This is a genomic window from Pseudomonas sp. B13(2017) (genome assembly GCF_002113245.1).
Classification (GTDB): Bacteria; Pseudomonadota; Gammaproteobacteria; order Pseudomonadales; family Pseudomonadaceae; genus Aquipseudomonas; species Aquipseudomonas putida_Z.
In genome coordinates, this window is record NZ_NEJX01000016.1 from 55400 (window position 1) to 113070 (window position 57671).

Here is a 57671-nt window from a genome sequence, read left to right on the forward strand (position 1 = left end):
TTGCTGCGGGCTTATGTGCTTGGGAGTTCACGGCAGCGCTGTCATGTTCCGAGCATTATTCATCACGCGTTGCTGCGCTGGCTGATGACACAGGATTACCCCTCGACGATACCGGTGACCACGGATGGCTGGCTGATCAAGCACGTGGAGCTCTGGTCGCGCCGCGCCCCCGACGCAACTTGCCTGAATGCGCTCAAGAGCAGCGGGCGGCTGGGTGCGGTTGCCGAAAACAACAGCAAGGGCTGCGGTGCCCTGGTACGGGTTGCACCCTGTGCATTCTTTGCCCATGCATTTGACTACGCAGCGCAGTCCGGGCGACTGACGCACGGGCATCCGACCGGTTACCTGGCGGCAGGGCTGTTCGCCGACATTCTCCAGCGCATTGTCGATCGACAAGATAGCGTGGAGCACGCTGTGACTCAGAGCCTGGCCAGGTACGGGCAGGTACCTGGCATGGAGGAAACGCGCAGCCTGATCGAGCGCGTGCTGTTCTTCTATTACGAGGGCTATGCACCCACCCCGCAACGCATTGACGATTTTGGCGCTGCTTGGGTCGCTGACCAGGTGCTGGCGGTTGGGTTGTGGTGTGCGCTGACAGCTCGGTCACTCGAGGAAGGGGTAGCCATGGCGGTGAATCACAGCGGCGACAGCAGCAGTACCGGGCTGGTCGTCGGGCACTTGCTGGGTGCGCAACATGGTGCTGCCGCTATCCCTGTCCGCTGGCTCGAGCGCCTGGAACTGCGCCAGGTGATTGCGCAGGTAGCCGAAGATATCGAGCGCATTCCGCGGGAGTATTGTGGGGTTGGCGGGGAGTTCGATCAGCAGATCGAACTGGCTTATCCGGGTAGTTGAGTGCAGTGAAGGCCATGAGTTTGCACAGGGGCCGAGGAGCCGGGACGTTTCGTTTTACAGCCCGCCCCCGGTTCTCGAGTCGAGTGGATGATATTGATATCCACTCGAAATTCGTCGATGAGCCTGTTGATCGCTTGATCGCCACTGAACTGGGCAGCCGAGATCCCTATAAAAAGTAGACCAATCCGTCAAGATACTGGTCCGGTGGTTTTGAAACTTTATGTTGCAGCTGGTAATCGGTATCATTAAGATTAAATTTCAGGACGCAAGGAGAGCATTGTCCATATAAAAAGAAGGTCATAAAAATAATGCTGAAAATGCTCCTCGTGTATGTTCATCTGCTCGCCACCTGTATTGCCCTCGGTAGGGTCTTGCTTGCCGATCACAAGCTTTGGAGTTGGCGCAAGGAAGCGCTGGATCAGGCAAAGCATGAGTACCTGGAAGAAACCAGGAAAATTGCCACCCTTGCGTTACTGGCTCTTTGGGGCAGTGGTCTGCTGTTGATACTTCAGGGATATCTTCTCGAGGGCGCAGCGTATTTGCTCAACCAGAAGCTCTGGGCCAAGGTTGCGGTTGTCGCGTTGCTGACATTGAACGGCGGCCTGTTGCATCGCATCGGCTTCCCGTTGTTGCAAAAAGCCCCTTTCGTCTTGTTACCGGGTTCCGACCGCGGTCGCCTTGCACTCTTGGGGGCGTTCTCCATGAGTGGTTGGCTGTTCGCCGCTTTTCTGGGGGTAGCCCGAGCCTGGAACCATGTCATGCCATGCATGCATGTGATGGCGGTGTTCACGGCATTCGCTTTGCTGGCTTGTATCGTGGCGCTTGTGGTCGCCAGCACGGCAGGCACCATGGAAACTACGGCTTCATAGTGGCTGTGACACAACTCAAGCGTAAATAGCATGAAACTTCCCGGGCGCAGGAACCAGGCAGCGTATTCGTACCCCCGACTTCGGGGTGAGTTGCCCCACTAATGGGCGTGATACCCCAGCAGTTTGTGGGCCCCATTAACTGAGCGCTTCAAGCGCTGAACAATACCTGCTGGTCTTCCTGTTGCCCCGACATGTTTTTGCGGGGCTGGCAAGCCAATTGCTGAGTGAACATATCCTGTTCATCAAAGGTGCAGAGTCGGAAAGCAGCGAAGCTGACAGTACCTATTGAGTGATTGCAGGTAACCATCGGTTGGCGGCACAAATACCCCTGGCTACTCAATAGAAGCATTGCTGCGCGCCTCTACAACCGCCCAGGGGAAATGCTTATGAGGCATACGTTTGTGCGGCTGGCACTGCCGAAGTTGTGTTTTCTGGCCTGCCTGCTGATGGCAACGCTGGTGGTGGTAGCCGAGGAACTTCAAGGCAATGACAATCAAGGTAACGAGAAGTGGCTGGAGCCGGCGCGCTCCAGGCTCTTGCATGTGACTGGCGCGATGCCGTTCTTTCCGCATCGGGCCAATACCCCCGGCAACCTGGTTCTCAATGTGCAGGACTTCGACAACGCCCAGGTATGCGGTGCTTGCCATACGGAAATCTACAAGCAGTGGCGCTCATCAATGATGTCCCAGGCCTGGGATGAACCTATCTATCGGGCGTTGCTCAAGCGTGCGAGTGCAGCCACGGAAGGCAAGGTCGACAACTTCTGCACCGGCTGCCATACCCCGATCGGTCTCACGACCGGGCAGATCAATTCGCAAGTCAATCGCTCCTCGATTGAAGACAGCGCCAAGAATCATCCGATGCCAGGGGTCGATTGCGAGTCCTGTCACAACATCAGTGCCCGTACTGGGCTTGATAACGGCGCCTATGTTCTGAGCCCTCGGGCACATGGTAAACCGACCAAGTTCGGCCCGCGCAAAGATGCCGTGTCGCCTTATCACGACACCGTATATTCCGACCTGCACACGCGTTCGGACTTTTGCGGCACCTGCCACAACGTCACGCATCCTTTCAGCAGCGTGGCGGTCGAGCGCACGTATGACGAATGGCAGGAGAGCGCGTACAGCCTTAACGGTGTCACCTGCCAAAGTTGCCATATGCCGGGTTTTGCGGGTAAGGCCGCGATCATGGGGCCGGACCGCGAAGATGTTGCCTCGCATTGGTTCAGCGGGGCCAACGCCATGATGCTCAAGCATCTTGGCCAGGAAGAGGGCGCGCAACGCGCGCGCGACATGCTTGCGCGCGCAGCGGAAATAACCTTCCAGCAACCGCCGGCAGTCATCACGCCCGGGCAATACACCTCGGTAGCCGTCAAGGTTGCCAACGTCGGTGCCGGGCACAAATTGCCGACTGGCTTTCCGGAGGGCCGGGAGATGTGGATCGATTTCCAGGTGCTGGATGCCAGTGGGCGAGAGCTCTATCGGCTGGGCTCGATCAAGGACGGCAAGACCGAGGACAACACGCGAAACTTCAAAGTGCACATAGGCGACAAGGACGGTAATCCGTTGGATGTGGAGGTGTGGAATGCCACGCAAATACTCTCGGACAACCGCATACTGCCCAAGGGTTACGAAATCGGCGAGTTCTCCTTCCTGGTACCGACCGACGCCGTCGGGCCGTTGACCCTGACTGCCACCCTGAACTACTGGCCGTTCTCGCAGAAACTGGCCGACTACCTGCTCGGCAAAGACCAACTGCAGGTGGAAATCACCCAGATGGCCAAAGCCACACAGAGCGTCCCCCTGTCCCCGATCACTGCGTACCGACCCTAGCGGCATATGTTCATGCGTTGGTGGTGACGGTATGGATCGAAAACGCCTGCTATATGACCAGGCTGGAGGACGCGCTATATCGATCAGCCCTTGGCGTCATTGGCTGGCTTGGCTTTGCTTTCAGCTATAGCGGCTTCTGCTTTCTGTTTCTCTGCGAGCTGGAAGGCCTGCATCGAGGCTTTGCGGGCTGACTCCATGCGTGCGAAGGTCCGATCACCACCGCCGGAGGCCATCGCCAGAGTAGAAGCGGTCAGGGCGGCGGCAACGAAGAGAACTTTCATGGTTTTCATCTGGATATCCTCAAGTAAAACTTTGTGAACTGCTCAGCATGACTCCAGCACTGTTTGGCTGGAGTGTGCTGTTGTTGGCTGAAATTGAATTTCAGCTATTTCTGGTCATTAACTTGCAGAATTAGGCTGTCAAGATAATAGTGTTTCTCGCGAATGAACTTTTAATCATTCGCTCATGTCCGTTTTCAGGTGATGGAAACATCATTCGCACTGAATGCGGACGAGGTTTGACTTCCGTTTCTGGGGGGCTTTAACGTTGGGCGGATCAGGCCACGCCAGTAGGAGCTGCGGGGCTTCCACCCCATTCGAGGAAGCGGATCTTGTGAATCTCGCCCTTGCTGTCTTCATACACTACGGTTACCGGTACCACACCGGTCTTGTCGGATGTATCGGTGCGTTGCAATACGCGTTTCACATCGATGTTCATCCCGTAGTGGTATTCGACGGCAGAGATATGCGCGCCGGGTTCTTGCAGGCTGTTATGGTCAAAGACACTTGGTGCGAGACTGGAAATCACGGCACTTACAATTGTGGCCATGCTCATAAGGCTGTACCTCTACTGAAGTTCGCTTGACAAGGACCTAATCTGACACGCCGAGAAAGTGAAGTTCATTTCACCACGACGAACGCGCTTGGCTGAAACGCCAGTAGTGGCAAAAAACTCCCAGCAATTCCCCGTGCCTGACACATTTCGACCATTCGTCCTTTGACCCCCGTATCTGTTGGGCGAAGTCCGTTTTTGAGGCTGGCCGAGCACGGGGAAGGGCAGTGCGGGGTTCAGCGCATCATGCCGAGTTCGGCATCATCCAGCAGTGCTTTGCTGGCCATTAATCGATCCCACTCGTGTTGCAGGTGCTTGTGCTGCTCCTATCTCCGACAAGCCGGGCTTTCATGGAACTGCATATGACTTGTTGATTTGGCGGGGGCCCTGTGGGAGCGGGTTTACCCGCGAACACCGGCACAGCCGGTGCCATGCACCGCGTTGGATTCTTCGCGGGTAAACCCGCTCCCTCGAGTACAGCATCGGCCTGAGGAAACGGCCTACACGGAAGGGGTGAAATCTGATTTTGGGGCTCGCGCACCCTAAAATCCAGGCACAAAAAAAAAAGACGCCCGAGGGCGTCTTTTTCTTTGGAATTTGATGGGCCGGGGTAATTTGAATTGGTTGGCTAAGCCTCTCTTTTGGCTGAGAAAGTATTTTTCAAAAAGTAGTTCTGGAATACCAATTGGAATGCCGAAAGCCAGATTTCACGAGGAGCGAGCTTATCTAAGGCTGTGATGGTTAGAGTTCACTCTGAAGCTTTGAGTCTCAGATGCTGTACCACAAGGAGCTGACGGCCAGGATCAGAGAAAATGCTGCCTAGCGCCTAGTGCTGGTAAAGACGCAGTCACACACTGCGAAACTCGCATGAGCAGCGAACCTATTCATGCCGGACGGCATAACCGTCCTGCAATAGACACGTTCTGTGAGAATCGAGTAGAGCCGCAGGTGAATTTGCTCCCGCGTTTGGTCGAGCAACAACGGCTGCTCATCTGCACGCTGAAAGCCTCAGCCTAGACACGGATAGCCAAAGGAACAAGGAATTTTATACACCGCGCCTGCCTAGAAAGTTATGTGCCAATTGGTGTGTATTAATAGTTGCCTATTCATTCCAGGTAAGGAGCATTGATGGATATCTTATGGTGGTAAAAGACAGTTGAGTACTTTTTCGTTCAAAAGTATGTGGATCTCAACATGTTTATTGCGCCATTGGATGGGGTCACGAAAAAGCTGGTGATGCTATCTTCTCTAATGTAAATAAATGGGTGTTGATAGAGTTTAAGCGTGACAAAAGCGCAATTGCTGATGAAGTCGGGAAATTTACAGATTACGATTCAGCTAAGAGTGTGTTGGAGTCAATTGGAATTCATTATTTAATAATTTATGGTGTTGCCGAAAACGATGATTTCCTTTTGAGGTGTAGGCAGTATTTTTCTGGAAAGGACTTGGCGATTTAGCAAGTTCTTGTTTTAGGAGCAACAAAAGATAGCTTTATTAGCTATCTTGGAAAGTTTGTGGAGTTTAAAAAGACGTCAAAAACTGGCGCGGGTGGCTATTCGTTCGTTGCTGGTGTCAGTCATGATGGGACTGTGACAAAATGTATGAAGGTATCCGAGTTTGCGGAGAACTTGCACCTTGAAAAAGCTTTACAACAGAAATTTCAACAAAAGAAGGAACAAAGCTATTCAGGCCCTAGTATGGGTATGTGGAATAGCTAACAAGTTGCTGCGCGCAAAAAATTACTCGTTGCGCTCATAGCTCCCGGTGAGTAAAATCCTATACTAATCAATCGGACTCGGTGAGATGGTATGACTATATATGTTGCGATTATGTTGATCTTGTCAATCGCTAGCGGATTTGTTTCTGCGGGAAGTTGGTTGTACGCAAGCATTGTGAAAGTCAGCCATGAAAAAGAGATGGAGCGCCGTCGGAAAAAAGCTGAAAGGAAAGGCGAGAAACCAAATTATGCCTCCGTAAGCTTGGATGGGTGGGATATGTCTGCAACTTTTTCTGCACAATCTCGATGGAATGCGATCGGCGCTATATTTGCTGCTATTTCAATATTGCTGCAAGCACTTATTCAGATCCTTGATTTCGTATAGTAATTGGCTCAAATCGTCGCTTCGCTCACTGGGATGGACTAAACCCGTCCCTTAACCAAACGTTAGGCCTCCTTTACATGACCGCACTCGTATTCGCACTTCAACCCGATCAAGTTTGCGTCGCAATGGACACTTTGGTGGTTGGAGCTGATGACCGCATGCCGCTGGCCTTCCAACGTAAGTTCCTGTCCGTTCCAGACTCTGATCTGTTGGTCGCAGGAACCGGCCACGCCGGGTTCGTAACTGGCTGGTTTGGTTACCTGCAAACCCTGAAGTGTTTAGGAGATGTTGATAACGTCGGATCCATCGCGCCAAGTGTGCTCAAAGCATCAGCAGATGCAGCTGGCGGGCTCGGCTTCATTACCACAACGATCTATCACTTTGGCTACTCACGAGCAGAGGGGCAGTACGTTGGATATGCCTACAGATCAACCGCCAACTTCCAACCAGAGCGTCTTCCTTACGCGCTTGGATTAAAGCCGCAGGTTCCGGTCTTGACCACTGACAATATCCAATTTCCGGATTTCATGATCGATATTGTCGTGCGCCAACAGCAACACGATCGATCCCAACCACTCCAGCATCAGTTGGGCATCGGAGGGGAGATTGATTTTGTCGTTCTTTCATGCCGAACTACGCGCGTCGAGACCGTGCACCGCTTCATCACCTACGAGAGCGAAAAGCAGCACATCGAGGGTCGCGATGCGAAGGCCTAACAATTAATTCATTCAAGCCGACGCCACTTCGTGGCGCGGCTTAATTCTGTCGTTGGCATATTAGAGATCCGAGCATGGTTATCGAAGCATTATCTGCCATTATTGATGCCGCTAGATTCTGGAAGGAAAAAAATAATGAGACATCTGAAGAACTCAGAAACAAGCGTGAGGCTCTACAACTGGTAATGGATGCCGTAATCGCAACAAAGGCCTATTTGTACGATCTAGAGCAAGGAGTCGAGCCATCTCGCGATCAGGAAAGAGAGCTGGCGCGGAAATGGAACCATGCATCAATGGCTATCAGCGAATATGATTATCAGCTTTATAGTTCAGCTCGACTAAAGGCTTTAGGCTGGGCAGACCCCCGCGAATGGAAAAGAGCAGAGCTACGCCCTTGGGTCATAAAACTTGATGTAATTATCGATCAATGCCAATACATTCTCAGCAAAGGCTAATAATGTGCTCAACTATCGCTCACTCCGTTCGTTGGAGAGCCAAAAGCTACGCTTTTTCCTGCTCGTTGGATTAATCGTTAGGCTCAATTGAATTAGGGGCAACATAGAGTCAGAAGGACTCGATAATGCCAAGATAAAGAAAGATTTTATTGAGGCAGCCCTTGCGATATTGGTGGGCGTAGTCCTATCTCTATTAAAATTGAAGAACACGTTATCAATCAAGGCTCGCTGGATATACCTAGGCTCTGTACGAAAAGAGATGTCGAAAACACTGCATGGAACAAGCCAGTGCGACCATTGCTGCATGACTTTTCGTAAGCTTGTCGAAGCGTGTCACGATGCGGCGGTTCTCTTCCAGTCAGCCAAATATGCGCTCGATAATGTTGCGCTGTCGGTACTTCGGCCGGTCAAACAGTCTGGCTAAGCCAGGCTTGGGTTTGCGCTTCATTGAGCGCAACGGGATCACGGGTTGCATTCGGTACTGGTCTCAGTAGCGGTGTAGCGCTTCGGCGTCGTAGCACCTGTCGGCGAGAAACCATTTGCAGCGCTTGCGCGGGCGGTCACGTTGGCTCGATGGAATGCTGACTTCGTCCAGCAGTGGTTAAGATCATGCGAGCAATAGTATGCGTGCTATCATGTCGCCATCCTATTCCCCAGAAGTCTTTTCTGCCTCCAGGTAATCACCATGGACGATGTAGTCAAAACGCATTTGGATGTGTACCAAAGCTGGCAAAGCCATCACTTCAATTTCAGTCTCGACGATCCAAAGACCAACGCACCTGGGCTGCGCAAGCCTCAACTGGCTGCGCTTTATGCCACCCTGGGGCACTTGGTGGTTGATCCTTCTTCGACCGCCACAGTCGTCATGCCGACCGGTACAGGGAAGACTGACACCATGCTCGCGCTGATCATCGCTGCGAGGATGGCAAGAACCTTGATCCTGGTTCCCTCGGACGCCCTCAGAACGCAGTTGGTGGGTAAGTGCACGGAGATGAAGACGCTCCGCACCGTGGGGGCGGTATCGGACACGGCGCGCAATCCTATTGTGGCGGCCATCGATTCAAAGTTGTCAGAGGAGCAGGTTGCTGATTTGGCGAGCGCCAACATTATTGTGGCTACTCCCCAGGCGCTGCTGCTATTCGAAGGCGCCGCCTTGGGCGCGCTGGTTAATATGTGCAGCCACCTGATGATCGACGAGGCTCATCACGTCGCTGCGGCCAGCTGGAATCGAATCAAAACCGCCTTCATCGGCAAACCGTGTATTCAGTTCACAGCGACGCCATTCAGGGAAGATGGTCTGGCTCTGGCCGGTAAGATCATTTACAACTACCCGCTGCGGGATGCGCAGCTTGACGGCTATTTCAAAGGTATCGAGTTTCATCCGGTACGAGAATATAACCTCAAGCTGTCCGATCAGGCCATTGCAGACAAGGCTGTTGAGCTGCTCAGGGCTGACCTCAAGGCTGGGTATAACCATCTGATGATGGTGCGGGCAAAGTCGCACAAGCGGGCGTCGGACCTGTTTGAGATATACAAGCAGCACCCCGACCTCACGCCGGTACTGATTCATAGCAATGTGCCGAATCAGGCTAGGGTGATGGCTGAAATTATCAAGAAGAAGCACCGGATCATCGTGTGCGTCGATATGCTTGGTGAGGGCTTCGATCTGCCCGAGCTCAAAATTGCTGCCATTCATGACCAACACCAAAGCCCTGCTGTGACGCTTCAGTTCATTGGCCGGCTGACACGGGTTGATGCGGCCCTAGGCGATGCCAAGTTCGTGGCGAACATCGCTAACCAGAAGACCGACCATCAGATGGCTGACCTCTATAAGGAGAGTGCTGACTGGGGGGCAGTCATTCGCAATGTAAGTGAGAAAAAGGTCAGCCGGGAAATTGAGAAGGCGGACTTCAACGAACAGTTCGCTGAGGGTGACGATGCCCAAGTGATCTTTGGGCTCAACCCGAACCCCAAAATCAGCGCCGTGGCGTATCACGTCTCTGCCAAAGACTGGACACCGCAGCGGGCGCAGAGTCTGGACGGACGTAGAGAGATACTGCAGTACTTCTCGATCAATGAGCAAGCCGATACCGTTATTGCGGTAACCCGGCGAGAGACATTAGTTGGCTGGGCTCAGACCGAAGAGATCGTCGATACCAACTGGAATCTTTACATCGCGTTCTATGACAAAGCGCAGAAAACCCTCTTCATTCACACCTCGGGTGACGACACTCAGGCAACTCGCTTCCTGAACCTGGTGGCCAAAGACTCCCGTCGCATCAATGGTGAGCCGGCGTTCCGGACGCTCCACGACATCAAGCTGATGAAGCTTCAGAACGTTGGCCTGTCCCGCGCCCGGAAAGACCTGCGGTTTACGATGCATGTGGGGCGCGACATCAACCAGGTGATCAGCGATATCGAGAAAGGCAATGCGACAAAGTCGAACATCTTCGCCACTGGTTTTGAGGATGGAGAACGAACCACCGTAGGCTGCTCGCACAAGGGCAAGATCTGGGAGATGAACTCCTCTCCGATAAACTACTGGGTCGAGTGGTGCAAGCGAATGGCGGTCAAACTCAACGACAACACCATTGACCCTGGTGACGTCCTCAAAAATGTCATGCGTGCCGACCAAATCAAGGGCAAATGGCCAGAGGGGCTGTTCTACGCCGACTGGCCTGTGTCGATCGCGATCGAAAACGAGCAAAGGATCTCGCTGTATTTTCAGGGAGAGACTTTCAACCTGCTCGATGTCGAGCTTGGTAAGCCTGAGTACATTGATGCACGGACGCTGGAGATCCCCGTCATTGTTGTGGGTAACGAGGGTGAGGAGCGCCGGCTGACCACCATCGCCATCAAATTGTTGGAGGATGGGTACAAGACCTCCTGCCCAGGTGTGAAGATCCTTTACCCCCACGAAATGCCACTGGATTCTTATCTGGATGGAGAGCCGCTGGTACTTCTCAAGGTCGACGGATCCATGGTGCAGGGGAACTACCGTCAATACTCGCTTAACAGCATGGATGTAAAACTACCTGCCGGTTTGCTCGAAGCCTGGGATTGGGGAACGACGAAAATCCATCAGGAGTCCATGCGTGCGGAACGACGCAAGGATTCAGTACAAGGGTTCACTTTCGACAAGATCGCTGACGATTACTCAATCGTGTTCAACGATGACGGCAAAGGCGAAATCGCTGACCTGGTGGCAATTCGGGAAAACCAGGATGCAATTTACGTCGACCTGTACCACTGCAAATTCTGTCCTATGACGGATGGCGTGGCTGCGCCTGGGGCGCGCGTCGCCGATGTCTATGAAGTATGCGGTCAGGCATCCAGGTCGGTGAAATGGCTTTACACCGGCGACAAGTTCTTCAACCGGCTAATGGATCGCTACCAGCAAGGACTGCTGAAGGATTTCGACAGAATCCTGAAAGGCACGCCTCAGCAGCTGGAGATCCTGCGCAACAAATGCCACGACCATGAGCTGATCTTCAAGTTTGTGATCGTGCAGCCTGCGATATCAGCGAAGAAGGTATCGAAGGAGCAACTGGCCGTCTTAGGAACGAGCTACTCATACATCAAGAGCATCTCGGGCTCGGACATCAAGGTCATTGTTAGCCCTTGATAGACTTGCATCAGCGGAATTGCAGCTGATTCCGCTGATGTCATGCTTTGATCCGCACCTCCTAGGCTCCTTTTGGTAATAGTCTATAAGTAGGAGTCAAAAGTTTTTGCGAAGATTGCCTTTGGCGATTTTCTCCAAGATCTGCATGTAGCGCTCAGATGTTACTTTAGAAATTTCTAAGGTGTTGGTAAAAATGGGGGGGAGATCTTTGCCGGGAATCTCGTATTTTGCGGAAACCTGCGTGGTCAGTGCGTTGTAGAGACTGATCAATGTTGGGCAGCTAGCATATTGAGGAAACACTCGGACCGCCTCGTCCAGAGAGTTATACAGGGGGATGCTGTACATGTGGCCCGTGGTTTCATCTATGTTCCCGTAGAATCTCGCTTGCGCGTCTTTGAGGAAGTGTTTGAGCAGGTGGGGGTCCAGCACAGGCACACCGTTGCGGGGATACCCTGCATGAAACTGGCCATTTATGATCACTAAGGGCATAACCGTAATGTCATTGCGGCCTATGAGTGACGGGTAGTGCACTGCGCAGAATTCTTGTAGGTTTTCGCGGACTCGCTCTGCTTTTCGGCTGGCTTGAGTAGTTTTGTATTCTATTCCATTGTTGTCGAAGATCTCGTTGTGATAATCCAGTGGAGTGATCGGTGTGCGCCGGCTTCTGAGTTCAGCGATTACTATCAAATTGCCTAGGGCAAATGTCAGATCAATTTCTTCAAATTTTTTTGGCGCGTACTTGAATTTCAATGCCGCGGTCCAGTAGAGGTGCTCAGCCAGTACTGGGTTGTTTGATCGGCACTCTTGCATAACTTTTAACGTGTCTAGCTCGAATAATTTGCCACGTCGTTTAGAATTGGGGTCTATCCGCTGCAGCCAAGTGTCGAAATTTCGCCCAATACTAGCAGTCAGCAGGGCGCTCACTGGGAAACATACATGCTCATCAAGAACCAGCAAGGGTTGGCTCCAAAGGTCGTTTTGGATGCTGCGGGCGTCGTAGGAGAGCATCTCGATAACGATAGTTACGTCTTCTGGAGTCATCTTTGTGCAACGCACTAGGTTATCAATCAAATCGTCCAGCCGAATTCTTGGGGCAAAGTCCAGCAGCTCGTCCCACTGCCTTGGCGATGGCTTGGATAAAGCCGTCTCTTTAATCTGAATTGAAAGAATCGCTAAGTGAAACCACACCTTCAAAACATTGCGGATTGCCTTATCCTTGGTATTGCCGGATGCTGAGTACAGCAAGGGATGCAGGTGCTCGTCGACCATGTAGTGTGGTGCGGCACGATGATAGAAAGCCGACATCTGCGCCTCATCCGATAGATCCTGCCATCTAATGCAGGATAATACGTTACCCGAGCTTTGGTAATGCAGGTATTGACCTTCGTATAACAATGACTCAGCAATCAAGCGCCGGTTTTTCCAATCACGGACGATATGCATTGCATTGGTGGCGTTATGGTGATCCCGACGATATTTGGAGACGGCCTTGATCAAATGTGGGTCAGGTGTGGTGGAGGCTAGTACCACTCCATTTGGATGCGGGAAAAATCTGACCTCGCCGTAGAGCAAATCCTGCCAGATTCGCGAGAAGCTATGAAAAATCTGGGCCATTGAGGTTTCGTTCTCAAAGAATATGAATTTGTCCAGTTGATGAGGACGAGCTTCAGGAAAGACCCGGTCTATGTCATCTCTATATTTTATTAATAGTTCCCAGAAAGGCCCGCATAAGCTATCGAGCCGAAACGCGTTCAAGGTATTAGGATCAACCTCAACGCCGCCATTAGTAAGGGTGGACTTAAGGTCAAGATACTGTTCCATCGCCGCGTCGGGCTGCCCCGTCATGAGCGCCATCTGTTCCTCGGAAATCCGGTAGAATGCGTGATTGGCGGCACCCAAGTGTGCTTGGATAAGTTCGTCCGCGCTTAGCGGAGCTTCTCGGCTAAAAGTGAATTGCTGACGAGTATTTTGTACGCGCTGGAAATGCTCATTGAGCCAGCTAACACCATTGAGAAAACCGCGCTCCTCGGTTCGCTCGCCCCTAGTCCACTCATAGGCTTGAAGCCAGCTGGAAATATTAAACTTCTCTAGCATAGCTGGATGGGGAAGTTGTCGATCACGGGCTAGTTTCAACAGCGTTGTTTGGGAGTGGTTCATAGCGAGAAATCCCTGCCTCGATTGTTGGAAATGGTGTACCTCGCAGCTAATAGCGCAGCCAAACGATATTCCCTTGTATGGCTCACATCAAGCCATACCTGTCAGCGCTGGCAAAATTCCCGTAAAGCCGGGAGCACAAGTCTTTGAATGCCCCCAAGCGTTTGCTCCCAAATCAAAGTTTCCGTTCAGTAAGGGCAGCTAATGGCCGGCTGCTGTCAGCGCCGAACGGTGGCTATGAGTGGATAGCAGCCAGTCTTACTCATAGATTGAAAACCCATGTTTTTTTTAAGCGATGAGCGAGCAGCCGCACGGTCAGCAGATAGTAATAGCGTGTTGCATCGCTTCGTCGATTTAGTCTTTGCTCAAGAAACCAAGCCACGTGCTTTTTCTGCCAAGTCCAAGGCTCCTGTCGCTGCCAGCGCTCTGCGATCTCAGCCTGGATGATTTTCGCCTGTCGCACATGGCGTTGGCGGCTGGCGTGAGATCCGGTCAGCACGCCAGCCAGGAACAACTCCATATCAAATGGCTTTCTCATGTCCGCCCCCCAATGTAGGCCGTGACCACATCAATCCGACCGTGCCCCAGCTCATAGCTGATTTGCCGCCGGGCCTCATGATCAAGGGTCCTATCTACCTGACAGCATTGTCCGCCGTTGATAGGTGCGAGATGCTGGGTGATCTGCTCATAGCGCTCACATGCGTACGCCGCTCTTAGCTCATGGAAGCCTTTGAGGTTGTGTGCATGCAGGATGTCCCGCGCAGGGCGGATAATTTCTTGCAGAATATTCCGGTAGCTTTCGTGCGGAGCAACCAGGTTGTGGCTACCCACAGGCGATACCTGCCGTGAAAACCCAAGCGCCTTGCGAACATCGTCGTCCACTGTAATCCAACGCGGCGCAGAGGCGCCGGCACGGCCGCCTTTGGTGCCATCCTGAATGTTAATCTTGCCAAGGTCTTTAGCCTCACGGCTAAGCCGTGATAGGTCAGCCAAGATAGCCTCACGCAAGCGCATGCCGGTGGCTCTCGCCAACAGGACGATCGCGGCGGCCCGTCTCTGGTCACGACTGCAAAGCGCATCGACAATCTGCTTAACCTGTTCGCGGTTTTGGCCTTGCGGTATCGACTGTCGAACCCCGGTGCGCTGCATACCCAGTGCCTTGCTCGGACTGGGCAATTTCACACACTGATCACCGCGCAGTGCCGCCATGGTCCTGTTAACGCTGGAAAGCCGATTTTGTGTAGTGCTGACGGCGAGATCACCGCGTCCAACCAGGTCACGCAGATACGCCGCATAGTCGGCTAATACCTTTCGATCAATGTGCCGCGCATCATTGATACCGGGCCCTTGTTCGGAGCGGCACCACTTCACGAATGCCTGCCACCGATCACAGTGCGCTTTGACTGTACCGTAGTGCCCGCCGCCAAACAGGTCTTTCAACGCCTGCCGCCCTGCATAACTCAGTTGCCTACCGTAGCCGAAATTACGGCCATCGCGCCTACTCACCAATGCCATATCGGTCACCTCACCTTCTGCTCTCCGATCCTCGCCCCACGTCATCCCGCCAAGAATGTTGAGTGTTATCAGGGATCAAGGCCCCTGCGACCTGTGGGGAATGTCCTCTTCGCGGGACTGGCGGCTCCTTACGTCCGGGAGCAAGGGCATCTCATGATCTGGCCTCCTGTACACCGTTGCCGGTGGGCGGGTGGAGGCAGCACTGGCTGACGAGATCAGCGCCTGAAGATCCTGAGCCATGTGCAAGCAGCAATGCGATGACCGGGGCATACCTGACTGTCAGTCAGGTGCAGTCCATTCCTTGGTCTGCGGCACCATCATCTACAGCGCTGTTGCTGGTGACATCGGCGTTTGTCACGCCGATTGTCACGAGGGGGAATGCCGCAAAGCCTTGTGCGATCAGGGCTGCAGCAGTGGTAGAAGTGCCCGTCTCTTTCCAGAAGAAAGAGACGGGCACAGGTTGGCGCAGTATTCGGCCAAGCGGATAGGTTGCTGCAGGGCAGCGAGGTACGGTGTATCTGGCGCACGAGCGCTATATGTGTAAGAGCATCCATCACCTGGGTAGTGACCGTACGAGCTGCCGGATGCGAATCGTACTTGGGCTGAACCACCGCGGGAGCGGCGTGACCTTTAAGGCTCGGGTCACCTGGGGTGCTGTCATCGACAGCCTTCGCACGGCCAGTTCTACGCCTGTGGATAAACCCGGTCAAGGGCCGAAAATAAGCGCCCTTGAGGACGTGAAAAGCGGTTATCCATCGGTGGAATTACTTGGTAAATCCCGGACAACGTCGTGGCTTTTAGCTCTTCAAAATGAGGTCCATCCAAACAGGGCGGCTTTGCAGCCCTGTTTGGATGGACCCGCGCTGAGAAGCAGATAAGCGAGGCTGCTTGCTCCGAATCTTGGACGTTCAGTTGTTTCCGCAATTCTTGCGCCGTACAGAGCTAGCGGATCGGTACCACGTTCTTGTCTCTGACTTGACCGTATGCTGAGGCAAGCAGGCTGCCGGTGGCGGCTTTCTGGATGTACTCACTCCACCAGGCCATCATCGGTCGTCTGCGTTCAATGTAGTCGGCTCGGTTGTAGGCGCTGCGCACCTCATCCTTGTCGACATGCGCCAGTGCGACCTCAATGAGTTCGGGGTCCCACCCATGTTCATTCAAGATGGTGCTGGCCATCGAACGCATGCCGTGACTGACCAACCGCTCCTGGAACCCCATGCGTTTCAACGCCATGTTGGCGGTCTGGCTATTGGCGTGGGTGCGCGGATTTCTGTCTGCCGGGAAGACGTATTCTCGATGGCCGCTGTGAGTCTTCAGTGACTCCAACAGTGCGACCGCGTGATCACTCAACGGAATGCTGTGTGGGCGGCGCTTCTTCATCCGCTCCGGTGGGATAGTCCAGACACTCCTTTCAAAGTCGATGTCAGCCCAGCGAGTAGTCGCTGCCTCGGCGGGGCGAGTCATCGTGTGCAACTGCCATTCGATCAGGCAGCGGGTGGTGCGTTTGATGCTGGCGTTCGCGATCTCCAGCATAAGCTCGGGGAGCTCTTCGAGCGGAAGCGCTGCCATGTTCTCTTTCTTGGGTTTCTTGAATACTGCTCTGATACCGGTGAGCGGGTTGGCGAAGATCAGGCCGGAATTTACGCCGTAGGTCATGATCTCGTTTAGCCGCTGGCTAAGACGCTTGACCGTCTCCAGGCTGCCTTTCGCTTCGATTGGACGAAGCAATCCGATCACCATCGGCGCGGTTATCTTCGTGAGTGGTGTCGTCTTCAAATCGGGGAACACGTGCAGCGTGAGCGACCGCCAGATGTCCTCGGCGTAGGCCGGGGTGACCGAGTCTTTCTTGAGCTCGAACCAGGCGGTGGCTACGTTCTCGAAGGTGTGTTCGGTTTCTGCGCGCTTGGCTTCATTAAGCGTATTGCGCTGCACCTTCGGATCAATGCCCTGAGCGAGTAGCTCACGTGCTTCGACTGCCTTCTTTCGTGCATTCGCCAGTGACAGTTCGGGGTAGGTCCCGAAGCCGATGTTGATGCGCTTCTTGGTCACCGGTTCGCGGTAGTTGAAATTCCACAACAACGAGCCGTTGCTGCGTACCCGGAGCTGCAAACCGTCACCGTCTGTGAGGACGTAATCCTTGGACGCGGGTTTGACTCCCTTGAGCTGTCGATCGGAGAGGCGGAGGTTTTGAGCAGGCATGAGATTGTCCTCAAGCACTGATTCGGTATTCCAAAGATTAGCACCGGGTGAGCTGGAATACCGCCTGGAATACCCGAATGGCTGGAACTCAAAAACTCTCAAAAGACCGCAAAAGCGCTGGAAGCCGCGTATTTACTGGATCGCAGGCACAAAAAAAGACGTCCGTGGACGTCTTTGTTTGATCATTTGGTGGAGCCGGGGGGATTTGAACCCCCGTCCGCCAGTACTCCGCTGTCGGTACTACATGCTTAGCCGTGTCTACTGAGTTAATCCGCAGCCGCCCGACGGGCAGGGTGCTTTGGACGAGTTGGGTAAGTTTTAGTCGCTTTGCCCCCAACGTGCTACACGACGATCCTGTTCTGTATGACAATCATTTCGGGTTTACAGGCATCCCCTGATGATTGCTGGAGCCGAAGCTACCAGGAGAGCGGGCTCAGCTGCTTACGCAGCGAGAGCGTAGCCCTCGTAGTTTTCGTCATTGGCAACTATAGAAAGTTGCAACAGTGGATTTACGAGTTCTGTTACCAACTCGGCATGCACCTAGAGTTTCGCTACCGGCGTCGAATCCTGATCGGCCCCACACTAGCTCTTGGCTAACGCACCTTACGGTACGTGAGGCGGAGTATACGCCATTGCGCGGGCGACGTCGACAGCCGGTCCGGTCGCCCGCTTTTGGGCTCACGCGCCGCTACCGCCGCTGGTGCCGCTGCCTTTCTCGGTTTTTTCCAGGCGCTCCAGGACTTTGCTGGTGATGGCGATGCATTCCTTGGTGTCGCCCGAGGCTTGGGCAGCCTTGGCTTTGTCGACGTGCTCGGTGATGGCCTTGTCCAGGCCTTCGGAGGTGGCGCCGGCGGTGGCCATGCTGTCGTCGATCTTTTGCAGGTTGGCGGTGCACAGGTCTTCGGCGGCGAACACCGGCGAAGCCAGCAGGGTGGCGGCCGCGAACAGGGCCGAAAGCGCGGTACCTTTCATGGGAGTCTCCTTCTGGGCCTCTGGAAGGTGGGCCTGTAACGGTGGACTGTGGGGGATTGGCGGGGGTTCAATCGGGATGCTGGCGGGATGGCACCGGCTTTGCCGGTGTTCGCGGCTGAAGCCGCTCCTACAGGTACAGCGTGGGCCCAAAGCCGGCGCGGTACCTGTAGGAGCGGGCGTGCCCGCGAAGCAGGCTGCGCGTTGTATGGCACCGGCTGCGCCGGTGTTCGCGGGCATGCCCGCTCCCACAGGGATTGCGGCAGCTATCAGGTTTTGCGTTAAACGGTCAGGCCAATGCCGGTGTACAGGTGCAGCGTGGCCCCAAAGCCGGTGCAGTACTTGTGGGAGCGGGCGTGCCCGCGAAGCAGGCTGCGCGGTGTATGGCACCGGCTGCGCCGGTGTTCGCGGGCTTGCCCGCTCCCACAGCGATTGCGGCAGCTATCAGGTTTTGCGTTAAACGGTCAGATGCTACGCGGCCGGGTGACGCGGTCTACCAGGTAGACCAGCCCGTGGTAGTCGATGCCGCTATGGCTGGACAGGCCGATCTCGCAGGTGCGGCTGGTGGAAATGCCTTCGCTGCAATACTGCACCGCATCCTTCAGGCTGCGCAGCGAGTGGGCGTTGAGCTCGGGGGTGGTGAAGCCTTTGTCACCGGCAAAGCCGCAGCAGTGTATGCCCTCCGGGATCACCACCTGTTTGCTGCAACGCCGTGCCAGGTCGATCAGCGCCTGGCTTTCGCCCAGGTGTTGGGTGCTGCAGGTCACATGCACAGCCACTGGTTCGTCCTGGGGGGTGAACTCCAGGCGCTCGAGCAGGTGGGTGCGGATGAAGCGCACCGGGTCGTACAGGTCCAGCCGGGTGTCGTTCAGGTCCTGCACCAGGCGCAGGGTGCAGGGGCTGGTGTCGCAGTAGATCGGGTCGAGGCCGCTGCGGCTTGCGTGCAGCAGGGCGGCAATCAGTTCCTGGCGTTTGTGCTCGGCCTGCTCGGGATAGCCCTTGGAGGCGAACGGCTGGCCGCAGCACAGGCTGTCGGCGTTGTCGGGGAACACCACCTGGTAACCGGCCTTTTCCAGCAGGGCGCGGGTCTTGTCCAGCAGCGAGCTTTGCTCGCGGTCGGCATAGGCCGGGCCCATCACCCGCGAGACGCAGGCGGCCAGGTACACCACGCGAGGGCGGGCGTCGTTGCTGGCCTGGCCGAAGTCCAGTGGGCGCAGGGGTTGTGGCATCGCCGGGGTCCACTGTGGCAGGCGGCCTTTGCTGGCTTTGTTCAGCGAGGCGCTCAGACGGCCCAGGCGTGGAGCGCCGAGCAGCTTGCGTGCGGTGTTGGCGGCGGTCAGGGTCAGGCGCGCGCCGCCCAGGGCAGTGTGGAAGTGTTCGGCCAGCCAGTCGGCGGCTTTTTCGTGCTCGGCGGCCTGGCTGCGCAGTTTCTTCACCAGTTCGCCGGTGTTGATGCCGACCGGGCAGCGCTGGGCGCACAGGCCGGTGGCGGCGCAGGTGTCGATGCCCTGGTACTGGTAGGTCTGGCGCAGTTCGCGGGTGTCGATGCCGGCGCGCTGTTTGGCCTGGATGTCACGCCACATGACGATGCGCTGGCGTGGGCTGAGGGTCAGGCCTTTGGACGGGCACACCGGTTCGCAGAAGCCGCACTCGATGCACTTGTCGACGATCTCGTCGGCAGCGGGCAGCGGCTTGAGGTTCTTCAGGTGAATGTCCGGATCTTCGCTCAGCACCACGTCGGGGTTGAGAATGCCATTGGGGTCGAGCAGGCGCTTCAGCTTCCACATCAGTTGGTAGGCGTCATGGCCCCATTCCAGCTCCACGAACGGTGCCATGTTGCGCCCGGTGCCGTGCTCGGCCTTGAGCGAGCCGCCGAACTCCACCGCCACCAGTTGCGCCACATCGTCCATGAAGGCCTGGTAGCGGGCGACTTCCTCGGCACTGTTGAAGCCCTGGGTGAAGACGAAGTGCAGGTTGCCTTCCAGGGCATGGCCGAAAATGATCGCTTCGTCGTAGCGGTGCTTGTCGAACAGCTGGATCAGGCGGTTGACGCCTTCGGCCAGTTGCTCGATGGGGAAGGTGACGTCTTCGATGATGACAGTGGTGCCGGTCTGGCGCACGGCGCCGACGGCGGGGAAGGTGTCCTTGCGGATTTTCCACAGCTGGTTGTACACGGCCGGGTCTTCGCTGAAGTCCACCTGCTGTTCCAGCGGGAAGTCGGCGATCGAGGCCATCACCTGTTGCAGCTGTTCATGCAGCAGGCTCTGGCTGGCGGCGCGGGACTCGATCAGCAGGGCGCAGGCATTGTCCGACAGGCCTTTTACCCACAGCGGCATGCCGGGCATGTTCTGCACCGAGCGCAGGCTGCGGCGGTCGAGCAGCTCCACGGCCGAGACCGGCTGGCGCTTGAGTACGGTCACCGCGCGGCAGCAGCTTTCCACGCTGGGGAACACCAGCAGCGCGCTGGCCTTGTGCGGGTGGTCGGGCACGGTGTCGTAGGTGACGGCACTGATGAAGCCCAGGGTGCCTTCGGAACCGACCAGCAGGTGCTGCAGGATATCCAGCGGTTGGTCGTAGTCCACCAGTGCGTTCAGCGACAGGCCGGTGGTGTTCTTCAGCCGGTATTTGTGCCGGATGCGCTCGGCGAGTGCAGTGTTGGCGCGGGTCTCGCGGCCCAGGCGGGCCAGTGCTTCCAGCAGGTCGGCGTGGCTGGCCTCGAACGCGGCGACGCTGGCCGGGTCTTCGCTGTCCAGGCGCGTGCCGTCGGCCAGCACCAGGCGCAGGCCGGCCAGGGTGTGGTAGGTATTCTGCGCGGTGCCGCAGCACATGCCGCTGGCGTTGTTGGCGACGATGCCGCCGATCTTGCAGGCGTTGATCGAGGCCGGGTCGGGGCCGATCTTGCGCCCGAAGGGGGCCAGCCAGGCATTGGCCTGGGCGCCGATGACGCCGGGCTGCAGGCGGATCTGCTCGCCTTGGCCGCGGATTTCACGGCCGTTCCAGTTATCGCCCAGCACGATCAGCACCGAGTCGCTGATGGCCTGGCCGGACAGGCTGGTGCCGGCGGCGCGGAAGGTGACCGGCACCCGCTCGCGCTGGGCCAGTTTGATCAGGCCGACCACTTCGTCTTCGGACTCGACGCGCACCACCAGCTTGGGGATCAGTCGGTAAAAGCTGGCGTCGGTGCCGAAGGCCAGGGTGGAGGTGGGGTCGTCGAAGCGGCGTTCGGCGGGGATCAGGCGCTCGGCATCACGCAGGAACGCGGCGGGCAGGCTCATGCAGTCTCCTCGCGGGGCCGTGGCGTCTGTGCGGCACATGCCCCGGGTCAATCAGGCGGTCGTTCTTGCGGGCGTTCAGGCGCCCAGTTCGCGTACCAGCGAGTCGCGGGTGATTTCGCTGATCGACTTGGCGCCGGTCAGCACCATCGCTACGCGCATTTCCTTCTCGAACAGCTCCAGCAGGTTCTTCACCCCGGCCTGGCCGTGCACGGCAAGGGCGTAGAGGAAGGCGCGGCCGATCAGTACGGTATCGGCGCCCAGGGCGATCATGCGCACCACGTCGAGGCCGCTGCGGATGCCGGAGTCGGCGAGGATCTTAAGGTCACCTTTGACCGCATCGGCAATTGCCGGCAGGGCGCGGGCGCTGGACAGCACGCCGTCGAGCTGGCGGCCGCCGTGGTTGGACACGACGATGCCGTCGGCACCGAACCTGACCGCATCGCGGGCGTCATCGGCATCGAGGATGCCCTTGATGATCATCGGGCCGTCCCAGAACTCGCGGATCCACTCCAGGTCTTTCCAGGAGATCGACGGGTCGAAGTTGTTGGCCAGCCAGCCGATGTAGTCGGCAAGGCCGGTGGGGTTGCCACGGTAGGTGGAAATGTTGCCCAGGTCGTGCGGGCGCCCCATCACACCGACATCCCATGCCCACTCGGGGTGGGTCATGGCTTGCAGCACGCGGCGCAGCGGGCCGTTCTTGCCGCTCATGCCAGAGTGGGCGTCGCGGTAGCGGGCGCCGGGTGTCGGCATGTCGACGGTGAACACCAGGGTCTTTACCCCGGCGGCCTTGGCCCGCTCCAGGGCGTTGCGCATGAAGCCGCGGTCCTTGAGCACGTACAGCTGGAACCACATCGGCCGGTCGATGGCCGGGGCCACTTCTTCGATCGGGCACACCGACACCGTGGACATGGTGAACGGAATGCCGTGGGCAGCCGCTGCGCGCGCCGCCTGCACTTCGCCACGGCGGGCGTACATGCCGGTGAGGCCGACCGGGGCCAGGGCCACCGGCATGCTCAGGGTTTCGTCGAACAGTCTGGTCTGAAGGCTGAGCTCGGACATGTTCTTCAACACGCGCTGACGCAGGGCAATGCTGGCCAGGTCCGATACGTTGTGGCGCAGGGTGTGCTCGGCGTAGGCGCCGCCGTCGGCATAGTGGAACAGGAAGGGAGGCAGCTTGCGTTGGGCCGCGGCGCGATAGTCGGTAGAGGCGGAAATGATCATGGATTCTCGCAGCGTTGCGTGTGGGGATTGCCGGGCGCGCGATGGCGCCCGGCCCCTTTCACTTTAGTGATGAACCAGCATGCCGGTCAGCCAGTAGGCCTGGATCAGGGTGATCAGGCCGACGATGGTGGCGAAGAACAGGCTGTGCTTGACGGTGAAGCGGAACAGGTCGGATTCCTTGCCAACCAGGCCGGTGGCGGCGCAAGCCACGGCGATCGACTGCGGCGAGATCATCTTGCCGGTCACGCCGCCGCTGGTGTTGGCCGCTACCAGCAGAGTGTCGTTGACCCCGATCTGGTGCGCGGTGGTGGCCTGCAGCGAGCTGAACAGGGCGTTGGACGAGGTGTCGGAACCGGTCAGGAACACACCCAGCCAGCCAAGGAACGGCGAGAAGAACGGGAACGCGGCACCGGTACCGGCCAGCACCAGGGCCATGGTCGAGGACATGCCCGAGTAGTTGGTGACGAAGGCGAAGGCCAGCACCATGCCGATCGACAGGATTGGCCAGCGCAGCTCCCAGAAGGTTTCCTTGAAAGTGGTCAGACCAGTTTTGAAATTGATCTTCAGCACGGCCATGGAGATCAGCGCCGAGAGGAAGATCGCGGTGCCGGTGGCAGAGATCGGGTCGAGCTTGAACACCGCTGGCATGGCGGTTGGCGCGGCGACGATCGGTGCGGACTTGATCACCAGTTGGTCGAGGTGCGGTATGGCGAAGTTGAACACGAAGTTGTACATCGCGCCGCCCGGGGCGAAGGCCGCCTTGAACGGTTTCAGGGTCCAGATGGTGACCAGCACGGTGAGGATCAGGAACGGCGACCAGGCTTTGAAGATCTCGCCAAAGCTGTAGGGGCTTGGCTGGCTGCCGCTTGGCTGAACCACGGCGGCGCCGACGCTGCCTTTGGCTTCGGCGAACGAACGCTTGGGCTGCCAGACTTTCAGGAACAGGGTCAGGGCGATCAGGCTGGCCAGGGCCGAGGTGATGTCCGGCAGCTCCGGGCCGATGAAGTTCGAGGTGAAGTACTGGGTGACGGCGAAGCTCAGGCCGGCGATCAGGGCGGCAGGCCAGGTTTCCTTCACGCCACGCAGGCCGTCCATCATGAATACCAGCCAGAACGGCACGAACAGCGACAGCAGTGGCAGCTGGCGACCGGTCATGGCGCCGATGTGGAAGGCGTCGATGCCGGTGACCTGGCCGGCCACGATGATCGGGATGCCCAGGGCGCCGAAGGCCACTGGCGCGGTGTTGGCGATCAGGCACAGGCCGGCGGCGTACAGCGGGTTGAAGCCCAGGCCCACCAGCAGCGCGGCAGTGATTGCCACCGGTGCGCCAAAGCCTGCCGCACCTTCCAGGAAGGCACCGAAGCAGAAACCGATCAGCAGCACTTGCAGGCGCTGGTCGTCGGTAATCGACAGCACCGAGCTGCGGATCACTTCGAACTGGCCGCTCTTGACCGTGAGTTTGTACAGGAACACCGCGGCAACGATGATCCAGGCAATCGGCCAGAGGCCGTAGAGGAAGCCATAACCCGCAGCGGCGAATGCCATGTCGACAGGCATCTGGAAGGCGAAGATCGCCACCAGGATCGACAATGCGAGGGTGATGCTGCCGGCCACGTGGCCTTTGAGGCGGAATACGGCGAGGGCGAGGAAGAAGAAGACGATGGGAATGACCGCCGCCAGTGCGGACAGGCCAAGACTACCAAGCGGACTATAGATTTGTTGCCAGGTTTGCATATGGGGTGGCCCCTAATTGTTGTTGGTCAGGCACTGGCATTGGATAATTGGTAAGACCAATTTACAATGGCTGGGCGCTAGGTTAAAAGCGTCTTCGTGGGTGTGTCAATTTGTCCCGTGCAAAACTTTGGTCGCGTGCCGATGAGCGGGCGCCTGGTGGGCAGGGAAAATCGTCGCCTGGTGGGTGTTTGCGCGATCTGGATCGGCGAGAATAGGCGCCCCCTGAAATCTGCCGGGGGTTTGTGGAGAGCATGTGATGGTTTTTGATCAGGTCCGCCAACGGCGCCTGTCCGACGACATTGTCGATCGGTTGGAAGGGATGATTCTGGAAGGCACGCTGACCTCGGGGCAGCGGCTGCCGGCCGAGCGCGTCCTTGCCGAGCAGTTCGGCGTGTCCCGCCCGTCACTGCGTGAGGCGATCCAGAAGCTGGTGGCCAAGGGGCTGCTGGTCAGCCGTCAGGGTGGGGGCAATTTTGTCGCCGAGTCCCTAGGGTCCACTTTCAGCGACCCGTTGTTGCAGCTGCTCGAGCACAGTGCCGAGGCGCAGCGTGACCTGCTCGAATTCCGCCATACCCTGGAGGCGTCCTGCGCCTACTACGCGGCCCAGCGCGCGACCCAGCCGGACCGGGCGCGGCTGAAGGCGGCGTTCGATGCGCTGCAGGACTGCTATGCCAGGGCCGACGAAGTGACTCGGGCGGAGGAGGGCGCGGCCGATGCGCGCTTCCACCTGGCGATTGCCGAGGCCAGCCATAATGCCGTGCTGCTGCACACCATTCGCGGCTTGTTCGACCTGCTCAAGCGCAACGTGGTGACCAACATCGGCGGCATGTACCAGCAACGGACCGAGACCCGGGACATGCTGATCAGCCAGCACCGGGAGCTGTACCTGGCGATAGTCGAGGGCAGGGCGGAGGATGCGCGGGAAGTGTCCAGCCGGCACATTCTGTATGTGCAGGAGGTGCTGGAAGAGGCGCATGAAGAAGCGCAGCGAGTGGCGCGGGCGGAGCGGCGGAGCGGGCGTTGAGATCGGTGTTGGAATCTTCGCGGGCTTGCCCGCTCCCACAGGATATGCGCCGGACCTGAAGGCGGCGCGATACCTGTGGGAGCGGGCGAGCCCGCGAAGAGGCCGGAACAGGCTGAAGAAGAGGTATTACTCTTCCTTGCCCTTGTTCCGCACAGCCCGCTGCAGCTCGCGGTTGGAATCGCGCTCGCGCATGGTGTCGCGCTTGTCGAATTCCTTCTTGCCCTTGCCCAGTGCGATTTCGCACTTGATCAGGTGCTTGCTCCAGTACAGCGCCAGGGCCACGCAGGTGTAGCCCTTTTGCGCCACGGCCGCTTCCAGGCGCTCGAGCTCGCGCTTGTTCAGCAGCAGCTTGCGAGTGCGGATGGGGTCGGCTATGACGTGGGTGCTGGCCGTGGTCAGCGGGGTGATGTGGCTGCCGAACAGCCAGGCCTCACCGTCCTTCAGCAGCACGTAGCTGTCAGTCAGGTGCGCCTTGCCGGCTCGCAGGCTTTTTACTTCCCAGCCGGACAGGACCAGCCCGGCCTCGAACTTGTGTTCGATGAAGTAATCGTGTCGCGCCTTCTTGTTCTGCGCGATGGTCCCGGTCGGATGTTTCTTTTGTTTAGCCATAGGGGCGGCATTATAGGCAGTCGCCGCGTCGTCGGCTATGGGATTTCGGTGTGCTTGAGCCACTGCAATGAATACCGGACAATACAGCCCCTGTCTTTGCGACAGAACCTGTTTTCGGCACGCTGCGAAGCGCCGCCACCCAGCCTTGGAAGTGATGCCTGGATGACTACCCATATTCAACGCTCCGCCCTGCTGCCATACCCCGCCCAGGCGCTTTACGATCTGGTCAACGATGTGGCCAGCTATCCGCAGTTCCTGCCTTGGTGCTCGGCCTCGACGGTGATCGAAGCCAGCGACACGCACATGCGCGCCAAGCTCGATGTTGCCAAGGGCGGCATGAGCCAGCACTTCGTCACGCGCAACGTACTGGTGCCGGGGCAGTCCATCGAGATGAACCTGGAAGAGGGGCCGTTCACTCAGCTGCATGGCCTGTGGGTGTTCAAGCCGTTGGGTGACAAGGCCTGCAAGATCAGCCTGGACCTGTCGTTCGATTATGCCGGCCCGCTGGTGCGCGCGACCCTGGGCCCGCTGTTCAACCAGGCGGCCAATACGCTGGTGGATGCGTTCTGCCAGCGTGCCAAGCAGCTGAATGCCTGACTGAAAAAGCGGCAACAAAAAGCCCGGACCAGGTCCGGGCTTTTTTGTATCTGCTCGCCGCTTATTGAGGCGAGGTTTCCAGCGGAGCCGGAGTCGGGACCGGGGTGGTCTCGATGGTGTCGATCTCGCGCTGGATGGATTCTTCCACCGAGCCTGGCTTGGCCGGTTTTTCTTCAGGCTGCACGGTTGGCTGTTCTGGCTGGTTGGCCGGGCTGACCGTGGTGTCGCTGCTGCCACCGAGGATTTCCTGGTCGCGGCTGACGCCTGGCATGAAGTCGCCAGAAAGGCTGACCAACTGGTCGCTTTCGTTGAAGAACACGCTCATGCGTTCTTGCTGGCGTTTGCCGCCGCCTGGCTGCAGGCTGTACAGGTAATCCCAACGGTTGGTGTTGAAGGTGTCCTGGATCAGCGGGTTACCCATGATAAACCTTACTTGCCGGCGGGTCATTCCGGGGCGCAATTGGTCTATCATGTCTTGCGTAACGACATTGCCCTGCTGGATGTCGATTTTGTAAACCCCGGGAAACGAGCAACCGGCGAGTGCGAGCAGTCCCACTAGGGTGAGGCTGGTTAGCAAGAGCTTGGTGTTTTGCATCGGTGGGCGACTTCCACTATCTTGGCTGGACAACGTAAACCCCGATCATACCCGTATTAAGAGAAGCTGCGAAGCAGCATCGGCGAGAAAGCTGACCATGGTTGAAAATAGCGAATTGCGCAAAGCCGGTCTCAAGGTGACCCTGCCTCGAGTCAAGATCCTTCAGATGCTCGACTCCACCGAGCAGCGTCACATGAGCGCCGAGGATGTCTACAAGGCGCTGATGGAGGCTGGCGAGGACGTGGGCCTGGCCACCGTCTACCGCGTACTGACCCAGTTCGAAGCGGCGGGTCTGGTGGTTCGCCACAACTTCGACGGCGGTCATGCGGTGTTCGAACTGGCCGATGGCGGTCACCACGACCATATGGTCAACGTGGACACCAGTGAAGTCATCGAGTTCATGGATGCCGAGATCGAGAAACGCCAGCGCGAAATCGTGGCCGAGCATGGCTACGAGCTGGTGGACCACAATCTGGTCCTGTATGTGCGTAAAAAGAAGTAACGATTTTTTATCGTTATGAATGGCAAAGGCGACCTTCGGGTCGCCTTTGTGCTTTCTGGGGCTGGAAGATGTGTTGTCGGTGCTGGCCTCTTCGCGGGCACGCCCGCTCCCACAGGATGATCACAGGACCTGAATTCTGTGGCGTACCTGTGGGAGCGGGCGTGCCCGCGAATGGGCCTGAAAAAGAAGGGTTCAGGCCTTGCCGCTTACCACCATCTTGCGCGCATGCGCCAGGGATTCCTTGGTCAGGTCTATGCCGCCCAGCATCCGCGCCACTTCCTCCACTCGCTCACGTTTGCCCAGGTTGGCCACGGCGGTGTGGGTGGTGTCGCTGTTGCGCACCTTGTGCACGAACAGGTGGTGATGCCCTTGTGCCGCCACCTGCGGCAGGTGGGTTACGGTCAGAACTTGGCCGCGTTCGCCCAGGCGGCGCAGCAGTTGGCCGACGATTTCGGCAGTAGGCCCGCCGATACCGACGTCGACTTCGTCGAACACCAGGGTTGGAATGCGTGAGGTCTGCGCGGTAATCACCTGGATCGCCAGGCTGATGCGGGACAGTTCGCCACCTGAAGCCACCTTGGCCAGGCCCTTGAGCGGTTGGCCAGGGTTGGCGCTGACCAGTAGCTCGATCTGCTCCAGGCCATGAGGCGAAAGGTCTGCTCCCTCATTGGGGGTAAGTGCGATGCAGAAGCGCCCGCCGGGCATGCCCAGGCGTTGGATCTCCTGCTCGACGGCCACTGCCAGCTGCTGGGCAGCTTGTTGGCGTAGTGCGCTGAGCTCGCGAGCCTTCTCTTTATAGTGCTGGGCGAAGGCGGCAAGCTCTTCACCCAACCGCTCGATCGACTCGTCACTGGCGTTCAGGCCCTCCAGCTCTTCCATCAGCTGCTGTTGCAGGTGGGGCAGTTCGGTGGGGTGCACGCGGTGTTTGCGCGCCAGCGTATAGATAGTGTCGAGGCGTTCTTCCAGTGCCTGCAGGCGCATGGGGTCGGCGTCGAAGTTGTCGAGAAAACGGTTGAGCTCGCCCACGGCTTCCTCGACCTGGATCTGCGCACTGGCGATCAGGTTGGCTGCTTCCCCCAGTGCCTTTGGCGAATTGGTGGCGGCACCCAGGCGGTTGAGGCTGGAGGTGAGGGCGCTGAGCACATTGCCCGAATCGCTCTCGCTGCACTGGTCGATGACCTGGCGGCAGATGCCGAACAGGGCTTCGGCGCTGGTCAGGTTCTTGTGTTCCTGCTCCAACTGCTCCAGCTCGTGTTCGCCCAGGCCGAGGTTGTCGAGTTCCTCCAGCTGATAGCTCAGCAGCTGATGGCGGGCGCGCTGCTCGTCGCCGGAGTTGGACAGGCGCTCCAGTTCCAGGCGGGTCTGGTTCCAGCGCTTGGCCGCCAGCTGTACCTGGCGGGCCAGGTCGACGGCGCCGGCGTACTCGTCGAGCAGGCGGCGGTGGGTGTCGGTCTTGAGTAGTGACTGGTGCTCGTGCTGGCTGTGGATATCGATCAGCAACTCGCCCAGCGCCTTGAGGTCGCCGAGCGGGCAGGGCGTGCCATTGATGTAGCCGCGGCTGCGGCCTTCGGCGGTGATCACCCGGCGCAGGATGCACAGGCCGTCGTTGTCCAGGTCGCGCTCGGCCAGCCAGGCATGCGCCTCGGGAATGTCCACCAGATCGAAGGTGGCGAGGATGTCTGCCTTGTCCGTGCCAGGGCGCACCACGCCGCTGTCGGCCCGGTCGCCCAGTGCCAGGCCGAGGGCGTCGAGCATGATCGACTTGCCGGCACCGGTCTCGCCGGTGATGACGGACATGCCGCGGGCGATTTCGAGGTCGAGGTGCTCGACGATGGCGTAGTTGTGAATGGACAGGTGCACCAGCATGGGGCGGCTCCCGGAAGTCAGGTCTGGTTATTTATACAGTACTTTTTTCAGGCCTGCCAATGCCCCTTGGCAGAATCTGTTGCAGCGGGGAAAACCACCTTGCCCCTTGAAGCTGGTTTTTCCGGCCCCATATAGCCGACATCCAAGGCGAGCCTGGCTCGCAGTCCACAAAATTGCGCAGGAGAGACCCCATGGCTGACGAACAGCTGAACGAGAAAGACCTTAACGTCGAAGAGACCGGTGCAGGTAATGCTGCCGACGCCCGCGTCCTGGAACTCGAGGAGCAGCTGGCCGCCGCCAAGGACCAGGCGCTGCGCGCCGTTGCCGACGTGCAGAACGCTCGCCGTCGTGCCGAACAGGACGTCGAGAAAGCCCACAAGTTTGCCCTCGAGAAGTTCTCGGGCGACCTGCTGCCTGTGATCGACAGCCTGGAACTGGCCCTGGCGCACTCCAGTGCCGACGATGAGCACGTCAAGCAGATCCGCGAAGGCGTCGAGCTGACCCTGAAGATGTTCCAGGACACCCTCAAGCGTTACAACCTCGAAGCAGTCGACCCGCACGGCCAGCCGTTCAATCCAGAGCATCATCAGGCCATGGCCATGCAGGAAAACGCCGAAGTCGAGCCGAACAGCGTGCTGAACGTCTTCCAGAAGGGCTATCTGCTCAATGGCCGCCTGCTGCGCCCTGCCATGGTGGTGGTCAGCAAGGCGCCGAGCGCGGCGCAGCCCTCGATTGATGAAAAGGCTTGAAATCCTTCCGGGCATCCCCATCTAGGTGTCAAGCCTTCAAGTATTACTGCAGTTGGCCAAAGTAGTCGCTGCTACCAAATTCAAGTTTCGGGAGAGTTAACATGGGTAAAATCATCGGTATCGACCTGGGGACCACCAACTCGTGCGTCTCTGTTCTGGAAAACGGTAACGTCAAGGTCATCGAAAACGCCGAAGGTGCGCGTACCACCCCTTCGATCGTGGCCTACGCCAATGATGGCGAAATCCTGGTTGGTCAGTCGGCCAAGCGTCAGGCGGTCACCAATCCGCACAACACTCTGTTCGCAGTGAAGCGCCTGATTGGCCGTCGCTTCGAAGAAGACGTGGTGCAGAAAGACATCAAGCTGGTGCCTTACAAGATCGTCAAGGCCAGCAACGGCGACGCCTGGGTACAAGCCAGCGGCAAGGACATGGCTCCGCCGCAGATCAGCGCCGAAGTCCTGAAGAAAATGAAGAAAACCGCCGAAGACTACCTCGGCGAGCCAGTTACCGAAGCGGTCATCACCGTTCCGGCCTACTTCAACGACAGCCAGCGTCAGGCCACCAAGGATGCCGGTCGCATCGCTGGCCTGGACGTAAAACGCATCATCAACGAGCCGACTGCCGCTGCGCTGGCTTACGGCATGGACAAGGCCAAGGGCGACCACACTGTCATCGTTTATGACCTGGGTGGCGGTACCTTCGACGTTTCGGTCATCGAAATCGCCGAAGTCGATGGTGAGCACCAGTTCGAAGTACTGGCTACCAACGGCGACACCTTCCTGGGTGGCGAAGACTTCGACATGCGCCTGATCGACTACCTCGTCGACGAGTTCAAGAAAGAGTCCGGCATGGACCTGAAGAACGATCCGCTCGCGCTGCAGCGTCTGAAAGAAGCCGCTGAAAAGGCCAAGATCGAACTGTCCTCCGCTCAGTCGACCGACGTGAACCTGCCGTACATCACTGCAGACGCTACCGGTCCGAAGCACCTGAACGTGAAGATTTCCCGTGCCAAGCTGGAATCTCTGGTCGAAGACCTGGTTGCCCGTACCATCGAGCCTTGCCGCATCGCTCTGAAAGACGCTGGCATCGATGCCAGCAAGATCGACGACGTGATCCTGGTCGGCGGTCAGACCCGCATGCCGCTGGTGCAGAAAGCCGTTGCCGACTTCTTCGGCAAGGAAGCGCGCAAGGACGTCAACCCGGACGAAGCCGTGGCCATGGGTGCTGCCATCCAGGGCGCCGTGCTGGCCGGTGACGTGAAAGACGTACTGCTGCTGGACGTCAGCCCGCTGACCCTGGGTATCGAAACCATGGGTGGCGTGATGACTTCGCTGATCGAGAAGAACACCACCATCCCGACCAAGAAGTCGCAGGTGTTCTCGACTGCCGACGACAACCAGGGTGCCGTGACCATTCACGTGCTGCAGGGTGAGCGCAAGCAGGCTGCCCAGAACAAGTCGCTGGGCAAGTTCGACCTGGCTGACATTCCGCCGGCACCGCGTGGCGTGCCGCAGATCGAAGTAACCTTCGACATCGACGCCAACGGCATCCTGCACGTCAGCGCCAAGGACAAGGCCACCGGCAAGTCGCAGTCGATCGTGATCAAGGCCAACTCCGGCCTGTCGGACGAAGAGATCGAGCGCATGGTGCGTGACGCCGAGGCCAACGCCGAGGAAGACCGCAAGTTCGAAGAGCTGGCCGCTGCCCGTAACCAGGGTGATGCGCTGGTTCACTCGACCCGCAAGATGGTCGCTGACGCTGGTGACAAGGTTACCGCCGAAGAGAAAACCGCCATCGAGGCTGCCGTTGTTGCCCTGGAAGCCGCTGTCAAAGGCGACGACAAGGCTGCCATCGACGCCAAGGTCGAAGAGCTGTCCAAGGTATCGGCACCGGTTGCCCAGAAGATGTACGCCGAGCAGTCGGCCGAACAGCCTCAGGACGGCGCACAGCAGGCCGAGCCGGAAGCCAAGCACGATGACGTGGTTGACGCTGAGTTCGAAGAAGTGAAAGACAACAACAAGCAGTAATCCCTGCATGTTGTCGGCCGGTTCACCGCCGTTTGGCGGTGAGCTGGTAGGATGTCGCCGCGCGGGGGCTTGCTCCCGCGTTGGCGTATCTGGAATTCGAGAATTTTTACAGCATCTGTCAGTGGCCCTGGTGGGCAAAAGGCAGGTGCTGATGGCGCGGCGCAGATGCCAGACGCCCAACAAGGTGCAAATGACCTATGTCCAAGCGTGATTATTATGAGGTACTGGGTGTCGAGCGCGGCGCCAGCGAAGCTGACCTCAAGAAGGCTTACCGCCGCCTGGCGATGAAGTACCACCCGGACCGAAACCCCGGCGACAAAGAGTCGGAAGACAAGTTCAAGGAGGCCAACGAGGCCTACGAAGTGCTGTCTGACGCCAGCAAGCGTGCGGCCTTCGACCAATACGGCCATGCGGGTGTAGACCCGAGCATGGGTGGCGGTGGCGCCGGTTTCGGCGGTGCCAACTTCTCCGACATCTTCGGCGATGTGTTCAGCGACTTCTTCGGTGGCGGCCGCGGCGGCTCGCGTGGCGGCGCCCAGCGCGGCAGCGACCTGCGCTACACCCTGGAACTGAACCTGGAAGAGGCGGTGCGTGGCACCACGGTCAGCATCCGCGTGCCCACCCTGGTCAACTGCCAGCCTTGCGATGGCTCCGGTGCCAAGAAGGGTTCGACCCCGTCCACCTGCCCGACTTGTGGCGGTATCGGCCAGGTGCGCATGCAGCAGGGCTTCTTCTCGGTACAGCAGACCTGCCCGCGCTGCCATGGCCAGGGCAAGATCATTACCGACCCCTGCACCTCGTGCCACGGCGAAGGTCGTGTCGAGGAATACAAGACGCTGTCGGTCAAGGTGCCGGCAGGTGTCGATACCGGCGACCGCATCCGCCTGTCGGGCGAGGGCGAGGCTGGTACCCATGGTGGCCCGACTGGCGACCTGTATGTGGTGATCAACGTGCGTGAGCACGAGATCTTCCAGCGTGATGGCAAGCACCTGTACTGCGAAGTACCGATCAGCTACACCGATGCCGCCCTGGGTGGCGAGCTGGAAGTGCCGACCCTCGATGGTCGGGTGAAGCTGAAGATCCCGGAAGGTACTCAGACCGGCAAGCAGTTCCGCCTGCGCGGCAAGGGTGTTGCCCCGGTGCGCGGTGGTGGTGCGGGTGACCTGCTGTGCCGCGTGGCGGTGGAAACACCGGTCAACCTCAGCCGCCGCCAGCGCGAGTTGCTCGAAGAGCTGCGTGATTCGCTGGAAGGCGATAGCTCCCACTCGCCCAAGGCCAGTGGCTGGTTCGATGGCGTGAAGCGCTTCTTCGGCGATCTCTGACAAGGAAATGGCTATGCGACGTATTGCAGTGATGGGCGCGGCAGGGCGGATGGGCAAGACCCTCGTCGAAGCCGTGCAGCAGCAGGCTCCCCAGGCGGGGCTGACGGCGGCGATCGACCGCCCGGACAGCTCGCTGGTAGGGGCTGATGCTGGTGAGCTGGCGGCCCTGGGCCGTATTGGTGTGCCGATTTCCGACGACCTGAGCAAGGTGGTCGATGAGTTCGACGTGCTGATCGACTTCACCCACCCTTCGGTAACCCTGAAGAACCTGGCGTTCTGCCGCAAGGCGGGCAAGGCCATGGTCATCGGCACCACTGGCTTCACTCCAGAAGAGAAGCAGCAGCTGGCCGAAGCCGGCAAGGAAATCCCGATCGTCTTCGCCGCCAACTTCAGCGTCGGCGTCAACCTGTGCCTGAAGCTGCTGGATACCGCGGCGCGCGTGCTGGGTGACGATGTGGATATCGAAATCCTCGAAGCGCACCACCGGCACAAGGTCGATGCGCCGTCGGGCACCGCGCTGCGCATGGGTGAAGTGGTTGCCCAGGCGCTGGGTCGCAACCTGCAGGAAGTGGCCGTGTATGGCCGTGAAGGGCAGACCGGTGCGCGTGAGCGTCAGACCATCGGCTTCGCCACCGTGCGTGCCGGTGATGTGGTGGGTGACCATACCGTGCTGTTCGCCGCCGAAGGCGAGCGCGTCGAGATTACCCACAAGGCTTCCAGCCGCATGACCTTCGCCAAGGGCGCCGTGCGTGCGGCGCTGTGGCTGGACGGGCGTGAGCCTGGCCTGTACGACATGCAGGATGTGCTCGAGCTGCGTTAAGCAGTTGGAGTTGTGTTGGCTTCTTCGCGGGCTTGCCCGCTCCCACAGGGATAGCGCAAGCCTTGAGGTTTGTGGAGCCTTGTGGGAGCGGGCAAGCCCGCGAAGAAGCCAGCACAGATGTCAGCCTGTCGCATTGATGTGTTTTAGAGGCACATCCGCGGTAGACCGAAAACGCACTTTTCTGTAAGCTACAGCTTTAGTGTGTCCACTAAAAGCGCGCAGCGAATTGAATTCAGCACATGAAAGCGGGGTGACGTGTCCATACGTCACTCCGCTTTTTTGCAACCTGCGATCGCCCTTTCATGCTTGATTTACGGGAGGTCTTCTTGACAAAGCCAGCCATACTCGCCCTTGCCGACGGCAGTATTTTCCGCGGTGAAGCTATCGGTGCCGACGGTCAGACCGTTGGTGAGGTGGTATTCAACACCGCTATGACCGGCTACCAGGAAATCCTTACAGACCCTTCCTACGCGCAGCAAATCGTTACCCTGACCTACCCGCACATCGGCAACACCGGTACTACCCCGGAAGACGCCGAGTCGAACCGCGTCTGGTCCGCTGGCCTGGTCATCCGTGACCTGCCGCTGCTGGCCAGCAACTGGCGTAACACCCAGTCGCTGCCTGAGTACCTCAAGGCCAACAACGTCGTCGCCATCGCTGGCATCGACACCCGTCGCCTGACCCGAATCCTGCGTGAAAAGGGCGCTCAGAACGGTTGCATCCTCGCCGGTGACAACATCAGCGAAGAAGCCGCCATCGCCGCTGCCCGCGCCTTCCCGGGCCTGAAGGGCATGGACCTGGCCAAGGTCGTTTCTACCAAGGAACGCTACGAGTGGCGCTCCAGCGTGTGGGAGCTGAAGACCGACAGCCACCCGACCATCGAAGCCGCTGACCTGCCTTACCATGTGGTCGCCTTCGACTACGGCGTCAAGCTGAACATCCTGCGCATGCTGGTTGCCCGTGGCTGCCGCGTGACCGTGGTGCCGGCCCAGACCCCGGCCAGCGAAGTGCTGGCACTCAACCCGGACGGCGTGTTCCTGTCCAACGGCCCTGGCGACCCCGAGCCGTGCGACTACGCCATCCAGGCGATCAAGGACATCCTCGAGACCGAGATCCCGGTATTCGGCATCTGCCTGGGCCACCAGCTGCTGGCCCTGGCTTCTGGTGCCAAGACCGTGAAAATGGGCCACGGCCACCACGGTGCCAACCACCCGGTCCAGGACCTGGACACCGGTGTGGTCATGATCACCAGCCAGAACCACGGCTTTGCCGTTGACGAGGCCACCCTGCCGGGCAACGTCCGCGCCATCCACAAGTCGCTGTTCGACGGCACCCTGCAGGGTATCGAGCGTACCGACAAGAGCGCGTTCAGCTTCCAGGGCCACCCTGAAGCGAGCCCAGGCCCGACCGACGTCGCGCCACTGTTCGATCGTTTCATCGATGCCATGGCCAAGCGCCGCTGAGCATCCTGCTTCAAGGCCCCGGGCCGGCTTGCGCCGCGCCCGGAAGCGCCTGACCCAGATTGTTCAAAGCGGCTTGCCGACTGACCCCGGATTTGAGTGACAACCATGCCAAAACGTACAGACATCAAAAGCATCCTGATTCTCGGCGCTGGCCCGATCGTGATCGGCCAGGCCTGCGAATTCGACTACTCCGGCGCCCAGGCTTGTAAGGCCCTGCGCGAGGAAGGTTTCCGCGTCATCCTGGTGAACTCCAACCCGGCCACCATCATGACCGACCCGGCCATGGCCGACGCCACCTACATCGAGCCGATCAAGTGGCAGTCGGTGGCCAAGATCATCGAGAAAGAGCGCCCGGACGCACTGCTGCCGACCATGGGTGGCCAGACTGCACTGAACTGCGCCCTGGACCTGGAGCGCCACGGCGTTCTGGAAAAGTTCGGCGTGGAAATGATCGGTGCCAACGCCGACACCATCGACAAGGCCGAAGACCGCTCGCGCTTCGACAAGGCGATGAAGGACATCGGCCTGGAGTGCCCGCGCTCCGGTATCGCCCACAGCATGGAAGAAGCCAACGCCGTCCTCGAGCGCCTGGGCTTCCCGTGCATCATCCGTCCGTCGTTCACCATGGGCGGCACCGGTGGTGGTATCGCCTACAACCGTGAAGAATTCGAAGAAATCTGCGCCCGTGGCCTGGACCTGTCGCCGACCAAGGAACTGCTGATCGACGAATCGCTGATCGGTTGGAAGGAATACGAGATGGAGGTGGTCCGCGACAAGAAGGACAACTGCATCATCGTCTGCTCGATCGAGAACTTCGACCCGATGGGCGTGCACACCGGTGACTCGATCACCGTTGCCCCGGCACAGACCCTGACCGACAAGGAATACCAGATCATGCGCAACGCCTCGCTGGCGGTGCTGCGTGAAATCGGTGTGGAAACCGGCGGTTCCAACGTGCAGTTCGGTATCTGCCCGAACACTGGCCGCATGGTCGTGATCGAGATGAACCCGCGCGTTTCGCGTTCCTCGGCGCTGGCTTCCAAGGCCACCGGCTTCCCGATCGCCAAGATCGCTGCCAAGCTGGCTGTCGGCTATACCCTCGACGAACTGCAGAACGACATCACCGGCGGCCGCACCCCGGCGTCCTTCGAGCCGTCGATCGACTACGTCGTCACCAAGCTGCCGCGTTTCGCCTTCGAGAAATTCCCGAAAGCCGACGCCCGCCTGACCACCCAGATGAAGTCCGTGGGTGAAGTCATGGCCATCGGCCGTACCTTCCAGGAGTCCCTGCAGAAAGCCCTGCGCGGCCTGGAAGTCGGCGCCTGCGGCCTCGACCCGAAAGTCGACCTGGCCAACCCTGAAGCCAGCAGCATCCTCAAGCGCGAGCTGACCGTACCGGGCGCCGAGCGAATCTGGTACGTGGCCGACGCCATGCGTGCCGGCATGACCTGCGAGCAGATCTTCGACCTGACCGGCATCGATATGTGGTTCCTGGTGCAGATGGAAGACCTGATCAAGGAAGAAGAAAAGGTCAAGACCCTGGCCCTGTCGTCGATCGACAAGGACTACATGCTGCGCCTCAAGCGCAAGGGCTTCTCCGACCAGCGCCTGGCCAAGCTGCTGGGTATCACCGACAAGAACCTGCGCCGTCACCGCCACAAGCTGGAAGTGTTCCCGGTGTACAAGCGCGTCGACACCTGCGCTGCCGAGTTCGCCACCGACACCGCCTACCTGTACTCCACCTACGAGGAAGAGTGCGAGGCCAACCCGTCGACCCGCGACAAGATCATGATCCTGGGTGGCGGCCCTAACCGTATCGGCCAGGGTATCGAGTTCGACTACTGCTGCGTACACGCCGCACTGGCGCTGCGTGAAGACGGTTACGAGACCATCATGGTCAACTGCAACCCGGAAACCGTCTCCACCGACTACGACACCTCCGACCGCCTGTACTTCGAGCCGCTGACCCTGGAAGACGTGCTGGAAGTGTGCCGCGTCGAGAAGCCGAAAGGCGTGATCGTCCACTACGGCGGCCAGACCCCGCTGAAACTGGCCCGCGCCCTGGAAGAAGCCGGCGTACCGATCATCGGTACCAGCCCTGACGCCATCGACCGCGCCGAAGACCGCGAGCGCTTCCAGCAGATGGTTCAGCGTCTGAACCTGCTGCAGCCGCCAAACGCCACCGTGCGCAGCGAAGAAGAAGCCATCAGCGCCGCTGGCGGCATCGGCTACCCGCTGGTAGTGCGCCCGTCGTACGTGCTGGGCGGCCGTGCCATGGAAATCGTCTACGAACTGGACGAGCTCAAGCGCTACCTGCGTGAAGCCGTACAGGTGTCCAACGACAGCCCGGTACTGCTCGACCACTTCCTCAACTGCGCCATCGAGATGGATGTGGATGCGGTGTGCGACGGCACCGACGTGGTGATCGGCGCGATCATGCAGCACATCGAACAGGCCGGCGTTCACTCCGGTGACTCGGCGTGCTCGCTGCCACCTTACTCGCTGAGCAAGGAAGTGCAGGACGAAGTCCGCGTACAGGTCAAGAAAATGGCCCTGGAGCTGGGCGTGGTCGGCCTGATGAACGTGCAGCTTGCCCTGCAGGGCGACAAGATCTACGTGATCGAAGTCAACCCGCGTGCTTCGCGTACCGTGCCGTTCGTCTCCAAGTGCATCGGCACCTCCCTGGCGATGATCGCAGCCCGCGTCATGGCCGGCAAAACCCTCAAAGAGCTGGGCTTCACCCAGGAAATCATCCCGAACTTCTACAGCGTCAAGGAAGCCGTCTTCCCGTTCGCCAAGTTCCCGGGGGTTGACCCGATCCTCGGCCCTGAGATGAAATCGACCGGTGAAGTCATGGGTGTCGGTGACAGCTTCGGTGAAGCCTTCGCCAAGGCCCAGATGGGTGCCAGCGAAGTGCTGCCGACCGGCGGTACCGCCTTCATCAGCGTGCGTGACGACGACAAGCCGCAAGTGGCTGGCGTTGCCCGCGACCTGATCGCCCTGGGCTTCGAAGTGGTTGCAACTGCCGGCACTGCCAAGGTTATCGAAGCGGCTGGCCTGAAAGTGCGCCGTGTGAACAAGGTGACCGAAGGTCGCCCGCACGTGGTCGACATGATCAAGAACGACGAAGTGTCGTTGATCATCAACACCACCGAAGGCCGCCAGTCGATCGCCGATTCCTACTCGATTCGTCGCAATGCGCTGCAGCACAAGATTTACTGCACCACTACCATTGCGGCCGGTGAAGCCATCTGCGAGGCGCTGAAATTCGGTCCGGAAAAGACCGTTCGTCGCCTGCAGGATCTGCATGCAGGACTGAAAGCATGAGCATTACCAAGTACCCGATGACCGTCCAGGGCGCTCGCGCCCTGGAAGAGGAGCACCTGTTCCTGAGCAAGACCGAGCGCCCGCGCCTGAGCCAGGCCATCGGCGAAGCGCGCGAACTGGGCGACCTCAAGGAAAACGCCGAATACCATGCCGCCCGTGAAGAGCAGGGCATGGTCGAGGCGCGTATCCGCGATATCGAAGGCCGCCTGCAGAACTCGGTGGTGATCGATGTGACCACCATCCCTCACACCGGCAAGGTGATTTTCGGTACCACCGTGGTGCTGGCCAACACCGAAACCGATGAAGAGGTGTCCTACCAGATCGTCGGCGAGGATGAAGCTGACGTGAAGCAGGGCAAGCTCTCGAGCGGTGCGCCGATTGCCCGTGCCATCATCGGCAAGGAAGAAGGTGATACTGTCGTCGTCAAGACGCCTAGCGGGACGGTCGAGTACGAGATTGTCGAAGTCAAGCACATCTGACCGGCGCCTGCGGGCGCCATCCCTCGAGGGGATCCTCTGGCAGCTGGCCCAGGTTTTCTGGGTCGGTGGCTTGTGGGTGTTTCACGTGGGGCTGGTGCCCGCGCTCAAGGTCAGTGGCCTGGCGCCGCTGCTGGTGCAGGATATCGCCGGGCAGATCGACCGCTGGTTGATCGGTGTGGCGCTGCTTGGCTTGTTGACCCAGCTGGCGGTGCTGGCAAGGGTGGACGGCCTGTCAGCCTGGTGGCAGCAGTTCCGTGGCCAGATGCTGTTGCTCGGCTTCGGTGCATGCGTGGGGTATTACACCTTGCGCTACGGTATTTCCGTTGGCGAGCGCTGGCAGCTGCTCTGTTTCCTGGTGCTGGGCTTTTCCGGCATCGTGCTGGTGGCCCAGCCGGTTCCGGTCAAGGTGCGCCGCTAAACGGCTCGAGATCGCTGGGGCCGCTTTGCGGCCCATCGCCGGCAAGCCGGCTCCCACACCGACCGCATCGAATTCAGGCCATGCGCCGTACCTGTGGGAGCTGGCTTGCCGGCGATGGGCTGCGCAGCAGCCCCCGTGCCGTTACTTGTAACGGTGGATATTGGACAGCTGCTTGTTCGGCTGTGGGTTCTTGCGGTAGATCAGGGCTTTCTTGCCAATGGTCTGCACCAGTTCGGCACGGCCGGCCTTGCACAGTTCGGCAATGGTCTCGGCCCGCTCTTCGCGGTCTTCCGAGCGAATTTCGACCTTGATCAGCTCATGGTCGACCAGGGCGCGCTCCAGTTCGGCGATGACGCCTTCATTCAAACCGTTGCCAGCAACGATCAGGACCGGCTTCAGGTCATGACCAATGGACTTGTATTGCTTCTTCTGCTCGTTATTGAGCGGCATAATCTGACCCTTTCCGTCTGATTCTGTAAAATTGACCGGCATTTTACCCGAGGGCCACCGGCTCCGCCCAGTCAATCACGACGCATATCATCGAGGTGCCCCGTGGTACAACGTTCCAAAAGCAGCGCAAACTGGCTGCGAGAGCATTTCAACGATCCTTTTGTGAAACAGGCACAAAAGGATGGCTACCGTTCGCGTGCGAGCTACAAATTGCTGGAGATCCAGGAAAAGGACCGGCTGATCCGCCCAGGCATGAGCGTGATCGACCTCGGCGCGGCTCCTGGTGGCTGGTCGCAGGTGACCAGTCGTCTGATTGGTGGCCAGGGCCGCCTGATCGCTTCCGACATCCTGGAGATGGACTCGATCCCCGATGTGACCTTCATCCAGGGCGATTTCACCCATGATGAAGTGCTGCAGCGCATTCTCGAGGCCGTCGGCGATTCGCACGTGGACCTTGTGATTTCCGACATGGCCCCCAATATGAGTGGTACGCCTGCGGTGGACATGCCGCGTGCCATGTTCCTCTGCGAGCTGGCCCTCGATCTGGCAACCCGCGTGCTAAAGCCCGGCGGCGATTTCCTGATCAAGATTTTCCAGGGCGAAGGTTTTGACGTGTACCTCAAGGACGTGCGCAGCAAGTTCGACAAGGTACAGATGCGCAAGCCGTCGTCGTCGCGTGACCGTTCCCGCGAGCAGTACCTGCTGGGCAGGGGTTTCAAAGGGGCATGAAAGGCGTGAAGCGTGGTGGCCGATAGTTATTTCCAATCGGCCGCTGCGTCAGGATCGTCCGAACTTCGTGTAGTCTAGCTTTCACAAAGGGTTACAGACGGTGCCTGCGGCTGCGTAGGTAATGTAGTAAGTTAGGGCGATGAATATCATGCGAGGAACGGCTGCGTCGTGCGCCGACCTCAGAGGGTAGCGAATTGAACGACATGGCAAAGAATCTGATCCTGTGGTTGATCATCGCAGCTGTCCTGGTGACAGTGATGAACAACTTCTCCAGCCCTAACGAGCCGCAGACCCTCAACTATTCCGACTTCATCCAGCAGGTCAAGGATGGCAAGGTCGAGCGTGTGACCGTCGACGGCTACATCATTACCGGCAAGCGCGCCGACGGCGACAATTTCAAGACCGTTCGCCCGGCCATTACCGACAACGGCCTGATCGGCGACCTGGTCGACAACCACGTCATCGTCGAAGGCAAGCAGCCTGAGCAGCAGAGCATCTGGACCCAGCTGCTGGTGGCGAGCTTCCCGATCCTGGTGATCATCGCCGTGTTCATGTTCTTCATGCGCCAGATGCAGGGCGGCGCGGGCGGCAAGGGCGGGCCGATGAGCTTCGGCAAGAGCAAGGCGCGCCTGCTGTCCGAAGACCAGGTCAAGACCACCCTGGCCGACGTTGCAGGTTGCGACGAAGCCAAGGAAGAGGTTGGCGAGCTGGTCGAGTTCCTGCGCGACCCGGGCAAGTTCCAGCGCCTGGGCGGCCGTATCCCGCGTGGCGTGCTGATGGTCGGCCCGCCCGGTACCGGTAAGACCTTGCTTGCCAAGGCCATCGCCGGCGAGGCGAAGGTGCCGTTCTTCACCATCTCCGGTTCGGACTTCGTGGAAATGTTCGTCGGTGTCGGTGCCAGCCGTGTGCGCGACATGTTCGAGCAGGCCAAGAAGCACGCCCCGTGCATCATCTTCATCGACGAGATCGACGCCGTTGGTCGCCACCGTGGCGCCGGCATGGGTGGCGGTCACGACGAGCGTGAGCAAACCCTCAACCAGTTGCTGGTGGAGATGGACGGCTTCGAAATGAACGATGGCATCATCGTCATCGCCGCTACCAACCGTCCGGACGTGCTCGACCCGGCTCTGCTGCGCCCCGGCCGCTTCGACCGCCAGGTGGTGGTTGGCCTGCCGGACATTCGTGGTCGCGAGCAGATCCTCAAGGTGCACATGCGCAAGGTGCCGGTCGGCGAGAACGTCAACCCGGCGGTCATTGCCCGTGGTACCCCTGGCTTCTCCGGTGCAGACCTGGCCAACCTGGTCAACGAGGCCTCGCTGTTTGCCGCGCGCGCCAACAAGCGCCTGGTCGAAATGAAAGAGTTCGAGCTGGCCAAGGACAAGATCATGATGGGCGCCGAGCGCAAGACCATGGTCATGTCCGAGAAAGAGAAGCAGAACACTGCCTATCACGAGGCTGGCCACGCCATTGTCGGTCGCCTGGTGCCTGAGCACGATCCGGTCTACAAGGTTTCGATCATTCCGCGCGGTCGTGCCCTGGGCGTGACCATGTTCCTGCCGGAAGAAGACCGCTACAGCCTGTCCAAGCGCGCACTGATCAGCCAGATCTGTTCGCTGTACGGCGGCCGTATTGCCGAAGAAATGACCCTGGGCTTCGACGGTGTCACTACCGGCGCGTCCAACGACATCATGCGTGCCAGCCAGATCGCCCGAAACATGGTGACCAAGTGGGGCCTTTCCGAAAAACTCGGCCCGCTGATGTACGCCGAGGAAGAAGGCGAGGTGTTCCTGGGCCGCAGTGCTGCCAGCCAGCACGCCAGCGTTTCCGGCGAAACCGCCAAGCTGATCGACTCGGAAGTGCGCAGCATCATCGACCAGTGCTACGCCACGGCCAAGCAGTTGCTCACCGACAACCGTGACAAGCTCGATGCCATGGCCGAAGCGCTGATGAAGTACGAGACCATCGACGCCGAGCAGATTGACGATATCATGGCCGGCCGTACCCCCCGCGAACCGCGCGACTGGGATGATGACTCGGCTTCGGGCAAGCCTGCAGCCCAGGGTGATCGCCCGGAATCGCCGATCGGCGGTCCAGCGGCTCAACACTAAGGGCATCTATGAGCTCAGCGCAGTACCCGACCCGGTTGCCTTGCGGCAACCGGGTTCTTGATTTGTCGCGTACCCATGTCATGGGTATTCTCAATATCACCCCTGATTCCTTCTCCGATGGCGGGCGCTTCAACCAGCGCGACGAGGCGTTGCGTCATGCCGAAGCGATGGTTACCGCAGGCGCCACGCTGATCGACATCGGCGGCGAGTCCACGCGTCCGGGCGCGCGCGCGGTATCGGTGACCGAGGAGCTGGAGCGGGTAGCCCCCATGGTCGAGGCGATCAACAGCCGCCTCGATGTGGTCATCTCGGTCGATACCTCCACCCCGGCGGTCATGCGTGAATCGGCGCGCCTCGGTGCCGGGCTGATCAACGACGTGCGAGCCCTGGAGCGCGATGGCGCCCTGGACGCTGCCGCGGATACCGGCCTGCCGGTATGCCTCATGCACATGCGCGGCGAGCCGGGTAACATGCAGGACGACCCACATTACGAAGATGTGACCGCCGACGTTACGCGTTACCTTGAGCAGCGAATGGCCGCCTGCGCTGCGGCGGGCATCGACGCAAACAGAATCATCCTTGATCCGGGCTTCGGTTTCGCCAAGACACTGGCGCACAACCTGAGCCTGTTCAAGCATATGGAAGCGCTCTATCGCCTTGGGCGCCCGCTGCTGGTGGGTGTTTCACGCAAGAGCATGATCGGCCTGACGCTGGAACGTCCGGTCGGCGAGCGGTTGTACGGCAGCCTCGCGCTAGCGGCGTTGGCCATGACCAAGGGGGCGAGCATCCTTCGTGTCCATGACGTGGCCGAAACCGTTGATGTGGTGCGCATGATCGCTGCGGTGCAAAACGCCGAATAAGAACATTGGAGTCCCTATGAGCAGAAAATACTTTGGTACCGACGGCATTCGTGGCCGTGTCGGCGAATACCCGATCACGCCTGACTTCATGCTGAAGCTTGGTTGGGCGGCCGGCATGGCCTTCCGCAAGCAAGGCCACTGCCGGGTGCTGGTTGGCAAGGACACGCGTATTTCCGGCTACATGTTCGAGTCCGCACTCGAAGCCGGCCTGTCCGCGGCAGGTGCCGACGTGATGCTGCTCGGGCCGATGCCTACGCCGGCCATCGCCTACCTGACGCGTACCTTCCACGCCGAAGCCGGCATCGTCATCAGCGCCTCGCACAACCCGCACGATGACAACGGCATCAAGTTCTTCTCGGGCCAGGGGACCAAGCTGCCGGACGAAGTCGAGCTGATGATCGAGGAATTGCTCGACCAGCCGATGACCGTTGTCGAGTCGGGCAAGCTGGGCAAGGTTTCGCGCATCAACGATGCCGCCGGCCGCTACATCGAGTTCTGCAAGAGCAGCGTGCCGAGCAGCACCAGCTTCGACGGCCTCAAGCTGGTGGTCGATTGCGCCCATGGCGCCACCTACAAGGTCGCGCCAAGCGTGTTCCGCGAGCTGGGTGCCGACGTGACCGTGCTGCATGCCCAGCCCGACGGCCTGAACATCAACGAAGGCTGTGGTTCGACTCACATCGAATCGCTGCAGGCTGCCGTGCTGGTCGGTCATGCCGACCTGGGCATCGCCTTCGACGGTGATGGCGACCGCGTGCTGATGGTCGACCACACCGGCGCCATCGTCGATGGTGACGAACTGCTGTTCATTATCGCCCGCGATATGCAGGAGCGGGGCAAGCTGCAGGGCGGGGTAGTGGGCACGCTGATGAGTAACCTGGGCCTGGAGCTTGCGCTGAAGGAGCTGGATATCCCGTTCGTGCGGGCCAAGGTCGGTGACCGTTATGTCATGGCCGAGCTGCTGGAGCGTGAGTGGCTGGTCGGTGGTGAAAACTCTGGGCACGTCGTGTGCTGCAATCACACCACCACTGGTGACGCGATCATCGCTGCGCTGCAGGTGCTGATGGCACTCAAACGTCGTGGCGAAACCCTGGCCCAGGCTCGTCAGGCCCTGCGCAAGTGCCCGCAGGTGCTGATCAATGTGCGCTATGGCGCCAGCAAGGTCGACCCGCTGGAGCACCCGGAGGTCAAGGAAGCCAGTGCCAAGGTGACCGAGGCCTTGGCCGGCCGCGGCCGCGTGCTGCTGCGCAAATCCGGTACCGAGCCGTTGGTGCGGGTGATGGTCGAGGGCGAGGACGAAAGCCAGGTGCGTGCGCACGCAGAAGCGTTGGCCAAACTGGTCGGCGAAGTTTGTGTCTGAAGGCGCTTGCCAGCGCAGATAGGGTTGGGTACTATCTGCGCCCACTTTGACCGACGAGGTAAAGCATGCGTCGCCCTATGGTAGCTGGTAACTGGAAGATGCACGGTACCCGCGCTAGCGTCGCTGAGCTGACCGAAGGCTTGAGAAATCTGGCCTTGCCGAGCGGAGTGGAAGTCGCGGTGTTTCCACCGGCCTTGTTCATCAATCAAGTGATCGATGGCCTGGCAGGCAAGGAAATTACTGTCGGCGCACAGAATTCTGCAGTACAACCCGAACAGGGTGCGCTGACCGGAGAAGTTGCTCCGGAACAGCTGGTTGAAGCAGGCTGCAAGTTGGTGTTGATTGGCCATTCGGAGCGTCGCCAGATCATTGGTGAAACCGACGAAGTGCTCAATCGCAAGTTTGCAGCGGCCCAAGCCAAAGGTTTGAAGCCAGTGCTTTGCATCGGGGAAACCCTTGAAGAGCGCGAGGCCGGCAAAACGCTCGAAGTTGTCGGGCGTCAACTAAGCAGTATCATCGAGGCATTCGGTGTTAAGGCTTTTGCCAATGCAGTAATTGCCTATGAGCCTGTATGGGCCATTGGCACTGGCCTTACGGCCACGCCACAGCAGGCCCAGGATGTGCATGCAGCCATCCGCGGCCAGCTGGCGGCAGAAGATGCTGAAGTGGCTGCGAAGGTGCAGTTGCTCTACGGCGGCAGCGTGAAGGCGGCCAATGCGGCCGAACTGTTCGGCATGCCGGATATCGATGGGGGGCTCATTGGTGGAGCTTCCCTGAACGCAGACGAATTCGGTGCAATTTGTCGCGCCGCAGGAAACTGAACAAATGCTGGAAACAGTCATCGTTGTTTTTCATCTGTTGGCAGCGCTGTCGCTTGTAGTGCTGGTTCTGTTGCAACAGGGTAAAGGTGCGGAAGCAGGTGCATCTTTCGGCGCGGGTGCTTCAAATACCGTGTTCGGGAGCCAGGGCTCTGCAACGTTCCTGAGTAAATTAACTGCTATACTCGCTGCCACTTTCTTTTTGACAGCACTTGGGTTAGGATACTTCGCGAAGCAACAAGCTCACCAGCTTAGCCAAGCAGGTCTTCCAGATCCAGCAGTGCTAGAAGTGAAAGAGCCGCAGAAACCGGCAGTTAATGATGATGTACCGGTGCTCCAGCAGCAGAAGAGCGAAACCACTCCTAATACGGGTGATGTACCTCCTCCAGCACAAGAGCAGAAGTAACGGGTTTCAAGTAGTAGTATTGCCGAGGTGGTGGAATTGGTAGACACGCAACCTTGAGGTGGTTGTGCCCATAGGGTGTAGGGGTTCGAGTCCCCTTCTCGGTACCAATTAAAGCTTGAGAGCCCGCTTTAGCGGGCTTTCTTGCAGGTGAAGGTTCGGATTTGACCCTCAGGAGGGTTCGGTCTTATACTTTTGCCCCAGCTTTGTCGCGGGGTGGAGCAGCTTGGTAGCTCGTCGGGCTCATAACCCGAAGGTCGTTGGTTCAAATCCAGCCCCCGCAACCAGCTTCAGCGGAGCCCCTTTTCAGGGGCTTTTTGCTAACCGAACAGTTTTCGGCGTCGTTGTCCAACGGCGCTTTCAGGGATGGGCGCTTCGCCCATTTTTTATTTGCACAGCATGCACGAGGGGGTTCAGGTGTCGAGCAAGCTAGAACAGTTGCAGGCCTTGTTGGCCCCGGTTGTCGAGGGTCTGGGCTATCAATGCTGGGGGATCGAATACGTTTCCCAGGGTAAGCATTCGGTACTGCGCATCTACATCGACAAGGAAGGCGGCATCCTGGTGGACGACTGCGAAGCGGTCAGCCGTCAGGCCAGCGCAATTCTCGATGTGGAAGATCCAATCAGCAGTGAATACACCCTCGAGGTGTCTTCTCCAGGCATGGATCGCCCACTGTTCACTCTGGAACAGTTTGCCTCGCATGCCGGCGAACAAGTGAAGATCAAGCTGCGCTCACCCTTCGAGGGTCGTCGTAACTTCCAGGGCCTTCTCCGCGGTGTGGAGGAGCAGGATGTGGTGGTCCAGGTGGACAATCAAGAGTTCCTGTTGCCGATCGACTCGATCGACAAGGCCAATATTATTCCCAGTTTTGACTGAGACGTGCCGGGCCCGGCGGACTATCCGGGCCCAATGGCTTGCGCAAGGCGAGGCGTACGATGAGCAAAGAAGTACTGCTGGTTGTTGAATCGGTATCCAACGAAAAAGGTGTACCGCCCGGCGTCATTTTCGAAGCGCTGGAAGTGGCACTGGCCACTGCAACCAAAAAACGTTTTGAGGACGAAGTCGACCTGCGTGTGGAAATCAACCGCCACACCGGTAGCTACGAGACCTTCCGTCGCTGGACCGTGGTCGACGAAGCCGATCTTGATGATCCGGCGATCGAGACCTGGTTGAGCAAGATTCACGAAACCCACCCTGAAGCCAAGGTCGGTGACGTGATCGAAGAGAAGATCGAGTCCATCGAGTTCGGTCGTATCGCCGCCCAGACCGCCAAGCAGGTCATCGTGCAGAAGGTCCGTGAGGCCGAGCGTGCCCAGGTGGTCGATGCCTACCGCGAGCGCGTTGGCGAGATCATCTCCGGTACCGTCAAAAAGGTTACCCGCGACAACGTCATCGTTGACCTGGGCAACAACGCAGAGGCCCTGCTGGCCCGCGAAGACATCATTCCGCGTGAGACCTTCCGTGTTGGCGTGCGCCTGCGTGCGCTGCTCAAGGAAATTCGCACCGAGAACCGTGGCCCTCAGCTGATCCTGTCGCGCACCGCGCCACAGATGCTGATCGAGCTTTTCCGCATCGAAGTGCCGGAAATTGCCGAAGGCCTCATCGAAGTCATGGCTGCCTCCCGTGATCCGGGTTCGCGAGCCAAGATCGCCGTCCGCTCCAAGGACAAGCGCATCGACCCGCAAGGCGCCTGCATCGGCATGCGTGGTTCGCGCGTCCAGGCCGTATCCGGGGAGCTGGGTGGTGAGCGTGTGGATATCGTCCTGTGGGACGATAACCCGGCGCAGTTTGTCATCAACGCCATGTCGCCGGCTGAAGTCGCGGCGATCATCGTTGATGAAGATGCCCATGCCATGGACATCGCCGTTGCCGAGGACAACCTGGCCCAGGCCATTGGTCGTGGCGGTCAGAACGTTCGCCTGGCCAGTCAGCTGACCGGCTGGACCCTGAACGTGATGACCGAGAAGGACATCCAGGCCAAGCAGCAGGCCGAAACCGGTGACATCCTGCGCAATTTCATCGATGAACTGGAAGTCGACGAGGAGCTGGCCCAAGTGCTGGTCGACGAAGGCTTCACCAGCCTCGAAGAAATTGCCTACGTACCGTTGGAAGAAATGCTCAACATCGATGGCTTTGACGAAGATATCGTCAACGAGCTCCGCGCTCGAGCCAAGGACCGTTTGTTGACCAAGGCCATCGCTACCGAAGAAAAACTGGCAGACGCCCATCCGGCTGACGACCTGCTCTCCCTCGAGGGCATGGACAAGGACCTGGCGGCGGAACTGGCGGTGCGCGGCGTGGTTAACCGCGAAGACCTGGCCGAGCAGTCGATCGACGATCTGCTCGACATCGACGGCATCGACGAAGAGCGTGCCGGCAAGTTGATCATGGCCGCCCGAGCCCACTGGTTCGAGTAATTAGGCGCGGCCTGAGGAGAGAAGTGCATGACGCAAGTCACGGTGAAAGAACTGGCCCAAGAGGTCGAGGCACCGGTAGAGCGCCTGCTGCAGCAGATGCGTGAGGCAGGTCTGCCGCACACCGACGCCGGTCAGGTAGTGACCGACAATGAGAAGCAGACCTTGCTGACTCATTTGAAGAGCAGCCACAAGAGCAAGGCGGAAGAACCGCGCAAGATTACCTTGCAGCGCAAAACCACCAGCACCCTGCGTGTCGCCGGTAGCAAGAGCATCAGCGTAGAAGTACGCAAGAAGAAAGTATTCGTGCAGCGCAGCCCGGAAGAAATCCAGGCTGAGCAGAAGCGTGAACTGGATGAGCGCCGCGCGGCTGAAAATGCCGCTCGCGAGAAGGTCGAGGCCGAAGTTCGCCAGCGCAACGAAGAGCAGGCTCGCCGTCAGGCCGCCGATACCGCTGCTGCAGCCCCTGCGCCTGCCGCCAAGCCAGAGGCGGCGCCTGCCGCTGCCCCGGCCCCGGTAGTTGCCGACGCCCCGGCGTCCGAAGACGCCGCAGCCCGTGCTGCCGAGCGCAAGAAGGACGAAGCCCGTCGCAACGAAGGCCGCACCCGTGACGAAGACCGTCGTGGTGGCGAGCGTCGTGGCGAGGCCCCGCGCGTGTCGATCAAGGTCAAGGTCAAGGAGAAGGAAAAGGCTCCGACTCCTCGTGCCGCACCGCGCACCACCGATGAAGAGAGCGATGGCGTACGCCGTGGCCGCGGTGGCAAGAGCAAGCTGAAGAAGCGCAACCAGCACGGCTTCCAGAACCCGACCGGTCCAGTCATCCGTGACGTGACCATCGGCGAGACCATCACCGTCTCGGAACTGGCCCAACAGATGTCGGTCAAGGCCGCTGAAGTGGTCAAGTTCATGTTCAAGCTGGGTACCCCGGTCACCATCAACCAGGTGCTCGACCAGGAAACCGCTCAGCTGGTCGCCGAAGAACTGGGCCACAAAGTGACCCTGGTCAGCGATACCGCCCTGGAAGACTCCCTGGCCGAATCGCTGAAGTTCGAAGGTGAAGTCGAATCGCGTGCGCCGGTCGTTACCGTCATGGGTCACGTTGACCACGGCAAGACCTCGCTGCTCGACTACATCCGTCGTGCCAAGGTTGCCGCTGGCGAAGCCGGTGGTATTACCCAGCACATCGGTGCCTACCACGTGGAAACCGACCGCGGCATGGTCACCTTCCTCGATACCCCAGGCCACGCTGCGTTCACCGCAATGCGTGCCCGTGGTGCCAAGGCTACCGACATCGTCATCCTGGTGGTGGCGGCGGACGACGGCGTGATGCCGCAAACCCGCGAAGCCGTTCAGCATGCCAAGGCAGCTGGCGTTCCGCTGGTGGTTGCGGTGAACAAGATCGACAAGCCGGGTGCCGATATCGATCGCATCCGCAACGAGCTGGCCGTCGAAGGCGTGACCTCCGAGGACTGGGGTGGTGACACTCCGTTCGTCAAGGTTTCGGCGAAGATGGGTACCGGCGTCGACGAACTGCTCGAAGCTGTCCTGCTACAGGCCGAGATCCTCGAGCTGACCGCTACCCCGACCGCTCCAGGTCGTGGCGTGGTTGTCGAATCGCGCCTGGACAAGGGCCGTGGCCCGGTGGCGACCATCCTGGTTCAGGACGGTACCCTGCGTCAGGGCGACATGGTCCTGTGCGGTTCCAACTATGGCCGCGTGCGCGCCATGCTCGACGAGAACGGCAAGCCTGTGAAGGAAGCCGGCCCGTCGATCCCGGTCGAGATCCTCGGCCTGGACGGTACCCCGGAAGCCGGTGACGAGCTGTCCGTGGTTGCCGACGAGAAGAAGGCCCGTGAGGTTGCCCTGTTCCGTCAAGGCAAGTACCGCGAGGTCAAGCTGGCCCGTGCTCACGCCGGCAAGCTGGAAAACATCTTCGAGACCATGGGTCAGGAAGAGAAGAAGACCCTCAACATCGTCCTCAAGACCGACGTGCGTGGTTCCCTGGAAGCACTGCAGGGTTCGCTGTCGGGCCTGGGCAACGACGAAGTTCAGGTACGCGTGATCGGTGGCGGCGTCGGTGGTATCACCGAGAGCGACGCCAACCTGGCGCTGGCTTCGAATGCAGTACTGTTCGGCTTCAACGTGCGTGCCGATGCCGGCGCGCGCAAGATCGTCGAGCAGGAAGGTCTGGATATGCGTTACTACAACGTGATCTACGACATCATCGAAGACGTCAAGAAGGCCCTGACCGGCATGCTCGGCAGCGATGTTCGCGAGAACATCCTGGGTGTCGCCGAAGTACGTGACGTGTTCCGTTCGCCGAAGTTCGGCGCCATCGCTGGCTGTATGGTCATCGAGGGTACCGTGTACCGCAACCGTCCGATCCGCGTACTGCGCGAAGACGTTGTGATCTTCGAAGGTGAACTGGAGTCGCTGCGTCGCTTCAAGGACGACGCCTCCGAAGTGCGTAACGGCATGGAGTGCGGTATTGGCGTGAAGAGCTACAACGACGTCAAGGTCGGCGACAAGATCGAAGTCTTCGAGAAAGTCCAGGTTGCTCGTACCCTTTAAGGGTGAGCAGGGCGCCAGCCCCCGCCGCAGGGCGGTGGGCAGTGCCTCAGTAGGTAGCGCCCGGTCAGGCATCAGCCTGACCGGGCGTTTGCCGCTTTAAGTTACAGGTAGCAAGAATGGCCAAAGAATACAGCCGTACCCAACGTATCGGTGATCAGATGCAGCGCGAGCTGGCCGAGCTGATCCGCCGTGAAGTCAAGGACCCCCGCGTCGGTCTGGTCACCATCACCGCTGTGGATGTCAGCCGCGACCTAGGCCATGCCAAGGTCTTCATCACCGTCATGGGCGAAGAAACGCCAGACGCAGTGCAGCAGTCGCTCAAGGCCCTGAACAGCGCCGCCAGCTTCCTGCGCCTGCACCTGGGCCGCTCGATGCAGCTGCGCAGCGTGCCGCAACTGCATTTCCACTTCGACGAAAGCGTCAGCCGCGGTGTCCACCTGTCGGCACTGATCGAGCGCGCGGTCGCCGAAGACCGTCTGCACAAGGATGCCGACAAGCCGGACGCCGAGGAGTAAGCGGTGGCCCAGGTCAAACGTATCCGCCGCAACGTCAGCGGCATCATCCTGCTCGACAAGCCGCTGGGCTTCACCTCCAACGCCGCCCTGCAAAAGGTGCGCTGGCTGCTCAATGCGGAAAAAGCCGGCCATACCGGCAGCCTCGACCCGCTGGCAACCGGCGTGTTGCCGCTGTGCTTCGGCGAAGCGACCAAGTTTTCGCAGTACCTGCTCGATTCCGACAAGGGCTACGAAACGGTCATGCAGATGGGGCAGACTACCAACACCGGTGATGCCGAAGGTGAGGTGCTGCAGACCCGCGAGGTGACCGTTGGTCGCGCCGACATCGAGGCCCTGCTGCCGCGTTTTCGTGGCCAGATCAGCCAGATACCGCCGATGTACTCGGCGCTCAAGCGTGACGGCCAGCCGCTGTACAAGCTGGCACGTGCAGGAGAGGTAGTGGAGCGCGAGGCGCGTTCTGTTACTATTGGCCGCTTGGAGTTGCTCGAGTGCGAAGGCACCCGTGCACGGTTGAGCGTAGGATGCAGCAAAGGCACCTATATCCGTACCCTGGTGGAGGATATCGGCGAGGCCCTTGGCTGCGGCGCCTATGTCGCCGAGCTGCGCAGGACCCAGGCCGGGCCTTTCGCGCTGGCACAGACGGTCACCCTCGAGGAACTCGAACAGGCCCACGCCGAAGGCGGCAACGAAGCGCTCGACCGCTTCCTCATGCCCTCGGACAGCGGCCTGCAGGACTGGCCGCTGGTGTGCCTGTCCGAACACAGTGCGTTCTACTGGCTGCATGGGCAGGCGGTACGCGCGCCGGACGCGCCACAATTTGGCATGGTCCGGGTACAGGATCACAATGCACGCTTCATCGGTATCGGTGAAGTGAGCGAAGACGGGCGCATTGCGCCGCGTCGGCTGATTCGGTCGGAATGACCGAAACCGCGGGGCCAGGCAGTTGCCGGGCCCCACGGCACCAAGGGTGGCTGTCAGTAGGCACGGTCACACCTTTTTTATTAATACAGGGATTTGTCCCTGGCCTATTGGACCCCGCATGCGGGATCCGTTATCAGGAGAAGCCAAATGGCCCTCAGCGTTGAAGAAAAAGCTCAGATCGTTGCCGAATACCAGCAAGCCGCCGGCGATACCGGTAGCCCGGAAGTGCAGGTTGCTCTGCTGACCGCCAACATCAACAAGCTGCAAGGCCACTTCAAGGCCAACGACAAAGACCACCACTCCCGTCGTGGTCTGATTCGTATGGTCAACCAGCGTCGTAAGCTGCTGGACTACCTGAAGGGCAAAGACACCACTCGTTACAGCGCCCTGATCGGTCGCCTGGGTCTGCGTCGCTAATAGCGGCCTGGCCAGTGGTGTGCATGGCGTGTCGCAGGCTTCGGCAGGGCTGTTTTGCAGTGCTGCCGTTGGACACGCCACGCGTATCTCCGAGGTTGGCAGCCTGGCAATGCTGAGCGGATTTTCCGCTTGGTGCCAGGCTCCCAGCCTCGTGTTGTATCTGGACGGTCAATGGGGCCGATTCCCCGTTCTGCCCAAGAATTCGCAAGAAACCAGTTCCCCCAAGAGCCACTGAAAAAGGTAGGAAACCGTGAACCCGGTAATCAAGACTTTCCAGTTCGGTCAATCGACCGTTACTCTCGAAACGGGCCGTATTGCCCGTCAGGCAACCGGCGCCGTGCTGGTGACCGTCGACAACGACGTCACCGTGCTGGTGACTGTGGTAGGCGCCAAACAGGCCGATCCAGGCAAGGGTTTCTTCCCGTTGTCGGTCCACTACCAGGAAAAGACCTACGCCGCCGGCAAGATCCCGGGTGGCTTCTTCAAGCGTGAAGGCCGTCCTTCCGAGAAAGAGACCCTGACCTCGCGCCTGATCGACCGTCCGATCCGTCCGCTGTTCCCGGAAGGCTTCATGAACGAAGTGCAGGTCGTCTGCACCGTGGTTTCCACCAGCAAGAAGACCGACCCGGACATCGCTGCGATGATCGGTACCTCGGCTGCCCTGGCCATTTCCGGCATTCCGTTCGAAGGCCCGATCGGCGCCGCTCGCGTTGCCTTCCACGAAAGCACCGGCTACCTGCTGAACCCGACCTACGAGCAACTGGCTGCCTCGAGCCTGGACATGGTCGTTGCCGGTACCTCCGACGCTGTACTGATGGTTGAATCGGAAGCCAAAGAGCTGACCGAAGACCAGATGCTGGGCGCCGTACTGTTCGCCCACGACGAATTCCAGGCCGTGATCCAGGCCGTCAAGGAACTGGCCGCCGAAGCCGGCAAGCCGACCTGGGACTGGCAGCCAGCCCCAGCCAACGTCGAGCTGATGAACCTGGTGCGTGGCGAGTTCGGCGAAGCCGTTTCGCAGGCCTACACCATCACCCAGAAGGCTGACCGTTACAACCGCCTGGGCCAGCTGCGCGACGAGGCTGTTGCCCGTCTGAGCAACGAAGAGACCGGCCCGTCCGCCAGCGCCATCAAGGACATCTTCGGCGAGCTGGAATACCGCACCGTCCGCGAGAACATCGTCAACGGCAAACCGCGTATCGACGGCCGTGACACCCGCACTGTCCGCCCGCTGAACATCGAAGTCGGCGTATTGCCGAAGACCCACGGTTCGGCGCTGTTCACCCGTGGCGAAACCCAGGCCCTGGTCGTCGCGACCCTGGGTACTGCCCGTGACGCCCAGCTGCTGGACACCCTGGAAGGCGAGAAGAAAGACCCGTTCATGCTGCACTACAACTTCCCGCCATTCTCGGTGGGTGAGTGCGGCCGCATGGGCGGCGCCGGCCGTCGTGAAATCGGCCACGGCCGCCTGGCCCGTCGTGGCGTGCAGGCCATGCTGCCGAGCGACAGCGACTTCCCGTACACCATCCGCGTGGTATCGGAAATCACCGAATCCAACGGTTCCAGCTCCATGGCTTCGGTCTGTGGTGCTTCCCTGGCCCTGATGGACGCCGGTGTACCGATGAAGGCACCGGTTGCCGGTATCGCCATGGGCCTGGTCAAGGAAGGTGACAAGTTCGCCGTCCTGACCGACATCCTGGGTGACGAAGACCATCTGGGCGACATGGACTTCAAGGTAGCCGGTACCGCCAAGGGTGTTACTGCGCTGCAGATGGACATCAAGATCAACGGCATCACCGAAGAGATCATGGAAATCGCCCTGGGCCAGGCCCTGGAAGCGCGCCTGAACATCCTCGGCCAGATGAACCAGATCATCGCCCAGTCGCGTAGCGAGCTGTCGGCCAACGCCCCGACCATGATCGCGATGAAGATCGACACCGACAAGATCCGTGACGTCATCGGTAAAGGTGGTGCCACCATTCGCGCCATCTGCGAAGAGACCAAGGCTTCGATCGACATCGAAGACGACGGCTCGATCAAGATCTTCGGCGAAACCAAGGAAGCGGCAGAGGCTGCCAAGCAGCGCATCCTGGGCATCACCGCCGAGGCCGAGATCGGCAAGATCTACGTCGGCAAGGTCGAGCGCATCGTCGACTTCGGTGCCTTCGTCAACATCCTGCCTGGCAAGGACGGCCTGGTGCACATCTCCATGCTGAGCGATGCTCGCGTCGAGAAAGTCACCGACATCCTGAAAGAAGGCCAGGAAGTCGAAGTGCTGGTACTGGACGTGGACAACCGCGGCCGTATCAAGCTGTCGATCAAGGACGTTGCCGCGGCCAAGGCCTCGGGCGTCTAAGCGACTGCCACGCAACAGGAAAAGGGCCCTTCGGGGCCCTTTTTTCATGGGCGAAAGGGAACCTTTTGCGGACTTGCATCTTGCATGCAGGTTTACCGTGCAGATTGCAAAATGCACGACGACGGGAATGCTGGTTTTTCGCTAACTTATTGATTTTAAAGGAAACAGGCGAAGCGGAAAAGCTGGCACAGCGCGTGCAACTACCTTCATATCTGACGCCAGGACATACGGCGCAGACCTTTCGAAAAACAGGAGTGACTCACATGAAGAAGTTCGCCATTGCTGCCGCTACTGCTACCGCCCTGACCCTGACCATGGCTAACGGCGCATTCGCTGCAGAGCCAACCCAGGCTCCAGTCATGTTGGCCGCCAATACCGTGGACAACGCCAAGCAGGAAGGTTCTGACACCTGGATCACCACCAAAGTGAAAGCGGACCTGCTGACTGAAAAAGGTATTCCAGGCAGCGACATCAAAGTCGAGACCAGCCAAGGTGTCGTCTCGCTGTCGTCTGACGTGGCGGTGACTCAGTCCCAGAAAGAAGAAGCTGTACGTATTACCAAGAACATCAAAGGCGTCAAGAGTGTGATGTCGGACGGCCTGAAAGCCGAATAAGGAATGTCCCGTCGGCCAAAAGGATTTGGCCACCTTCGCTCCGAGCCCCGGCTATTTGCCGGGGCTTTTCATTGACGGCTAGTACACCGGATTACGCGCAATCACATCACTCTCGAAGCATTCCTGCTCGACGATCAGCGGCTCGACCAACGGCCGGCTATCGCGAAAGTGCGCAGTCTGCGTATGCGCGTCATACGCCGCATCATCGCGGTAGATCTCGTACAGGTAGATCACCTCCGGGTCGGCCCGGTCCTGCGACACATCGAACACCAGGCAGCCAGGTTCGTTGGCAACGGAAGCCGCGGCATTGACCTTGATCGCAGTCAGAAATTCATCGGCGTAACCGGGCTTCACTCGGGTCTTGATGAACAGGCTATACACAAGGCTCTCCTTTTGTTTTAAATTCTATTATGAATTGTATACAAAAATGGAGCCTCGCCAATGTCCGAATTGCCTGCACGCCCTGGCCGCCTGAACGGCCTGCGTCATATTGCCTTGTTGGTACCCAACCTGGAGGAGTGTGAACGCTTCTACGTCGATGTGCTGGGCATGGAAGTGCTGAACCGCGCCAACGAAGACCTGGTGTACCTCACTTGTGGTAACGACAACCTGTCGCTGGGGCGCGGGGCAGGGGCGGCCAATGGGTTGCAGACCCTGGACCACTATGGGTTCATCGTCGATAGCGTGGAGGAGCTGGAAGCCTGGTACCAGTACTTCAAGGCGCACGGCGTGACCTTGCTGGACCGGCCGTTCAACCATGGTGACGGGGCGCGCAGCTTCCACCTGTTGGACCCGGCAGGGAACAAGGTGCAGCCGTTGTACCATCCGGCGGTGTCGGGGCAGCGTTTGGTGTGAAGCCTGTACCGGCCTCTTCGCGGGCTTGGCCGCTCCCACAGGTACTGCACAGGCCTTGAACTGTGTGCGGTCCCTGTGGGAGCGGGCAAGCCCGCGAAGAGGCCAGACCTGCTAGTAGAAGTTACTCGGCATCCAG

The 57671-nt window shown here is 59.4% G+C and carries 49 protein-coding genes, 2 tRNA genes, 1 other RNA gene and 1 pseudogene (2 of these 53 running past the window's edge); 35 read left to right on the forward strand and 18 right to left on the reverse strand.

What is annotated here, in order from left to right; translation table 11 throughout:
- The 3 genes from CAG44_RS19760 to CAG44_RS19775 all read left to right on the forward strand — a co-directional run.
- A protein-coding gene (locus tag CAG44_RS19760; RefSeq protein ID WP_085692835.1) for an ADP-ribosylglycohydrolase family protein crosses the window boundary here: on the forward strand, positions 1-852 show its 3' portion. 201 nt of this gene lie to the left of the window's left edge; 852 of the gene's 1053 nt are visible here — the last part of the coding sequence; the start codon falls outside the window, past its left edge; it ends in the stop codon at positions 850-852.
- Between the two features lie 308 nt (positions 853-1160).
- Complete coding sequence (locus CAG44_RS19765) at positions 1161-1721, forward strand: hypothetical protein (RefSeq protein ID WP_025340720.1); 561 nt, start codon at positions 1161-1163, stop codon at positions 1719-1721.
- A gap of 386 nt (positions 1722-2107) precedes the next feature.
- Positions 2108-3553, forward strand: a complete 1446-nt coding sequence (locus CAG44_RS19775; protein WP_371858544.1) for a multiheme c-type cytochrome — start codon at positions 2108-2110, stop codon at positions 3551-3553.
- Positions 3554-3636: 83 nt separating this feature from the next.
- Here the strand turns inward: CAG44_RS19775 and CAG44_RS19780 are convergent, their stop codons facing one another.
- Both CAG44_RS19780 and CAG44_RS19785 read right to left on the reverse strand, forming a co-directional pair.
- Positions 3637-3843, reverse strand: coding sequence for a co-regulatory protein PtrA N-terminal domain-containing protein (locus CAG44_RS19780; RefSeq protein WP_085692838.1), 207 nt, complete (start codon positions 3841-3843; stop codon positions 3637-3639).
- 265 nt (positions 3844-4108) lie between these two features.
- The gene (locus CAG44_RS19785; RefSeq protein ID WP_061303559.1) at positions 4109-4387 is read right to left on the reverse strand and encodes a DUF2790 domain-containing protein; all 279 of its coding nucleotides are present in this window, start codon (positions 4385-4387) and stop codon (positions 4109-4111) included.
- Between the two features lie 1805 nt (positions 4388-6192).
- Here CAG44_RS19785 and CAG44_RS28290 point away from each other — a divergent pair.
- The 3 genes from CAG44_RS28290 (at position 6193) to CAG44_RS28295 (ending at position 7657) form a co-directional block, all read left to right on the forward strand.
- Positions 6193-6486 carry a hypothetical protein gene (locus CAG44_RS28290; RefSeq protein ID WP_143493877.1) on the forward strand — a complete coding sequence of 98 codons (294 nt, stop codon included), beginning with the start codon at positions 6193-6195 and terminating at the stop codon, positions 6484-6486.
- A 77-nt stretch (positions 6487-6563) separates the two neighbouring features.
- On the forward strand, positions 6564-7202 hold the full coding sequence (locus tag CAG44_RS19795) for a hypothetical protein (RefSeq protein WP_143493879.1): 639 nt from the start codon (positions 6564-6566) through the stop codon (positions 7200-7202).
- Between the two features lie 74 nt (positions 7203-7276).
- On the forward strand, positions 7277-7657 hold the full coding sequence (locus tag CAG44_RS28295) for a hypothetical protein (RefSeq protein WP_143493881.1): 381 nt from the start codon (positions 7277-7279) through the stop codon (positions 7655-7657).
- Positions 7658-7895: 238 nt separating this feature from the next.
- Here the strand turns inward: CAG44_RS28295 and CAG44_RS19800 are convergent.
- Positions 7896-8255 (reverse strand): annotated as a pseudogene (locus tag CAG44_RS19800) (transposase); the annotation flags it as partial.
- Positions 8256-8342: 87 nt separating this feature from the next.
- Between CAG44_RS19800 and CAG44_RS19805 the strand changes: the two are divergent.
- Positions 8343-11282: a DEAD/DEAH box helicase gene (locus CAG44_RS19805; protein ID WP_085692841.1), complete on the forward strand. Its 2940-nt coding sequence runs from the start codon at positions 8343-8345 to the stop codon at positions 11280-11282.
- Between the two features lie 96 nt (positions 11283-11378).
- Here the strand turns inward: CAG44_RS19805 and CAG44_RS19810 are convergent, their stop codons facing one another.
- From CAG44_RS19810 to CAG44_RS19860, 9 genes are all read right to left on the reverse strand, one after another.
- Positions 11379-13439: a hypothetical protein gene (locus CAG44_RS19810; protein ID WP_085692842.1), complete on the reverse strand. Its 2061-nt coding sequence runs from the start codon at positions 13437-13439 to the stop codon at positions 11379-11381.
- A 259-nt stretch (positions 13440-13698) separates the two neighbouring features.
- Positions 13699-13974, reverse strand: coding sequence for a hypothetical protein (locus CAG44_RS19815; protein WP_085692843.1), 276 nt, complete (start codon positions 13972-13974; stop codon positions 13699-13701).
- A complete protein-coding gene (locus CAG44_RS19820) occupies positions 13971-14951 on the reverse strand; it encodes an integrase domain-containing protein (RefSeq protein WP_085692863.1) in 981 nt (326 codons plus the stop codon). The genes CAG44_RS19815 and CAG44_RS19820 overlap by 4 nt, the downstream gene beginning before the upstream one ends.
- A gap of 942 nt (positions 14952-15893) precedes the next feature.
- Positions 15894-17150 carry an integrase domain-containing protein gene (locus CAG44_RS19830; RefSeq protein WP_085692844.1) on the reverse strand — a complete coding sequence of 419 codons (1257 nt, stop codon included), beginning with the start codon at positions 17148-17150 and terminating at the stop codon, positions 15894-15896.
- A gap of 187 nt (positions 17151-17337) precedes the next feature.
- Positions 17338-17729: a transfer-messenger RNA gene (gene ssrA, locus CAG44_RS19835) on the reverse strand.
- Between the two features lie 99 nt (positions 17730-17828).
- Positions 17829-18122, reverse strand: coding sequence for a hypothetical protein (locus CAG44_RS19840; RefSeq protein ID WP_085591686.1), 294 nt, complete (start codon positions 18120-18122; stop codon positions 17829-17831).
- Positions 18123-18583: 461 nt separating this feature from the next.
- Positions 18584-21394, reverse strand: coding sequence for an FAD-binding and (Fe-S)-binding domain-containing protein (locus tag CAG44_RS19850; RefSeq protein WP_085692845.1), 2811 nt, complete (start codon positions 21392-21394; stop codon positions 18584-18586).
- Between the two features lie 75 nt (positions 21395-21469).
- On the reverse strand, positions 21470-22615 hold the full coding sequence (gene lldD / locus CAG44_RS19855; RefSeq protein ID WP_025340713.1) for an FMN-dependent L-lactate dehydrogenase LldD: 1146 nt from the start codon (positions 22613-22615) through the stop codon (positions 21470-21472).
- Between the two features lie 63 nt (positions 22616-22678).
- Positions 22679-24349: a lactate permease LctP family transporter gene (locus CAG44_RS19860; protein WP_085692846.1), complete on the reverse strand. Its 1671-nt coding sequence runs from the start codon at positions 24347-24349 to the stop codon at positions 22679-22681.
- Between the two features lie 256 nt (positions 24350-24605).
- On the opposite strand from CAG44_RS19860, the gene CAG44_RS19865 reads away from it, so the two are divergent.
- Entirely contained in the window at positions 24606-25373 is a 768-nt protein-coding gene (locus CAG44_RS19865) for an FCD domain-containing protein (RefSeq protein WP_013974301.1), read from the forward strand.
- A gap of 126 nt (positions 25374-25499) precedes the next feature.
- On the opposite strand, the gene smpB is transcribed toward CAG44_RS19865, so the two are convergent.
- Complete coding sequence (gene smpB / locus CAG44_RS19870; RefSeq protein WP_013974300.1) at positions 25500-25982, reverse strand: SsrA-binding protein SmpB; 483 nt, start codon at positions 25980-25982, stop codon at positions 25500-25502.
- A gap of 162 nt (positions 25983-26144) precedes the next feature.
- Here smpB and CAG44_RS19875 point away from each other — a divergent pair, with 162 nt between their 5' ends.
- Positions 26145-26579, forward strand: a complete 435-nt coding sequence (locus CAG44_RS19875) for a type II toxin-antitoxin system RatA family toxin (RefSeq protein ID WP_025340712.1) — start codon at positions 26145-26147, stop codon at positions 26577-26579.
- Between the two features lie 61 nt (positions 26580-26640).
- Here CAG44_RS19875 and CAG44_RS19880 read toward each other — a convergent pair whose 3' ends face one another.
- On the reverse strand, positions 26641-27174 hold the full coding sequence (locus CAG44_RS19880; RefSeq protein WP_025340711.1) for an outer membrane protein assembly factor BamE: 534 nt from the start codon (positions 27172-27174) through the stop codon (positions 26641-26643).
- Between the two features lie 97 nt (positions 27175-27271).
- Between CAG44_RS19880 and fur the strand changes: the two genes are divergently transcribed.
- Complete coding sequence (fur, locus tag CAG44_RS19885) at positions 27272-27676, forward strand: ferric iron uptake transcriptional regulator (RefSeq protein ID WP_012274258.1); 405 nt, start codon at positions 27272-27274, stop codon at positions 27674-27676.
- A gap of 192 nt (positions 27677-27868) precedes the next feature.
- On the opposite strand, the gene recN is transcribed toward fur, so the two are convergent.
- Positions 27869-29542 (reverse strand): DNA repair protein RecN, encoded by a 1674-nt coding sequence (gene recN, locus CAG44_RS19890; RefSeq protein WP_025340710.1) that lies wholly within the window; start codon positions 29540-29542, stop codon positions 27869-27871.
- A 191-nt stretch (positions 29543-29733) separates the two neighbouring features.
- Between recN and grpE the strand changes: the two genes are divergently transcribed.
- From grpE to CAG44_RS19930, 8 genes are all read left to right on the forward strand, one after another.
- A complete protein-coding gene (gene grpE, locus CAG44_RS19895; RefSeq protein ID WP_025340709.1) occupies positions 29734-30291 on the forward strand; it encodes a nucleotide exchange factor GrpE in 558 nt (185 codons plus the stop codon).
- Positions 30292-30392: 101 nt separating this feature from the next.
- The gene (gene dnaK / locus CAG44_RS19900) at positions 30393-32318 is read left to right on the forward strand and encodes a molecular chaperone DnaK (RefSeq protein WP_085692847.1); all 1926 of its coding nucleotides are present in this window, start codon (positions 30393-30395) and stop codon (positions 32316-32318) included.
- Positions 32319-32515: 197 nt separating this feature from the next.
- Positions 32516-33640 (forward strand): molecular chaperone DnaJ, encoded by a 1125-nt coding sequence (gene dnaJ / locus CAG44_RS19905; RefSeq protein ID WP_025340707.1) that lies wholly within the window; start codon positions 32516-32518, stop codon positions 33638-33640.
- A 13-nt stretch (positions 33641-33653) separates the two neighbouring features.
- Positions 33654-34460, forward strand: coding sequence for a 4-hydroxy-tetrahydrodipicolinate reductase (dapB, locus tag CAG44_RS19910; RefSeq protein ID WP_013974295.1), 807 nt, complete (start codon positions 33654-33656; stop codon positions 34458-34460).
- A 326-nt stretch (positions 34461-34786) separates the two neighbouring features.
- Complete coding sequence (carA, locus tag CAG44_RS19915) at positions 34787-35923, forward strand: glutamine-hydrolyzing carbamoyl-phosphate synthase small subunit (protein WP_025340706.1); 1137 nt, start codon at positions 34787-34789, stop codon at positions 35921-35923.
- 105 nt (positions 35924-36028) lie between these two features.
- A complete protein-coding gene (gene carB, locus CAG44_RS19920; protein ID WP_015271865.1) occupies positions 36029-39250 on the forward strand; it encodes a carbamoyl-phosphate synthase large subunit in 3222 nt (1073 codons plus the stop codon).
- Positions 39247-39729 (forward strand): transcription elongation factor GreA, encoded by a 483-nt coding sequence (gene greA / locus CAG44_RS19925; RefSeq protein ID WP_013974292.1) that lies wholly within the window; start codon positions 39247-39249, stop codon positions 39727-39729. The genes carB and greA overlap by 4 nt, the downstream gene beginning before the upstream one ends.
- Entirely contained in the window at positions 39707-40147 is a 441-nt protein-coding gene (locus CAG44_RS19930) for a hypothetical protein (RefSeq protein WP_049798463.1), read from the forward strand. The genes greA and CAG44_RS19930 overlap by 23 nt, the downstream gene beginning before the upstream one ends.
- Positions 40148-40288: 141 nt before the next feature.
- Here CAG44_RS19930 and yhbY read toward each other — a convergent pair whose 3' ends face one another.
- Positions 40289-40597 (reverse strand): ribosome assembly RNA-binding protein YhbY, encoded by a 309-nt coding sequence (yhbY, locus tag CAG44_RS19935; protein ID WP_003249945.1) that lies wholly within the window; start codon positions 40595-40597, stop codon positions 40289-40291.
- A 102-nt stretch (positions 40598-40699) separates the two neighbouring features.
- Here yhbY and rlmE point away from each other — a divergent pair, with 102 nt between their 5' ends.
- From rlmE to CAG44_RS20020, 16 genes are all read left to right on the forward strand, one after another.
- Positions 40700-41326 carry a 23S rRNA (uridine(2552)-2'-O)-methyltransferase RlmE gene (gene rlmE, locus CAG44_RS19940; RefSeq protein WP_025340705.1) on the forward strand — a complete coding sequence of 209 codons (627 nt, stop codon included), beginning with the start codon at positions 40700-40702 and terminating at the stop codon, positions 41324-41326.
- 203 nt (positions 41327-41529) lie between these two features.
- The gene (gene ftsH / locus CAG44_RS19945) at positions 41530-43434 is read left to right on the forward strand and encodes an ATP-dependent zinc metalloprotease FtsH (protein WP_025340704.1); all 1905 of its coding nucleotides are present in this window, start codon (positions 41530-41532) and stop codon (positions 43432-43434) included.
- Between the two features lie 8 nt (positions 43435-43442).
- Complete coding sequence (folP, locus tag CAG44_RS19950; protein WP_085692848.1) at positions 43443-44294, forward strand: dihydropteroate synthase; 852 nt, start codon at positions 43443-43445, stop codon at positions 44292-44294.
- A 16-nt stretch (positions 44295-44310) separates the two neighbouring features.
- A complete protein-coding gene (gene glmM / locus CAG44_RS19955) occupies positions 44311-45651 on the forward strand; it encodes a phosphoglucosamine mutase (RefSeq protein WP_085692849.1) in 1341 nt (446 codons plus the stop codon).
- A gap of 65 nt (positions 45652-45716) precedes the next feature.
- Positions 45717-46472, forward strand: a complete 756-nt coding sequence (tpiA, locus tag CAG44_RS19960) for a triose-phosphate isomerase (protein WP_025340701.1) — start codon at positions 45717-45719, stop codon at positions 46470-46472.
- A 4-nt stretch (positions 46473-46476) separates the two neighbouring features.
- Positions 46477-46875 (forward strand): preprotein translocase subunit SecG, encoded by a 399-nt coding sequence (gene secG / locus CAG44_RS19965; RefSeq protein WP_015271857.1) that lies wholly within the window; start codon positions 46477-46479, stop codon positions 46873-46875.
- Positions 46876-46896: 21 nt separating this feature from the next.
- Positions 46897-46982, forward strand: a tRNA-Leu gene (locus tag CAG44_RS19970).
- 100 nt (positions 46983-47082) lie between these two features.
- Positions 47083-47159: transfer RNA gene (locus CAG44_RS19975), tRNA-Met, on the forward strand.
- A gap of 130 nt (positions 47160-47289) precedes the next feature.
- On the forward strand, positions 47290-47748 hold the full coding sequence (gene rimP / locus CAG44_RS19980; protein ID WP_003249960.1) for a ribosome maturation factor RimP: 459 nt from the start codon (positions 47290-47292) through the stop codon (positions 47746-47748).
- A 59-nt stretch (positions 47749-47807) separates the two neighbouring features.
- The gene (gene nusA, locus CAG44_RS19985; protein ID WP_003258062.1) at positions 47808-49289 is read left to right on the forward strand and encodes a transcription termination factor NusA; all 1482 of its coding nucleotides are present in this window, start codon (positions 47808-47810) and stop codon (positions 49287-49289) included.
- Positions 49290-49316: 27 nt separating this feature from the next.
- Complete coding sequence (gene infB / locus CAG44_RS19990; protein WP_025340700.1) at positions 49317-51857, forward strand: translation initiation factor IF-2; 2541 nt, start codon at positions 49317-49319, stop codon at positions 51855-51857.
- A gap of 116 nt (positions 51858-51973) precedes the next feature.
- Entirely contained in the window at positions 51974-52372 is a 399-nt protein-coding gene (gene rbfA / locus CAG44_RS19995; RefSeq protein ID WP_025340699.1) for a 30S ribosome-binding factor RbfA, read from the forward strand.
- Positions 52373-52375: 3 nt separating this feature from the next.
- On the forward strand, positions 52376-53293 hold the full coding sequence (truB, locus tag CAG44_RS20000) for a tRNA pseudouridine(55) synthase TruB (protein WP_013974284.1): 918 nt from the start codon (positions 52376-52378) through the stop codon (positions 53291-53293).
- 147 nt (positions 53294-53440) lie between these two features.
- Complete coding sequence (gene rpsO / locus CAG44_RS20005) at positions 53441-53710, forward strand: 30S ribosomal protein S15 (protein ID WP_003249971.1); 270 nt, start codon at positions 53441-53443, stop codon at positions 53708-53710.
- A gap of 250 nt (positions 53711-53960) precedes the next feature.
- Complete coding sequence (gene pnp / locus CAG44_RS20015) at positions 53961-56066, forward strand: polyribonucleotide nucleotidyltransferase (protein ID WP_075046423.1); 2106 nt, start codon at positions 53961-53963, stop codon at positions 56064-56066.
- A 263-nt stretch (positions 56067-56329) separates the two neighbouring features.
- Positions 56330-56680, forward strand: coding sequence for a BON domain-containing protein (locus CAG44_RS20020; protein WP_025340697.1), 351 nt, complete (start codon positions 56330-56332; stop codon positions 56678-56680).
- A gap of 78 nt (positions 56681-56758) precedes the next feature.
- On the opposite strand, the gene CAG44_RS20025 is transcribed toward CAG44_RS20020, so the two are convergent.
- Positions 56759-57061, reverse strand: coding sequence for a putative quinol monooxygenase (locus tag CAG44_RS20025; protein WP_085692850.1), 303 nt, complete (start codon positions 57059-57061; stop codon positions 56759-56761).
- A gap of 60 nt (positions 57062-57121) precedes the next feature.
- Between CAG44_RS20025 and CAG44_RS20030 the strand changes: the two genes are divergently transcribed.
- Positions 57122-57535, forward strand: a complete 414-nt coding sequence (locus CAG44_RS20030; protein WP_010955354.1) for a VOC family protein — start codon at positions 57122-57124, stop codon at positions 57533-57535.
- 121 nt (positions 57536-57656) lie between these two features.
- Here CAG44_RS20030 and CAG44_RS20035 read toward each other — a convergent pair whose 3' ends face one another.
- On the reverse strand, positions 57657-57671 hold the final stretch of the coding sequence (locus CAG44_RS20035; RefSeq protein WP_085692851.1) for a DUF748 domain-containing protein. It continues 2922 nt past the right edge of the window; only the last 15 of its 2937 coding nucleotides appear in the window; its start codon lies off the right edge, out of view; it ends in the stop codon at positions 57657-57659.

Excerpts from the sequence above, each read along its gene's own strand:
- CAG44_RS19765 (WP_025340720.1), top strand. The coding sequence starts at position 1,161 with ATGCTGAAAATGCTCCTCGTGTATGTTCATCTGCTCGCCACCTGTATT.
- CAG44_RS19775 (WP_371858544.1), top strand. The coding sequence starts at position 2,108 with ATGAGGCATACGTTTGTGCGGCTGGCACTGCCGAAGTTGTGTTTTCTG.
- CAG44_RS19780 (WP_085692838.1), bottom strand. The coding sequence starts at position 3,843 with ATGAAAACCATGAAAGTTCTCTTCGTTGCCGCCGCCCTGACCGCTTCT.
- CAG44_RS19785 (WP_061303559.1), bottom strand. The coding sequence starts at position 4,387 with ATGAGCATGGCCACAATTGTAAGTGCCGTGATTTCCAGTCTCGCACCA.
- CAG44_RS28290 (WP_143493877.1), top strand. The coding sequence starts at position 6,193 with ATGACTATATATGTTGCGATTATGTTGATCTTGTCAATCGCTAGCGGA.
- CAG44_RS19795 (WP_143493879.1), top strand. The coding sequence starts at position 6,564 with ATGACCGCACTCGTATTCGCACTTCAACCCGATCAAGTTTGCGTCGCA.
- CAG44_RS28295 (WP_143493881.1), top strand. The coding sequence starts at position 7,277 with ATGGTTATCGAAGCATTATCTGCCATTATTGATGCCGCTAGATTCTGG.
- CAG44_RS19805 (WP_085692841.1), top strand. The coding sequence starts at position 8,343 with ATGGACGATGTAGTCAAAACGCATTTGGATGTGTACCAAAGCTGGCAA.
- CAG44_RS19810 (WP_085692842.1), bottom strand. The coding sequence starts at position 13,439 with ATGAACCACTCCCAAACAACGCTGTTGAAACTAGCCCGTGATCGACAA.
- CAG44_RS19815 (WP_085692843.1), bottom strand. The coding sequence starts at position 13,974 with ATGAGAAAGCCATTTGATATGGAGTTGTTCCTGGCTGGCGTGCTGACC.
- CAG44_RS19820 (WP_085692863.1), bottom strand. The coding sequence starts at position 14,951 with ATGGCATTGGTGAGTAGGCGCGATGGCCGTAATTTCGGCTACGGTAGG.
- CAG44_RS19830 (WP_085692844.1), bottom strand. The coding sequence starts at position 17,150 with ATGCCTGCTCAAAACCTCCGCCTCTCCGATCGACAGCTCAAGGGAGTC.
- CAG44_RS19840 (WP_085591686.1), bottom strand. The coding sequence starts at position 18,122 with ATGAAAGGTACCGCGCTTTCGGCCCTGTTCGCGGCCGCCACCCTGCTG.
- CAG44_RS19850 (WP_085692845.1), bottom strand. The coding sequence starts at position 21,394 with ATGAGCCTGCCCGCCGCGTTCCTGCGTGATGCCGAGCGCCTGATCCCC.
- lldD (WP_025340713.1), bottom strand. The coding sequence starts at position 22,615 with ATGATCATTTCCGCCTCTACCGACTATCGCGCCGCGGCCCAACGCAAG.
- CAG44_RS19860 (WP_085692846.1), bottom strand. The coding sequence starts at position 24,349 with ATGCAAACCTGGCAACAAATCTATAGTCCGCTTGGTAGTCTTGGCCTG.
- CAG44_RS19865 (WP_013974301.1), top strand. The coding sequence starts at position 24,606 with ATGGTTTTTGATCAGGTCCGCCAACGGCGCCTGTCCGACGACATTGTC.
- smpB (WP_013974300.1), bottom strand. The coding sequence starts at position 25,982 with ATGGCTAAACAAAAGAAACATCCGACCGGGACCATCGCGCAGAACAAG.
- CAG44_RS19875 (WP_025340712.1), top strand. The coding sequence starts at position 26,145 with ATGACTACCCATATTCAACGCTCCGCCCTGCTGCCATACCCCGCCCAG.
- CAG44_RS19880 (WP_025340711.1), bottom strand. The coding sequence starts at position 27,174 with ATGCAAAACACCAAGCTCTTGCTAACCAGCCTCACCCTAGTGGGACTG.
- fur (WP_012274258.1), top strand. The coding sequence starts at position 27,272 with ATGGTTGAAAATAGCGAATTGCGCAAAGCCGGTCTCAAGGTGACCCTG.
- recN (WP_025340710.1), bottom strand. The coding sequence starts at position 29,542 with ATGCTGGTGCACCTGTCCATTCACAACTACGCCATCGTCGAGCACCTC.
- grpE (WP_025340709.1), top strand. The coding sequence starts at position 29,734 with ATGGCTGACGAACAGCTGAACGAGAAAGACCTTAACGTCGAAGAGACC.
- dnaK (WP_085692847.1), top strand. The coding sequence starts at position 30,393 with ATGGGTAAAATCATCGGTATCGACCTGGGGACCACCAACTCGTGCGTC.
- dnaJ (WP_025340707.1), top strand. The coding sequence starts at position 32,516 with ATGTCCAAGCGTGATTATTATGAGGTACTGGGTGTCGAGCGCGGCGCC.
- dapB (WP_013974295.1), top strand. The coding sequence starts at position 33,654 with ATGCGACGTATTGCAGTGATGGGCGCGGCAGGGCGGATGGGCAAGACC.
- carB (WP_015271865.1), top strand. The coding sequence starts at position 36,029 with ATGCCAAAACGTACAGACATCAAAAGCATCCTGATTCTCGGCGCTGGC.
- greA (WP_013974292.1), top strand. The coding sequence starts at position 39,247 with ATGAGCATTACCAAGTACCCGATGACCGTCCAGGGCGCTCGCGCCCTG.
- yhbY (WP_003249945.1), bottom strand. The coding sequence starts at position 40,597 with ATGCCGCTCAATAACGAGCAGAAGAAGCAATACAAGTCCATTGGTCAT.
- ftsH (WP_025340704.1), top strand. The coding sequence starts at position 41,530 with ATGGCAAAGAATCTGATCCTGTGGTTGATCATCGCAGCTGTCCTGGTG.
- folP (WP_085692848.1), top strand. The coding sequence starts at position 43,443 with ATGAGCTCAGCGCAGTACCCGACCCGGTTGCCTTGCGGCAACCGGGTT.
- glmM (WP_085692849.1), top strand. The coding sequence starts at position 44,311 with ATGAGCAGAAAATACTTTGGTACCGACGGCATTCGTGGCCGTGTCGGC.
- tpiA (WP_025340701.1), top strand. The coding sequence starts at position 45,717 with ATGCGTCGCCCTATGGTAGCTGGTAACTGGAAGATGCACGGTACCCGC.
- secG (WP_015271857.1), top strand. The coding sequence starts at position 46,477 with ATGCTGGAAACAGTCATCGTTGTTTTTCATCTGTTGGCAGCGCTGTCG.
- nusA (WP_003258062.1), top strand. The coding sequence starts at position 47,808 with ATGAGCAAAGAAGTACTGCTGGTTGTTGAATCGGTATCCAACGAAAAA.
- infB (WP_025340700.1), top strand. The coding sequence starts at position 49,317 with ATGACGCAAGTCACGGTGAAAGAACTGGCCCAAGAGGTCGAGGCACCG.
- rbfA (WP_025340699.1), top strand. The coding sequence starts at position 51,974 with ATGGCCAAAGAATACAGCCGTACCCAACGTATCGGTGATCAGATGCAG.
- rpsO (WP_003249971.1), top strand. The coding sequence starts at position 53,441 with ATGGCCCTCAGCGTTGAAGAAAAAGCTCAGATCGTTGCCGAATACCAG.
- CAG44_RS20020 (WP_025340697.1), top strand. The coding sequence starts at position 56,330 with ATGAAGAAGTTCGCCATTGCTGCCGCTACTGCTACCGCCCTGACCCTG.
- CAG44_RS20030 (WP_010955354.1), top strand. The coding sequence starts at position 57,122 with ATGTCCGAATTGCCTGCACGCCCTGGCCGCCTGAACGGCCTGCGTCAT.